Raw genomic sequence first — 57,671 nt, 5'->3', positions numbered from 1 at the left:
AACAACCGGCTGGATGATCCGTCCGACTATGATGGGCGGTACCGGAGAACCGGAAGATATGCCGGCAGATCAGGTGAAGCAGCAGGTTGGACAGCTTGATCCTTTCGGCGGCCTGGTTAATTACAAAGAAAAAGGAAATAAAGTTGACCTGGTTGGAAAAGAAAAAATTGACAAAAAAGACGTTTATCATTTAAAATTGACCACAAAAGAAGGTCAGACAATTGATGAATATCTTGATGCAACTACTTATTTGCTTACCAAAATCAAGGCAAATATGAATGGTCAGGATGGCGAGATCGACTTTTCTGATTACAAGGAAATTGAAGGTGTAAAATTCCCGAACGCGATGGATATTGCAAGTCCTCAGGGAAATATAACTTTCGTGACCAACAAAGTTATTATCAATGGAAAAGTTGATGACTCAATTTTCAAAAGACCAACAAAATAGCCGACCGATAAATCAGGTTTTATGCTATATTTAGGCATGAAACATCTTCTGACGGCATTATTTTCAATATTGACATTCTTTTCCGGCGTGGGTTTTGCGCAAGTGGCAAAAGGAAATCTATTTATCATAGGAGGTGGCGACCGGCCTGCATCATTAATGCAGGAAATGGTCGCCACCTCCCGTTTAAAGCCTGCGGATTATGTAATGCTGTTACCTATGTCAGGACTCAATGCCGATACTGCTTTTTATTACTTCAATCAGGATATGAGACCGGTCTGTAAAAATGTTATCGCAAACCTGAATTTTAAAGCAGCTGACGTGAACAATAAAAAGTGGCTTGATTCATTGGAAAAGGCCAAATTGATCTTCATCAGCGGCGGTGATCAAGAGCGGTTTATGAAAATTGTTTTGAACACGCCCGTTTATGCTGCCATTCATAAAGCTTATCAAAAAGGCGCGACTATCGCCGGAAGCAGCGCTGGTGCGGCTGTGATGAGCAAACTAATGATTACCGGAAATGAGCTCGTTGGAGATACCACATTAAAATCCACATTCAGAAAACTTCAAGATAAAAACCTTGATATAAAACCCGGCCTGGGTCTTCTGACCAACGCGATCATTGATCAGCATTTTGTAGTCAGAAGCCGCTATAACCGTCTGCTTTCGGCTATTGCCAAATATCCGGAGCTTACTTGCATTGGCATTGACGAATCAACTGCGATTAGTGTAACTGGTAATCATGTTAAAGTTGTTGGGCAAAGTCAGGTTATTGTCATGAAACGTCCTTTGGAATTGAAAGTTACAGAACAGGGATTGATCAAAATGAAAGATTTGCAGTTTAGTATTTTTACTGCTGGTGATTCATTTTTACTATCAAATTGATAAAAGTATTTTGTCAAAATCATTACTGATCACGGAATTACCAGACGAATCGATCTTGCAATTCCGCCGCCGGTCAGCTTGACCAGATAAATTGCGGAAACCAGTTTTTGCTTTGCCGTAACTTTTACAAGCGCTGCATTTTCGCTGGCCGTTTCACATAAAATTTCCTGTCCGATCATGTTGTAAACTTTCACTTTTGTGGTGATTGGAGTTTGCAAAAAGAATTGGTTATTGACCGCCGGATTGGGAAAAACATTTACTTTTGGATTCCCACTGAACAACACTTCCGTTCACCCTGTTAATCCCATTTGTACTTCCACAGGTTAATGATCGCTGGGCAAGCGCAAACTGGATCTGCAAATCAGCTCCGCCGTAGGAAATACGATTTTTGCTCCACGTATCATTAAGCAGTTTTAGCGTTGCAAGTATATTTGCATCCGAAGGATTATCAGCAGCTCCAATCACACCTCCATTTGTTACCACATGAAAAACTACCGGAAGTGTGTAGACAGTTGCAGCCGTTCTTAACGAATTTCCTGATTTTAAATAGTTATTCAGCCTTGACTCACTATCAGTTAAACCGGACTTATAATTTTTATTATGTAACAATTTTCTCTGTTGGACTGAGCTAAAACCGCAGGAAGTAATTTCTTGTGAAAAACCAGTCAGAGCCGAAAAAACAGATATTAAAAGTAGAAGATGTTTCCTAACCACATAATTTATAGTTGACCTTATTTAATATGAAATTATGTGTTTATCTCTGGAAATTAACTAGTTAGAAGTAACAAATTTGAAAATTTGAATGCTATTTGTTTACTATAATTTAAAAAATAAACAGATGGCAAATTTCATTTACAAACTTCCTGAGGCCTGTTTGTGAGGGCAGCTGCGTACTTATAGTAATAGTTAGGTATGTATTTGAGTTGGGAATCTCGTTTAAAAAGTGTGCATTTGTCATGTCCGATATTGATATAAACCTTGGCCAGACTGTCCAGTCGTGAATCACCTTTTCCGATAGATGCCGCTTTAATAAAAAGCTCCTCAGCGGTTTCATACCTTTCATTCTCCACAGCCTGTATACCTTTTTCCAATATTTTATTCAATTTAGCCCGGTTAGCAGCGGTCAAGAACCTGCGGTTTCCTTTATCCTCAGTCTCCACGCTGATACTATCCGACTCATTCCCACCTTTAACTTTTTTGACAACAAATGACGCCAGTAAAATCAAGCTAACACCAATGAGCAAAGCCAAACCCGGATACACAAGTAGCTTATAATCAAGCTTAAATTTTTTAATCGAAACGAAAGAACCGTAGATAAGTCCGATTAGTAACCCCAAAACCATCCACATTAAAAAAGGAGGAATACTGTGCGAGATGAACAACAGGTTATCGATTGGAACAAAGAAAAAAGCGCTTAGCTTACCCAGAAAATTGCGCATCACGTAGACTACAAAAACAGTCAGCGCCAATACAACAAATACTGATTTTCCATCTTTCATATCTTCTCGTATTTTTTAACCAGACTGAAAGAAAATATACCTCCCAAAATAAACATAGCAAATACGAAAAAGGACCACAGCGGCGAATTGCCGATCACATCATCCGGTCTTCCAATTTTCGGATTATGCACCAGCCAACCGTTATAATCTATAAAAATCCCAAGCAGAAATCTTAAACCGCCGAAGTAACATGCGGTTATAAAACCGTATAGCACAAGCTTGGTGATATAGGCTTTCTTCGGGAAAATAACTTTTATTTCAACCGGTATGACAATGTCTTCATAAACCGAGGAAACCACCAGTTCCAGATTATAAAGCTGATCTTTTTGAAGTAAAAAAGTATCAATAATGATGTCAATGTTTTCACTCACCTTTCCTTCCAGATTGTTAAATTCCAGAATGTCCTTACTCAGCGAAATTCCGTCTTTTATGAATTTGAAGTACAGTTTTACTTTTACATAGCCCTGATTTATCAACCTGATATTGATACGATGGTTTAAGACAACACCCCCATTTACGGACAAAAGCTGTACTTTTTGCTGATCAATTGCGAGTCTTGGCTTATCGGAAAGCAGGTTGATAATGTGAAATAACGCTTGAACCATCGCAAGCCTTATTTCCGGTTCGGTGTAATATCCGGCATGCGAAAGAAATGCGTAACTATCTGTTATCTGATCATTCCAGTCCTGCTTACCAATACCAATAAACCATTCATGAATATTTTTAGCAGCCATGGATTCTGCAACAGCAAGCCAGATTGAAAAATCTTTTTTTGCATAATCCGCCAATGCGTCAGGCGTTAAGAAACGATGATTTTCAACAAAAAATGGAAGCGTAGAATCTGTTTTATATATAAATCTCAGAAAGCTGTTAAGATCATATTGCGCAGAAAGATTTAAAGCTGCTACGGGATCAGCTTCCTGGATCCAGATCTGAAGTATCCCTTTTCGGTAAGATTCCAGTAAAGCCTGATATCCCCTTGGAGTTTCGCAGGCACTTTGTAGTAAAACTGAAACTTCGGTATATAATTCATCTTCAAACCGAAACGGCAAACGGGGATTCAACTTGTAGAGAATCCGTAAATAACGCTTTTCCGAGTCAAATTCATCTTCAATTATTCTGGCAAATTCATCCGCTTTCGACGCGCTTTTTGTTAAAGCAGTGATCAGACCAGGCAGGTAATTTCCATTTCTTAAAAAATATTTCGCGTCATCTTTATTGTTGAAAGAGATATCACCCAATTTGCTTAGAGAACTGGCTTTCTCGCCAAGCCACTCTACTTCGATCAGACTTTCCTTATAATCCAGCCAGACCAAATCTGTCATCCATTTATTTTGAATCGAGAGCGGGTCGGCATGATTGATTTCACGTGGTTTAAAATCTCTTTTGCTTATTTCAGCAACCACATATTGCTCAACGATATTTCTATTGATAGTGCCGCCTACAAGCGAAACGATTTCTTCAAACTGGTCTGTGGACAGAATGCCTTTTCTAAAAACCAGTTCAAGTTTTGTATTGATGATCTCATAAGGCCGCCAGTCGATATCTGTATAAACCTGTTGAATAAGCTGATTTAACTGTCCGAGATTAAAATCAAGTTCTCTCCCCTCATATACCAAATTGGGGTATTCGGTAATTTTGATATCTCCATGATTTAAAATCAGCAGATCCTTCAACTGCTGTTTCAGACTTTCTATTGACGCCATTATTTGTGAATATTTCCGTTAACTAAAACTGATCTGGACAGGCTTCACTATCAGCCATTTGTTACCTTGAAGTTTTAATTCACCAGGTATATCCGTATTAATCAAACTGTTACCGGATGGAAATGTATCATACTGGCTTGTTTTCCCAAGAAAGTATGGAGAGTTTGAAAGCGCGTAACGCTGCGCATTTTGATTGTTTGATATTTTAAAAGAAGCGGTATTTGGAGATAAAATCGTTAGCTCAAATATGGTTTCACTGTCCTCTTCTTCCAGTAACTCCTGAACAGAAAACCCATCTCCCTGATCTGCATATCTGGCGTATTTAATTGGTGATTCCAGCACAGGTACCGCAATTTCTTCTTCCGGTTTTTCAATTTCCGGCACAACAGAAAGCCTTTCATTTCTTTCCATTTCAGCTCTGATATTATCCTGAAGAATCGCAATTTCAGCCTCTGCCTGTTTCAGTTTTTGTTTAACAGATTTGAGCTCGTTACTCATATTTTTCGATTGCCATTCCGTGCTTCCGTTTCTGTGAAGCTGATCTTTCAGCGCTCTGTCATTCCTTTCCATTTCCTGATTTTTATTACGGAGTACCCATAACAAAAACAAGATTCCAAGCAAAAGAAGCAGGATAATAACATAAGACATATCTTTTGAAATGTCTGGCAAAAACGCAAAAAAGCTGGCTGATTCCGAAGATTTTTCTGACATTATTTTTACTGGTTCCGTTACTTTTGGTACAACAACAGGTTCTGGTGTTTCTTCAATTTTTTGAATATCGGGCACATCTACAATCGGTTCAGAAATGGAAATATTTTCTATGATTGAGCTGAGCCTGTCTTCATAAATAGAATAACCGGAAAGCTTCTTGCGCTTACTTTTTGAGCCGGATGTAATATCGCTGACGACACGATCTTTAAATTTCTCTATACTTTTTTCCCAATTAGAAAAAGACGTATCCACAGAAACTTTTTTCCAGTCGCCAATGAGCGCATCCGCTTTTTTGATCTTATTTTTTTCTACGAATTTTAAAAGATCTTCATAACCTTTACAATTCATACATTGCTTTTCCTTTGCTTCCTTAAACGTTTCTTTATCCGAAGCCAAAAACTCAATGGTTGCCTTTACAATCTGGAATTTCGCATCTTTAATTTGCTTACCGGCTCCATTTTCAGCCTTTACCGATATTTGCAAAACCAAAAGCACAAATAAAATCACCCACTTTTTCATTAAACAACTGGTTTGATTTCTGTTATACTTTTTGAAAGACGATACAAGGCATCTTTTAAAGCGAAGAAAAACAATGATTCTGAAATCTCGTTTTCACCTTCCTGTTTATGCAGATCCTGTAAAACTTTCCGGTAGCTATCGTAGATAAAACCTTCACCGTTAAAGATATTATGGTTCCACTGCAAGAGTCTTAGTGATTCTTTAAGACCGTTTATTTTGAAGTCTTTCAGGAATTTAGAGATTTCCGGGTTACTGAGTGTTTTCTCCAAAAACTCATTGAGATTGTTAAGCACCGCAACATTCAGCGGACTGTCAATTTCAAAAGTATCGGAAATATTAAATTTCCCGGTGCCCGTTGAAAGCTTCAATTCCAGCTCAGCATTCGTTTTCGGATCAAAACCGGGATGTATGAAATCCATGTTTTTTCTATATTTATCCTTTTCATCTTCCGAAGCCAGCGCATACAGAATCGAACCATTGGCCGTAATCTCCTTTGGATTCGTATTAAGATGAATTTTAAATCCGGATTGAAGCGTTTTTGATGTATAGGCATTGATCAGAAGACGGGTAAAATCTTCAAGATCACGTTCATCTCCACCGCAAAGCAGTTTTATATACTGACTTCCTTTCCCTGTAAAAGACAAATATCTCGGCAAAGGATAATCTTTTATCTCGATCAATTGCACCAAATGGAAAATGATCGCGCTGTAATGCAGATAAGGAATGATCAGTAAATCCGGATTCCCGATTGTGATGGAATCGCTGAATTTGAAATCGTCATAACGGAAAAGCAGGCTTACAAGATCGTCCGCGCTAAGATTTGTATCGTCCTTAACTTTGTTAAAATATTTTATTTCATTCGGACTAATGTAATTCTTCTTTTGGTAGCCCAGATAATTCCTAATAAAACCATTATCCTTTAACTTGTTACGATACCCATTTCCCCAAATATCACTACCGGCAAATCGGAAAGATGTCGTTAAATATTTATCAGTCCGGTTACCGGAAGATTCCATGAACATCATCACATCCGTCGTTCCACCGCCGATATCTACATTTACTACGTTGGCAGTATCCTGAATGTCGGTGTCCGACTTTGTAAGGAAGAAATATGGCGCGACAGATTCTGGGATCGGGTCCACCAATCTGGCGCCGGAATTTTTAAATACATCCTTAAAAGCACCGTCCAGAACTTTTCTAAGCTCAGATTTAATCCCGCGCTCCATACTTAACGGAACCGACCAGACCACTTTCAAATCCGCAGGATTCCCATAATTCAGGATTATTTTCGCCCTGATTTGAAGTAGAAGCTGCTTTAAAAATGCACTGACCCGGCTCTTGTTTGAATCATTATTATCGTTTTCCAGCAACCATTTCAAATTGGTCGTGTAATTCACGTTACTGGCCTGAACTTCCTCCTGATCAATATAATAACCAATATTGATGTGACTAAAAAGCGACTTGTTCTGGATGTTATTGAATGAAACAATTTCGCAGGTTGCCGTTTTGAACGGATAGGAAATATTTTGTCCGGCTCCCATAACAGGCGGCAAAAACTCACGGCGTAAGGTCAAATCCATCCAGCCGGAATTCCCGTAGGAGTCAAATTTATTTCCGCCTGATTCATTTCGTCCCGGCGCATTAAGCAGTACCATTTGCTGATCCGGCTCTCCGATATCGAAAGGCCTTGGCAATGCCTCCCCATTTTGCATGTAGGCAATATGTGTATTGGACGTACCAAAATCGATGGCGAAAGTGTACGCTTTGGTAAGATTATCTTTGTTAAAAGTTTTTGTTTCGAAGTTCGGTATAATCAGTCCTCCGGAATCAATTCCGTTTGGATCCGTGTAGGCCAACTGGATGTAATCAAAAGCTTCTTTAATTTTATAAAACCTTGATGTTGAACCCGAATTCCCCGCGTTAATATCAGACCAGGTTGAGCGCTCATCCACAGTCGCATTAAGATTCTTAGTATCGGAAGCAAAGTTTTTGAAAGAATAAAACTCCAATTTTTTAAGGGTCATTCTTTCATTTCTTTCCGCCAAAAGAATGGTATAATCATTCAGATCTTTTAATCTCGGATCGGAATCACTAATCTGGTAAAAAGGAAAAATCCCAAGATCTGAGCGGTACTCCACAATGGATTTACCTTTCTCATATTTTCTTGAAAAAACGATTTCAGAAACGCCTTTGCGGTTTTTTACAGGTATTTTAAGATTTGCTGTAACCTGTCCGTCATTTACTTCAATGGACAGATTATTCTTCAAATCGGCCAGGTTAAAGAAGTTGAAATATTCCTTTCTGACAGGTAACAGATATTTAAAATCTCCACCAAAACCAGTATAGAATTTCCCTCTGTTGATGTTAAAAGGCATTTCTACCAGCGCATCTTCCAGAAAATCGTCAATGGTAAGAAATGGATAAGTAACCGTCGTCAAACCATTTCCCTGCGGCAGTTTCCTTTCAAACAAAGGAACGCCCCGATGATAAAAATCTTTAACTCTTGTCGATGAATTCCATGGAATATTTTTCTCCATGTAATCTCCCGGAATATTCATCCCGTCCACCAAAACCAATGGCGGTTCAACAAGCTGCTGCTCGTTTTTATCGTTGTATTGATCCTTATATTTTGATTCGGTAGCGCGGATAATAAAGTCACTGACCGATTTGATTTTTTCTTTCTCTTTTTCTTCTTTTTGATGGAAAAAGAAAAGTCCGTTGACAGTCAAAAATTTACCATCAACATTCGTTTTTATTTTGCTGTATTCATTATCCATCAAACTTGCTCCTGCCTGCTGATATTCAGGAAACTGATGTCTGAATTCTGAAAAATAACGGTCTACTGTTTTGTTAAGATACTTTCGAAAACCGTCTGCTTTGGCAAAAGCTGGTTTAAATTGAAGTGAAAGTTTGTAGATATATTCAATGAATTCCTGGTCTCTTTTGTAAAGCGGCCGGTAATCATTACTGAAAAATAACTTCCCGTCAGCGCTCTGCGGAACTGTTTTGATATCATTATTCTTAATATACCTTGCCCAGTTTGGCGTTGTAAAAAACAGCGAAAGTGGCGAGGTTCCACCCAATAATTTATTTTCATAAAAAATCAGGAACAGACTGTCCATTTCCGAAAATCTGCCGCTGTCTCTATCATTGAAAATCTGTTCAAGCGATTTGGCCAGCAGATTATGCGGATGATCTTTTCCTCTTTCTTTCAGTCTGCCAATATTTTCCTGCACTTTCCATTCCTTGAACCAGATCTTTTTGCCGGGACCTATCTCCGAATTTTTCGCATTAAACAAAAGCTGAAAAACATCCAGACAATCTGATACCAATTGGTGGTAAATCGTATTCCCATCCAGATTTCCGCGGTCCGAAGCGACGATTTGAAAGGCGGTATCAAAAAGTTCAAGTCTTGCCATGGGCGACGGAATGGATGTTCCCGCCTTGGACGCACCTCTGCCAAAAGCTATATTTTCAGGATCAAAACTGGCAGGATCAATCCCTGTGCTTTGGCTCCAATCTTGTATTTCGTTGGGATTATAACCCGGATATTTTCTAAAAATGTATGAAGACATGGCTTTGAAATTTAGATCATGGATGGAAGTGCTTCCAGTTTTTTGTAACATTCCATAGAAATACGGTTGAGCAGTTTAAAGAAACGTTTGTCCTGATCGGGAATACTTTTCTTTAATTCATCTTCCAGTTTTCCAAGTTCAGTTTTCAGAAACGCTTCTGAAATTCCCGGCTTGGTTACGATCCCAAGCACTTTTTTTACCTCAATCGGTTTTTCCCGCACCAAAGCATTCAAATCCTGCGTCAGGTTGAAAGGTTGAAATGTTCGCTCGTTTCCTGACATTTCCACCAGCCAGTTTTTGTAATGCACCGAAAAGAAAGCGGTGAGATTTTGATAAAATGCATTGTTTGGAATTTTATCACCCAGGTCTAATTCCTTGTAAAAAGCTTCGTTACGCATGTCTGGAATTGTTTCCAGATAAACTTTCATCGCATAAGTCAAAAGCGTCAGCGGTTCCATAACCGTTATGGCAGTGTTTGGATAGAAATGCCTGATGTCTATAACCTGATCCTCCTTTTTTATTCCAAAATCAAAATACTGCGTCTGACCTTTTGAAGCGAAATTTCCATCCGGTTTGTTAACAAAATCGATGATGGCAGTGGCTCCAATTAATTCTATTAAATGCGCGCTGTTTTTCTGCTCGATCCCGCCTTGTTTGTTTTCATATTGTTTTAACGGACGGTCCCATAACTGGTAAAAACAGTTGATTTTACCATTCAGGTATTTGAGATAATAAGAAAGTGCCGCTTCGGTTTTGGAATTAAACATGTCCGAATTGATAGCACTTTTACTATCATCGGTCACGTTGAAATACGGCATTACTGTAAGTGCTCCATATTTATTTCCGCGCAGCTTTTCTTCCTGTTGCAGCAGTTTCACCAGCTGCGGAAACCCGGAAGAACCTGTTCCTCCGAAAATGGAGCTGACAATAAAAATCCGGTCATTTTCGCCGATACTTTTCAGTACAAATTTAAATTCCTTGGTATTGGAAAGGTTATTAAAAACAACGGAACCGATATTGGGATTTCCTTTAAAACCCTGGTTTAATTTCAGGTTCAGTTCCGTATTCGGATCGTCGTGACTGGAATTATCATAAAGTGCTTCCAGCAAATCCATATTGATATCGCCTACGAGCTCACCTCTTGGATCAAGGTATTCGATGAACGACTTTTCCAGATTTTCAAATTGCAGCTGAAAGGAATCATCCAAACCTTCTGAATAATCATTTTCAGGCGTGATAGAACTCAGTGTATTCAGGTTCGCATTGAAGAATCCGTCTCGAATTTCTTCGGTGTTACTGTAACCGTGTGAGCGTATATATTTATAGGTTTTAAGCGCTGCCAACGCACGGCTCGTATCTGCATTATCGGCATCCACATCAATAATGATGGGGATGATTTTATTTGTATCATTAAGTTTTGTACCAGCCGCAAGCAGCATTGTCAGCGAGCGAACGATCCTCGCCCCTGTTCCTCCAATTCCAAAAACAAACGTATTTCTTGTAGGCATAATCTGTGCTAAATCGACGGGTTAAAAGGGAGTGCGCTTGGCGAAAATTGAGAATCTTTTCAACAAGATTGAAAACAGGATGTAGTAAATAAACGCGTAGAGCGTGTTGACCATTGCAAAAGTGTAGAAGAAAGAATTCTCCTCCTCTTCCGTAACTGTCTGCGCGTGATTATAGGCAAAGCCAAAAGCGATGATCAGCAAAATGATCATTGTGATCACCCAGTGCACGGTTTTGTCCCAGATTGGCCTGCTTCTTCCCAAAATTATGTAAAATACAAGCGTGAAAACAAAGGCAAAAACCAATGTAAACAAACCTACAAAAGGATAAATGTCTGTTGCAAAAATGGGATCCGGATTTTGTCCGCAAAGCAGCTCATAAAGAAATTCAAACATGGAAGCTATTTTTTTACAGGTATTGAAATGTGAATAAAGTTGTCATTTGAATTTTCATATGCCTCGCGCACACCATCGATCAGGTGTTCAAAAGCGAAGGTCTTTCCCGGAATCGAATCCAGATTTCTGTCATCCATCGTCGACATGGCTTTGTATCCATTGTCATAAACCAGCGGAAGTTTAAGATCAATACTTCCTTTGTCCTTATAGATATCCGATACTTCTATGACAATCACGTGGGTATTATTTTCAAGATATTCCTTCTCTCTTGGCTTTAATTTAGACTTATCCAGATCCTTTGTCAATAGAATATTTTTGATCTTGAAGTCAAGATTTTCCGATGAAGTTTTTAGATGCTTGTTCAAATAATCCGGTTCACTGATTGAATTTGGAAGTGCCGACAAATCTACCGCAATTGCGAAAGCAGAAGGTTTCTTTTTAGAGGCTTCCAGATCAGATATACTTTTGTTATCCGCTTTCCAATTCCCTTCCCTTTCATAAGTATAGAAAGTCTCAAAATCGTCAATTGTTTTATCAAACAATCCAAAATTAAGATCAAGAACTGGCTTGAAATTATTCAGATCAGCCAGTTTTTTATTGAATTTCCCGACAAGTTCCTTGTTACCGATTACCCATAAATAATAAGGTCTCTCCTGCCCGTTGAGCTTCAATTTAGCATTTTGATAAGTATAATAATTACCAAAGAAAGCAGAGTTAAACCCGTAAAGTGAAGCTGAAATATTGTCTCTTTTCAGTTTCAAAAAAGTAGATTTCACCAATGCCTTCAACTCCCCTGGTGCTTTTTGTTTATTAATTTCGGAATTGGTTTTGATGACATTATCTGGATAAGACAAAATGCAGTCAGAAACAAAAAGAGAAATATCATTCGAATCTGTTTTGCTGGCAATCATTTCCAGAATCTTATGCATTTCCGAGCATTTCTGGTCAGCGACTTTTGTGGTGGAAATTTCACGGATAAAATCCTGGGTCGAACCCGTGTATGGCGTTAAAGAATCAGCAACATAAAAGATTTTCAGAGGACCTTTGCCAAAAGATTCCTTTCCTTCAATATCAACCAGAAGATTTGGAATGTCTTTTACAAATTGAGTCGAGCCGTTAAAATAGCCAGCCATACTTGCCGAAGTTTCCATAAAAAAGTTAACCTTGCCAATTTGTTTGTCAGGCTCCTTTTCTTGTTTTTGCTCCTTTTTAGAGCAGCTAAATGTAATGATTAGTAAAGCAAGCAAATAAAAATATTTCTTCATCTAGTATAATATTGTATTGAGGCTAATTGGTTACCAATATAGAAATTTTGTTGGTTGCGGCCTATTTTTATTACTTAGAATACCTTTCAGGCAAATAAATAGACTTTTCACAACAAATTTTCAGAATTAGTACGAACGGAAACGCCGATTATTTTAAAAATCCTCAATGACATACGTAAGATGGTAATTTTCAAGCAGGTTTTTTAGAATTACCACAAAAAAAATCGTCATAAAAATCCAGTAGATAAACGGACTTTTATGACGATGAAAGCAGTAATATTTGAAAAGCAAAGATACTTTTGCCCAATATTTACAAATCTGTTTAAAACTTAATCTCCTGAACCAGATACGTTTCCGAATTATCTCCATTGATCTTGACCTCAGCTTTCAACGGTTTAGCTTTCCAATCAATTGTGATCAGACCATAATTCAATTTCGCGATCATTTCACCTACACGATATTTGTTTGGTTCTTCATGCGGTTTTGAAACGTGGGTTAATCCGCTGCTTGTAACATCGTAAAGTTCATAGTTCAGGCCAGGCACTTTTACTTTTGCTATTTCAGCAATATGTCTGTCGCCGCTGATCAGCATCGCGCCTTTTGGTTTTGTTTTTCCAATCAAATCCAGAAAACGTTTACGTGCTACCGGAAAATTTGCCCATTTTTCATAAGGATGTTCATCTACGATAAATTGAACACCGCAGCCGATGATATGTACATCTGCATCCGAATTAGTCAGCTGTTTTTCCAGCCAGGCCCACTGTGCCTCGCCCAGCATATCACCTGTTGGATTAGGAATATTATCCTTGTCTTTTTTCATTAAAGGATCACGGAAATAACGGCCGTCAAGCAAAATCACCTTTACACGTTGACCCTTCGGACCATAAGTATTTGAGGAGTAAGCGCCTTCCTGGGTACGCAGCGGACTATTCGCAGGCACATCCATAAAATCAAGCATCAGCTGCTGACTTTCTTTTCGTTTTGGATATTCCTTTCCGCCGTCATTTACGCCATAATCGTGATCGTCCCAGACGCCAATAATTTTGGTCTGGCTGCGGAGCTGCTGATAAACCGGATTTGATTTTTGCTTGTCATATTTCGCTTTGAGCGTATCCATACTTTCTGAATCGCCATAAATATTATCGCCGAGCCAAATCCAGACATCCGGTTTTTGCGCCACGATATCATCCCAAAGTGGCTGCGGACGTTTTTGATCACTGCATGAACCGAAAGCAATGGTCGTAACAGCATTTGACTCACCAGAAACGGTTTTGGCAACTTTTGAAGTCTGGCAGCCGCTAAATGCCAGGGAAGCAAAAAGACAGGAAGTAATAAGTTTTTTCATGAAGGTGATTTGTTAGTGCGTAAAATTAGAAAATCTTGCGGCTCTTAAAATGACTTTACAATTTGTTCATATAGCGCATCCATTACTGCACCTGCGCTTATGCATTCGGTCGCAGGATTTCTGATAGGGATAAAATTTTCCCTTTTCAACTTCCCGGAACTAAACCTTAACTTTGCAGGCATCATTAACAATTTCACCTCCGATGAGCCTGATTAAAGATATTTATTCTCCCGCTTTTTATGACCGTTTCGCTGAGGTCATGCTATTGACCGTTCCCGATTTCAACAAAAAAGAATTCATCAAACAGATTTTTACAGATGCATTCAAAACGATGGAATGGAAAGAGCGGATGAAACATACCACACGGGTTTTTCATGAATTTTTGCCTGGCGATTTTCCCGAAGCTGTAATATTGATTGAAAAAATCATCACACAGCTTCGAAAACAAAATACCGGCGAAGATAGTCTGGCTTATATATTTCTGGCCGATTATGTGGAAGCTTATGGACTGGGTGATTTTAAAACTTCTGTAAAAGCACTGGAATTCATCACCCAGTTTATCAGCTGTGAATTTGCAGTTCGGCCGTTTATTTTAAAATATGGAAACCAGATGATTGATCAAATGGTACTTTGGTCGAAACATGAAAATTATAAGGTAAGAAGATTTTCGAGTGAAGGAAGCCGGCCAAGATTACCCTGGGCGATGGCGATTCCGGCTTTGAAAAAAGATCCATCCCCACTCCTGCCGCTTCTGGAAAATCTCAAAAACGATCCTTCCGAATTTGTGAGAAGAAGTGTAGCAAATAACCTGAACGACATCGCCAAAGATCATCCGGACATTGTGCTTTCGATCGCTAAAAAATGGAGAGGCGGCAGCAAAGAAACCGACGCGATCATCAAACAAGGCAGCCGGACATTGCTAAAACAAGGTCACGCTCAAATACTGGAAGTTTACGGTCTGGATGGGAAAAATATTAATGTGACAAATCTGGAAATCGCAACGCCAAAAGTAAAAATCGGTGATAGTGTAGAGTTTTCTTTTAACATCACCAACGAGAATGACAGCAAAAGAACGGTGCGACTGGAATATGGAATCTACTACCAAAAATCCAAAGGACACCTGGCCCGAAAAGTATTTAAGATCAGTGAAAAAGAATATGAAGCCGGTGCCAAAATCAAAGTTTCCAGAAAACAATCTTTCAGACTGATCACAACGCGGACATTTTATCCCGGGCTTCATCAGCTTTCGATTATTGTGAATGGGGAAGAAAAGGTAAATCTTGATTTTGAGATTACAAATGATTAGCAAAATTACAAAAACAGCCGGTTGATCAGCTTGATCTTTTTCCAGGATTGATCCGCTTGTTTTTGGAAGATAATGGTAACCATCCCAAAAAGCGATTCACTCAGTGGTAGCACATCCCCAGGTGACATGAGGGGCAAATTGCTTTTGTTATGCACTTGTATATAAATAAAAGCATGATTTCCGTCTGATGTAAAAACTGGTTCAGTCGTCATAACATAAAATTGCCCTGCTCCTCTTGCTGAATGAATTGTTGAGTAATTTTTGTCTTTCAAACTTATTTTCTTTGGCTTTATCCCACCGGCTCTTTTCCGCAAAGAGACCCGTTCTTTTGCCGAAAACAATCTGAAAATCACCGGATCTCTGTAAAGATAATCGGGATCGTAACTTTCATGTACTTCCCCCGGCTGGCTCATGATTTCCAAAAGCGTTTCATCGCCCGTCCATCCTGGCCAGAATATTTCTGCCGGCCAGTACAATGTCGTATCCATTACAAAAATATGCTCCGGCTGTTTGTTGTCCATGAAGGACATGATGGTGAAGTTGGTGGGATCAGAGAAGGTTTGGTGGTAGATTTTTTGGGTGGGGGTTTGGGGTTGGAGGGTGAGAGTTGATAGGAAAAAGAAAAATGATATAGATGAATTTTTCATGTTTGTCTTCATTTAATTTCAAATCGATTAACAATCACCTTTTGATAAAATTACAAACCTTGGTATGTTAAGAGTATTCAGCAATAATAGATTGTCTGTTAAGAACAAAGCTGTATATAATTAAGAATGGAATTGCACACCACGCCATAAAAACTATTTCCAATCCAATTTGTCCATCATGCCCATAACAAAGTATTTTTGGGTTAGATGAGACAATGCATAGACTGCCCGTAATTAGCACATACTCCATAAAATTAAATAGTGCCAACTTAAATTGAAGAGATTGTCTTTTATATACTTCAAACTTTTTTAGATATATAAAAAACAAAACAGGAAGCATTATACTACCCAGGAAACTGGTCTACCATGTATAAATCATTGCACTTACACAATCATTTTTTGTAACCCAGTTTTCAAAAAATTGGCTTACACCTAATAATATGATCGCAGGTAAGCCACTAAGGAAAAATCCAATTACTGAAAATTTGATTGTTGGAATCAAAAAATTATATTTCTCTTTTTTATAGTTTGGCATACCTGAATTATCTTCTAAATAATTTTTATGTTAAAGCAACACTTTTAACCCGCAACCGCCCGGCCATTCACCTCTTTCACCATCTCAATAACCTTCTCGGCATCATTCAAAGAAAATACCCCCGCTACTCCTTGTTCATGAAACTTTGTAAAAGGTGCATCGAAAAGCATTTCCGGATCTATTTTTCCGTTTTGAGTTAACTGGTTGATCAGATCCTTGACAAACTCAATTTGAACTGAGCTTAATGGTCCGTTTGACAAAAACGATGAGAAAGCTTCACGTGCAGCATTAATATCCAGCCCTAAAATAGATCTGACAAAAATACCCAGGGGTTTTTCTCCCAGAATCTTCTTAAATTCTTCATGCGTATGTACCCTGGCACCGCAGCGACGGAGCCGATTAAAAAAGCACCTTCTCCAACATCCCCGCAATCACCTCATACCCCTTATCCGAAGGATGCAGTCCGTCGTAGGTCATATTAATCGCCTCAACGGGATATGGATATTCATCTTTTTCAGGATCAAAAGGAACGGCGGTGTAGGCTGGATATCCGTAATTTTCATAATTTCCGGTTTGCGGATCTTTTAGTCTTTTAAAATTCACCATGTTATCCAGTGTTATGCCACTGTCGTGATACAAATCGACAACCGGCAATTTTTCACGTTTCCCGATTTCTACAATCGCGTTAACGAATTCTTCCAGGTCCTGTTTATTTTTCTTCCGGTATGAGCCGTATGCGTTATTTTTTGCGCTATTGATATAAACAAAATCTCCCCGCTGCATGGGCGTGATCAGGATTATCTTCGCCTTTTTATTCAGACTTTTAAGTTTTGAAGTGATCACTCGAAAAGCACCGTAAACAGTACCAGTTCCGGAATTGTTTTCGTAATCATCTATTGAACCCAAGGTTTTCCCCTGCCACCAGTCATTTGTGCCCAGAAATATCGTGTAGACATCCGCTTTGACTAATCCGAGCGATTCGATTTTGTCGGCTATGTTTATGGAAGTCCAGCCGTTATGCCCCTGATTGATATATTCGATCTGAGGGTGTTTTTCCGTAATTAATGTCATGTAGCCCTTTGTGACCCGGTTTCCGGTTTCATCTTTATGGTCATTCAGATAGGTAATTGAATCTCCTATGGCTACCCAGTTTATTTTCCGGGGCGCAGATGCAACCGATAAAAAAATTAAAACGGCAAGCAGAAAAAATTTCTTCATTGAATATAGATGGCTATGTTTTTATCTTCGAATATTAAATTAAGAACATTTACATAAACCTTCAACCATCGAAAAATACTTATGAAATCAGAAAATTTGATCAACATTTCGTCAAGAAATCAGATTGATAAACGGGAAGATTCTGTAATTACCTGAAACTTTATCGAAACAAAACTAAATTGCGATACTTCGCAGCCAGGCATTCATTAATCTTAAACACTTTACTTAATTCGAAATAAATGAAAATCACTTTACTCGCCTCTGTGCTGGCTTTTGGCCTGATCAGTTGTAACGAAAAAACGGAAACAAAATCAGAAAACAAGACGTCGATTGCAGGAACCTGGTCACTCGTTTCAAGCAAGGTCATCACCAAAGGCGATACCGTTTCTACCTTTCCGGTTAAAGGGCAGGAAATGATAAAACTTTTCAACGACGATACCTTTGCGTTTTTCAAACATGATCTTAATGGAGGTAAAGGTGAAGCTGCGATATTTGATTCCGGTGCAGGAACTTATGAGCTGAAAGATGGCGACTATTCTGAACATCTGGCTTACTGCAACTACCGCGACTGGGAAAACAGAGATTTTAAATTCAAACTCCGCGTCCAAAATGATTCCCTGATTCAAACCGGAATTGAGAAAATTGATAGCCTGAATATTAATCAGGAGATTGTTGAAATTTATGTCAGGAAAAAATAAGGATAAATTATACTTCAATTTTACGTTTTTCTAATCAATTATGGACAGCCCTTTTTAGAAACTGCTTATTTTCCTCCCCTTCAACAATTATTTTAAATTACCATTTCATTTCAAGTTGCCAAATCAATATAACCTTAGCCCATAAACGCAATTTTGATTATCTCTTTAAGTTGGCTTCCGATATTTTCCCTAACCGGGGATTTAGACTACAACCTTTACGATTCTGGCTACACTTCCCACCTGTTTTCTCTGGAATTTTGCTTCATCATTTATGACAAATTGTATGGAAAGCGAAATTAAAGATAAGGTGGTAGTAATTACCGGAGCAAGCAGCGGAATCGGGGAAGCGATTGCGTTGATGCTTACCAAACAGGGAGCAAAAGTTGTACTTGGAGCGCGCAGGTCAGATCTTCTGGAAGCGCTTGCAGCTAAAATTGAAAAAGATGGCGGTAATGCAGTTTATGCAGAAACCGATGTCAAATCCAGGGAGGATTTAAATAAACTCGTGCAATTGGGCTGCGGCCATTTCGGCCGGGTTGATGTGATGATCAACAATGCCGGCGTGAGCCAGTTATCGCATATCGATGCACTTGATGTGGAAGGTTGGGAAGAAATGATCGATATCAATCTTAAAGGTGTGTTGTACGGAATAGCTGCGGCGTTACCCGTATTCAAGCAACAAGGTTCAGGACATATCATTAATATTATTTCAACTTCAGGAATAAAAATTGTTCCGATGCAGGGCGTTTATGCCGGGACAAAAAATGCGGTTCGGACAATCAGTGAAGCCTTGCGCCAGGAATCCAACGGACGCTGGCGGGTAACAGGAATTTCACCAGGATTTGTAAAAACAGCCTTTGCAAATAGTATCAAAAATGAAGAAATGAAAACAGCAGTTCTTGATAGAATGGAAGCTATCGCAATAGCTCCAGAAGCTGTGGCCAGCGCGGTTTCCTTCGCGATCGGACTTCCTTCCAATGTTGATGTCGGCGATATTGTCATCCGCCCTACGGCTCAGGATTAGTTTGTAACTTTACACAGGCACGGATTAATTTTTGCATTCGTGCCTGAATTTTATTTGCCATTGAAAATTACCAGATATGAAAAAAGCTGTTACGACACTGCATACTTACAACAGTATTTCCGAATTGATGAAGCAATTGGAACAGCCCAAACCTTTTCATCCGCTGGTTGCACTGATCAATTATAACGAGATAAAAATTTCACTCGCGGATGCCGGCAACAAGCTGGCTCTTGATTTTTACAAAATATCGTTCAAAACCAGTTTCAATGGTCAGGTAAAATATGGACAAGGTTACTATGATTTTTCGGAAGGCGGACTGGCTTTTCTTGCTCCAAACCAGATTGTCACCATGTCTGATGATGAGAAAGGATATGAAGGATACGCCTTGTTTTTCCATCCGGATCTGATCAGAAATTATCCTCTAGGCACCGCGATTCAGAAATACGGATTTTTTTCTTATTCTGTTTCCGAGGCGTTGTTTTTATCGGAAAAAGAAAAACTGGTCATTGCTGCCTTGTTTGAATCCATTGCCGCGGAGCTTGATAATAACATTGATCATTTCAGTCAGGATGTGCTGGTTTCCCAGATCGAACTGCTTTTAAATTACAGTAACCGCTATTACAACAGACAATTTATAACCAGAAAATCTGTTCATCATGATCTGATCGACAGGCTGAATGCATATCTATCTGACCGGTTTGATACGCAGAAATCATATCTGTCCGGCCTGCCTACTGTTCAGGAAGTTTCTGATCATCTGAACGTTTCACCCCGTTATCTTACGGATATGTTAAAATCGCTGACCGGACAGAGTACGCAGCAGCATATCCACAATCAACTGATTGAAAAATCCAAGAAAATCCTTAGTAATACCAGTCTGACTATCGCTGAAATCGCCTATGAACTGGGCTTTGAGCATCCACAGTCTTTTAACAAATTGTTCAAACAAAAAACAAATCTGTCTCCACTGGAATTCCGCCAAACCTTTGACTTGTAGAATATTTTAACTACCCGGTTAGATTTTTTTAAATACCCGCTTAGATTTTTTAATTTTCAGCAGCGATTTAAGCAATTCGTATAAAGAAAAATTTATTCACCATTGCAACCAACCAGGCATTTTCCGACTCATTAATATGAATTCGAATCATAATTCTGCTTACAACGAAGCATGATTCAAAACTACCGCTTAACAATTTTAAAAGTGATGACATTGATTTCTGATAGGACCTTGCGGTTATCTTCGGACCGTTTTGCCGGAAAAAGTATAAAAAGATATATAGTCATTTTGATTTCCAATAAAAATGACTGAATATGTCCCTACTTTTAAGCCCGTTAAAAAAGCATCTAAAACGGATGTTAACTGGCCATCAATACTCCCTTTTATTTCCATCCTCATTATTCTCGCAAGGTGGTATTACGTAGAAAAATTTGCTGTTGCATTACCTTTTCTGGATCAATGGGATGCCGAATGGATTGGATTGTTAAAACCCTGGACCGAAGGGAAACTGGTTTTTTCTGACCTTTGGAATAGTCACAATGAGCACAGAATATTTCTGACCCGGCTAATGACCTTGCTTGGTTTTGAACTAACCGGTGCATGGAGTAACCTGACCGAAACAAGGTTGAACATCATTCTGGGCGCCTTAACGCCCATTTTACTGCTATGGCTACTCTACAAACTAAAAGCGTTACACGGGCCGAGGTGGCTTATCGCAGCAGTAATTGTTGCGGGGGCAACATTTCCTTTTTCATGGGAAAATATGCTGATAGGTTTTCAAAACCAGTTTTATTTTCTTAATCTTTTAAGCTTGTCTGCGCTTGCACTTTCTGTACATCGTCCACAAAGTATCCGGGCAATGATCATTGTAGCAATGTTTTGCGGTCTGAGCGTTTTGACGATGGCTTCCGGACTTATTACACCTATTGTGGTGGCCATTGTTTATAGTGTTGATGGTTATATCAAAAAAAGTTGGTCAGTAAAATCGCTGGTTATCATTTTTATTCTGATAATGATTCCTGCGACCGGATATCTAACGATGCCTTATGTAGCCGGGCACCACTTCCTTCATGCGCAAAATATCACAGAAATGGTTAAAACGACCATTCGAATCATGGGATGGCCCCTAACTGACCATAAATTATACATCGGTTTGCTTTGGTTACCTGTGCTGATAATAATTCCTGTACTTTTGATGTCCAGACGTTTTACCCGCTGTGACTTATTAATGTTTGGTTGTTTTATATGGACCGGCGCACAGGTTTTGGCACTTGCCTACGGAAGAGGTCATGAGCTATTTGAAGTTTCCTCGCGCTACACAGACCTTTTGCAACTTGGCTTGGCTGGCAATGCATGGTTCGTCATTCGGGCGGCCGAAATTTTTGGACAAAATCGAAAGTCATTGATGGCATTCAGGATTTTGGCAATCATCTTTTTTGGTGCACTTTTTTTCAGCCATGCACAAAGGCTTCCCCGCGATATCGAAACGATGAAAAATGACCGGGCCATCAGATTGATACAGACTAAAAATATACAATTGTACTTGAAAACACGCGACGAAAAGATACTTAAAAAACCGCGAATGCAAATTTCCTACCCAAATCCTGAAAAATTTAAAACAATACTGGATGATCCTGGTTTGCTGAAAGTTTTACCAGAATCCCTAACGGCGGAAATCAGATGAGATTAATGTTTGCAAATCCCACCTCAAACTGAATTGCGGGGGGATTTGCAAATATTAAAAACCCTGCCTAGTTATAGCCAGGGTTCTGTTTCAGCTTTGCTACGCCACCCACAACACTCATATCGATCTGATATTGTGGAATCGGGTAATAAACATTTTTGCTGTTGGTGAATTTGGCTCCGTTTAAATCGGTGGTAATTTTTGATTCATACGAGAAGAATGCATTCAATTTCTGATCGGCAATTCCCCAGCGTACCAGATCAAAAAAGCGGTGTCCTTCCATGGCCAGTTCAATACCTCTTTCAAAATAAATTGCTTTTAAAGCATAGTCCTTACCCCCACTAGCAAATTTACCCGCCGGATATGGTTTAATAGCATAGTTTGCTGCCGGTTTGTCTGAAAAGCCTGCCATAGGATTGGATTCATCCAGATACTGATAAAGCCATCCGGATGGTTTTGCTGCCCTGGCTCTTACCAGATTAACGTAATCCTCTGCCTTTTGAAGACTTCCAGCATTTGCCTCTGCTTCGGCTGCCATCAACAGAACATCAGCAAAACGTATTACCAGCACATTAATCGCATTTCCCGGTGCCCAGGAACTAAGATCTGCATAAATATCCTGGTTTTTCTGTCTGTGAATATTTTTTTTCGGCGCATATGGCCCCGCATATGCCTGGTCTCTTACCCAGTCCATTCCCGGAAAAAGTCCCCAGTCATGATAAGGAATGCCCCTTCTCCCAACAGTCCAGTCCAGACGCGGATCAAGCGTTCCTGCATCCGGAGTAAAAGGCGTTGATGAGGTAAGTCCCATGTCATTTTTTACCGGACTGCTGTTAGGACCATCCAAAAGCGGAAGACCGTTTGCATCCGTCCGGTATGAATTCACAAGTGCCTGAGAAGGCTGATAAAACCCGCAGCAGCTGAAAGGAGCTCCTGTACCATATGGAAAATTAAGCATCCCTCCCATGTTCGCACTGTAAATATCCAGTGTTCCGTCGTTGGCCACCATTTGAATTGCAAAAACAGATTCTGCATTATTCTTGGTCGAAGCATCAAAGTTATCCTTGAATTCTACAAGTCCGTATTTTAACCCGTTGGAAGTTACCCCACTGGCAATCACATCAGTAAAAACCGGAAGTGCCAAGTCAAATTTCTTTTGATAAAGATAAGTTTTACCCAGATAAGCGCCGGCAGCCCATTTGTTTACACGCCCCACCTGCGACTGTGTCGCTGGTAAATTTTCATAAGCAAATTTCAGATCAGCCTCAATCATCGGCCAGATATCTACATCATTTGGCTGGTTGAAATCCGTGGTGGTTTCATCAATCCAGGGAACCATGTTCCACATTTTTTTCAGCTCAAAATAATAATGGCCGCGAAGAAAACGGGCTTGTGCTTCAATAGGTGCTTTTTCTGTTTCCGGCAGGTCTTTAACCAGTGCCAAAACTCTTAGAACCGTATTTGAGCGGGTAACACCTTCATACAACGCTTTCCATTTTGTATTAAAAAAACCATTGTCGGCTCCGGAAGTAAAAGTCGCGATTGCTGCAATTGGCGTCTGGTCCCCTCCGTCACTTCCTTTGTGCGCGTCACCTGCGGCAACGGCTCCGTAAATCCAGTTATCCGGTGCAGACTCCCAGCCGCTTCCGCCTGTAAAATCTCCCTGCCCGTCCAGCGCGCCATAGGCACCGGTAAGAAGCGCATCAAGACCTTTTGCGTTTGCTAAAACATCATCACCTAACGCTCCCTGAACTGGTTTGTCAAGAAAATCATCCTGACAAGCCTGCAAGAAAAGCAAGGAGATGACCAAACAAATAGCTCCTATATAGTTGAATATTTTTTTCATATCTGTCGCTCTGATCAAATTAAAAAGTAAGGTTAATGCCCACAGTGTACTGGCGTGAAGAAGGATAAGAACCTTCGTCCAGACCGATGACAGTTGGGCTATTATCTCTGTTTCTGCTGATTTCAGGGTCAAGTCCCGAGTAACCTGTGATTGTAAATAAATTGGTCGCCTGAAGGTAAAGCCGCAGCTGCTGCACCTTAATTTTTTTCAACAATCCCTGAGGAAAAGTATAGCCAATCTGGATGTTTTTAGCGCGCAGATAAGACCCGTCCTCAACAAAATATGAGTTTGGAACGTTGATCGTGCTAAAAGAACTGGCATTTTCCTGGATCGGTGCTTTTGCATTGTGATTTTCTGGTGTCCATGAATTGTACAAAGCTGTTTTACTTTTCGCGCCTGAACGGGATGAGTTAAAATCTGTCCACCAAAGTGTCTGGTTCCATACTTCATTTCCCTGGACCCCGTAAAGGAACATGCTGAAATCGAAGTTTTTATAGTTAAACGCAAGGTTCAAACCGTAACTAAAATCCGGATTTGGATTACCCAGCATCGTGCGGTCGGCAGAAGAAATAACCCCGTCTCCATTGGTGTTTGCGTAACGGAAACGGCCAAGGGCCGCACCTTCCTGATAGACTGCATCCGGGTTGCCGGTTTGCTTAACTGCCAGAGCATTTGCCTGGTCAATTTCTTCCTGCGTGTTCCAGAATCCATCAACTTTATATCCAAAAAACTGGCCGATAGAATTACCGACCTGATTTCTGACAATCGACGCTCCGTCAAATCCACGACCTTCCAGATCGAAATAATTCGCGCTGTTGGTAACCTTCAAAATTTTATTGTTGTAGGTTGTAAACGTTAAAGTGGCATTTAATTTCAAGTCGCGGGCCAGATCAAATTTTGAATTAACCTGAAGATCAATTCCTTTGTTTTTCATTTGTCCGATATTCACAAAAGGCACATTTCCACCTCCGGCAGTTCCTATCAGAGAGGGATTGAAAAGCAGGTCTTTTACCTCCTTGATATAATAATCAGCGATAATGTCCAGATGACCTTTCAGGAAAGTTGCATCAACACCAATATTGGTACTTATATTTTTTTCCCAAACAGCATCAGGATTTCCGATCTGCGATTTTTCAAAACCTTCCAAAGCGCCTGCGTTGCCGGTACCGTTCAAATCATAATAAGAACTGCGGCGATTGGATCCATATGTTGTGAATGCATTACCTGATCCTACGTTGATCTGATTACCCATGACACCGTAGTTGACGCGCAGTTTCAAATCATCCAGCCAGGAAATTCCTTTCATGAAATTCTCCTGGGAAATCCGCCAGCCCGCGCTGACAGCCGGAAATGTTCCATATCTTTTATTGATGAATTTCGATGATCCGTCACGGCGAATTACGGCACCGAAAAGGTATTTATCCGCATAAATATAATCGACCCGCCCCAGCAGTGAATATAGCGCATCGCCTGAACGACTGCTATAATTACTTCTTGTGCCCGAACCCGTTGAAAGATTCATATAATTGGGATCAAAAGAAAAATAGCCCTGGGTACTTCCACCCACATCATAACCTTTGCTGTTGTAACTTTCACTGCCTGCAACAACAGTCAGCTCATGTTTTCCCATGCTTTTGTGGAAAGTCACAAGGTTTGACCAGGTCCAGTTATAACCCGAATACGAATCTTCCGAGTAAGTATTGGTATTGCTGTTTTCTTTGTTTTCGTAAGTTGGGAAGTCGAAGCTGTTGGATCTTCCTGAGTAATTTTCACCACCAAAACTGGAACGGAAGGTAAAATATTTGAACAAGTCAAACTCAGCGAAAACATTTCCAAACAGACGGTTGCTCAAACCCTTATTGTAGCGTGTACGTTCACGCATAGCAACCGGATTAAAAGCATCACCCATGCCAGAAGCGCGGCTTCCCGCATAGTTGCCCATAATGTCATGGACCGGAACAATCGGCTGCATGCGAAAAGAAAATGCAATTGCAGAACCGCCATCAGATAAATAGCTTCGTGGATTGTCGCTGATGGAATATGCCAGGTTTTCACCAATTCTGATGTGTTTGCCAATATTGTACTGGCTGTTGGAACGCAGCGTATATCTTTTCAGATAAGTGTTTGTAAGGGCCCCTTGCTGGTTGAAATAATTCAAAGAGAAAAGATAATTTCCCTGGTCATTCCCGCCGCTTAGTGAAATGTTATGACTCGTTGACGGCGCTTTTTTAAAGATTTCATGAAACCAATCTGTTCCCGCTTTATTTGCTTTTACGATTTGGTTGAAGGTATTGAAATCGTCAACGGAAGTGTAATTTGGATTGACATAGTAAAGCGATGGATCCGTTCCCGGGTCTCCTTCTTTGGCGCCTGTTGGAAGGATATAATCTGGCAAAACCGGCGCTGCCCCATAACCATATTGATCATCACCAACGGTTAAGCCAGAATTTTGCTGAACTTTGAATTTAAGTTGTGCCTGTTCCAGCGGTGATAAAGTGTTCCATACATTGCCGCCAGGAGGCGTTTGAATTCCATAGTAAGCGGTGTAATTTACTTTTACCTTATCTTTTCCTTTTTTGGTTGTAATAATAATAACGCCATTCGCAGCACGGGAACCGTAAATAGAAGCCGATCCCGCATCTTTCAAAACCTGCATGGAACCGATATCATTAGGGTTCAAATCAGAAATGGAAGTTGTTGGAACGCCGTCCACTACATATAAGGGAGCATTATTTCCAAAAGTGTTAATTCCGCGGATCTGGATTTGGGGCGATTCTCCCGGCTGACCGGAGCCCGAAATTGTTACCCCGGAAGCGCGGCCCTGCAACTGACTTGTTACGGTTCCACTGGGCGTCTGATTCAACTGTTCAACATCAACCACTGAAACTGCACCGATCAAATCCTTTTTACGCTGCGAGCTATAACCCGTTACCACCAGTTCAGACAGTGTAGAAACATCAGGTTTCAACACTATATCGACAACACCGCGCGATCCCACCATTACTTCCTGTCCCATAAAACCGATAAAACTGAAAATAAGTATCGATTCGTCGCCGGGAATATTGATCTGGTAATTTCCTTCCACATCGGTCATTGTACCTTCATTAGAGCCCTTTAGGCGGATGGCGACGGAAGGAAGAGATTCGCCTTTTTCGTCGGTTACCTTGCCTTTTATCAAACGGATGTTTACCTGTGAGGAAAGATTTTTTGCCTCCTGGATCTTTTCAGCTTTTGTCTTCTCTGTGATACCAATCATACTGCCCACTTGCTTGAATTCCAGAGAAGTTTGCTTCTCGATGAGCTTCAGTATGTCATTCAGCGGCAGCCCCATCGCATAAAGCGTGACCTGGGGCGTATTTCGAATCAGTTTTTCGTCGAAAGCAAATGTAACATGAGCCTGTTGCTCAATTTGCCGGAGCACATTTTTGACCCGCGTCTGGCGGACGTCCATATGCACATGCTGGGCTTCACTGGGACTGGCCGCCAGTAATGCCGCAGTCAATAGGTTAATGCCTAAAATTAGCGTAGAAATGCGCATACATTTTTTCAATAAGGGGAGTCCCTTACGGTAATAATTCACCATATTTGTCTGATGTTTAATGATTAACCTGTTAAACGTTACCCTTCTGACTGTTGATGGTTCGAAGCATTGCACAGCAGGAGAGGATCTCATTCCGGGGACATTTGCAGTGTTCCCGGTTTTTGTTGGTAGTACTTTCCTAGAAAGCCGACCTGATTGTAGTTTTATCTGATTACGATGGTGCTGTCGTTAAGTTGTGAATAGTTAAATTTTTTGGAAAAACTAAGAACTTTCAGCACATCCGTTAATGGCTGGTTATCAAGTGTTATTGATATTTTTTCTTCTTCAAGTGCTTTCTTTTCTACAACAATATGCTGATTGTACTTTCTTTCCAGGGCATGAAAAACCTCTGAAAGCGGCTCATCTTCCAGTACATTCCGGTTGTCTTTCCAAGGTGCGATGGCAGGTGGGCTGATTTCGCTGATTTTAATTTCTGACTTTTTATTTTGAACAATAATCTGCTTTTCGGGTAATAGCATAACGGCCGGTTTTCCAGGTTGATTGTGAAGGCTTACACCCACTTTTCCGGATTTTACAGTAACCTTCGACTGGCCGTCGTTGTCATATGCTTTTACATCAAATGAAGTTCCAAGAACGGTCACGTCCAGCGTTTTTGTCCTTACCACAAAAGGACGTTTTGACTCGTGAACGACATCAAAGAAGGCTTGTCCGTTTACCAGTGTAATTTCACGCAGTTTTTGAGTAAAGATTTTCGGAAACCTGACCGTTGATCCGGAATTAAGCCAAAGTTTGGAGCCGTCGGAAAGCTGAATAGAGATAGTCTGACCGAATGGTGCATGGACCAGTTGCATCACGCTTTCAGAAGCCGGCCTTGTTTTATGCCAAGCAAATATGGCAAGCGTTATTACGGCCGCCGCAGAAGCCGCCCAGATACCAAGCCTGCGAAATAAACCAGAGGACACCGGTTCTTGTTCTGCCTCATTTTGCGCAATGCTATCTTTTAGCCTTCCTAAAATGCTTTGTTTTAACTGCTCTTCTGTTTCATAGTTTTCAGAAACAACGATTTCCGATTCACCGGATAGTGTTGTTTTATCATACCAGCTATGAAGCAGCTGCTTTTCTTCTTCGCTGGCAGTACCATCAAGAAATTTTTGAGCTAATATTTTTAGATATTCTTGGTTCATGCTTATCCGGGATTATTCCTCTGTAAGCACAGAGTATGGAAGTAAGCAAAACCCCTTAGTAGTAATTGAAAATTTTTAGATTATTTTTTATTGGCGCTTATAATTGCGTCAAAATAATTATTTGCAGAATAAAATTTATCGAACCACTTAGCCCCGCACGCACTACTTTCAATGCTTTTGTCAGGTGAGCTTCGGCAGTTTTAGGAGATATCTGCAACTGTTCGCATATGTCGGTAAGGGATCTGTCCTCTAACTTGTTATACTGAAATACAAGTCTGCATTTTTCAGAGAGCCGGTTGGTCAGTGTTGTTATAATTTCCAGTAATAATCTGTTTTCAATGTCCTTTTCAATGGAAACAAAAGGCGAGCTAGTGTTTCTGATCTCGTTCTCATAAACTTGTTGTTTTTTTATTTTGGAAAGGGACCGGTAAACCTCATAACGCAGCATCGCAGCAAGATACTGCCGAAGACTTGCAATGCTGAGTGTTTCCCGCTTGGTCCACAACAGTAAAAATACATCCTGAGTGATCTCCTCAGCTATTTCCGAAGATTTTACGATACGATGCGCCATCAGGAACATTTTATTCCAATAGCGGTTATAGATTTCTTCAAAAGCTGCATTCTCTCCTGTTTTTAACAAAGTAGTTAATTCGTCGTCGGAAAGTTCGTCGTAATCTACCATGCCTGTAATGTATTTAGCAATTGCCTGAGTTTAGGTTTTAAAAGAAAGTAAACAATTCCAAGGATTTATTAGACTTATATTTTAATTTGGATTTAAGAATTTATTTCAAAATAAAGTTAAGTTAAAAATGTTAAATCTAATATTTAATTTGGCAAATGATCAATTTTAATAATTTCAGTTCACTTGTATGTTTTAATTTTTTCTTCAACGATTATCACAAAAGCTGACAGGCTGCTGCATAGATGAATAAGTACCTATCTAAATTCTGTACCGGTAAGCAAAGTTAAGGGCCGGTTTTATAATTGGGTACCTGCTGAATATTTCTAATTCCTATATTAAAAAGTTTATTAAAAATTCGATTGGTTTTGCATGGCCGCCTTCGCTTTTCAAACGTGATATCGTTGGCATTGCTCTTCCGTTCTGATTTATCATAAGTAGGCAATAAAAAAATCGCCTCATCCGTAAAACGTGAATTCCCACATATGCATTTTCGGGATAATTGGCATTTAAAAAGGGAAAAGAATTACCATTTCGTGTCGGGTATAATCATTGATAAGGGCACTCGACTCAATTATCAATTTAACATAAAACCAATATGAAAAACTATTTTATTTACGCGCTAATTTTAGCAGGATCACAATTCCTTTCACAACATTCATACGCACAATCCGTTCAGAATCAGGATGCCGATTTTGTACAGAAGGCTGCGGAAGGTGGAATGCTTGAAGTAAATCTTGGCCAGCTTGCCCTGAAAAAAGCAGAAGCCAAACAAGTAAAGGATTTTGCAAAAATGATGGTTGATGACCACACCAAGGAAAATGAAGAACTGATGACTTTGTCAAAAAAGAAAAAATTTGATATGCCTGCAACATTTGGCAGTGCCAAACAAATGATGTGTGATAGCCTTTCCTCTAAAAGTGGTAACACTTTTGATATGATTTACATGAATATGATGATTGCTTCACACGAGGAGACAATTGGGCTATTTCAGCGGGAAGCAACCGGAGGAAAAGATGCCGATTTAAAGAAATGGGCAACTGCCAAACTGCCGGCTCTAAAACATCATTTGGAAATGGCTAAAATGCTTTTCAAAACCAACTAGATTGATACCCCATCGCATGGAGGGTGCCTGTAAACACCCTTCTTGCTATGGGTTTGACACTGATTTTACAACCGGGCCAATTTGATCTATACGAAAGACCAAAGATACTTTTTTGAATAAAATGGGGAAATAATTATTATAAAGGATGATGAAGATGATCAGTACCTTTTGAAAAAGTGTTTAATACACTGCATTGCCCAATAAAAGGATTTATTTCCAAGACGGCATGACCGCATTGAAATACCTGCATAATAATGACATTGCTCCTTTTCTTCTTCTTTCAGATATCAATATCTAAAACGGATATCTGTTCAGAGCCTTTTCCTGCTTCAATTTTTTTAATTCCTTCTTACCCCTGCCTTCTTCTTCATTGCAATCTAGACTTTTACAAAATTTAGCCAAACCCAACAACTTGGTTTACAGTAATATTCAGAAAAAGAAGATTTAAAAGTGCTCCTTTTCTTTCATTATTGGGAAATCGACAACAAAGACGAAAAACTTCTACAAAAATTGCGTAAATCAACTACAAACCGTTTCGTTTCTATCAGTTACATTTGAATTACTAAAAGCCGCCCCCTGTTGAATCTGCCAAAGGTTGTAACAGAAACAGTGCTTATGATTCAAACAGAATTTACCTTCCATACTTATGAGCAAGTCAAACATTTTTGTATATACGGAGCTGTCCAAGCTTACTGCCAGTCTGACAAACCTTAGTGGAGGAATTAAACAACAACTAAAATCTCAGGCAGGTTATTTCAATATAATTACCCCAAAATACTTCTCAGAAAACCTGATGGGTGAATGGGAAAATATTACCGGAAAGATCAGAAAAGACGGTCCTAGTATAGGTCCCGATGGCCAGATCCGTGCTAACGCAATTATTAATACGATTGATCGCATGAGCCAGCAGGAATGCATTGCCCTGACAAACCAGGTAATAAGCCTTTACGAAAAAGTCAAACAAGAATTTGAAAAATAATCAGAAAGGTTTATTGATTTGTGGTCTACTTTCTGAACGTTGCTGGCAATTGCCAGCAACGTTTCTTTTTTTATGCCTTAATTGCCATTGGCTGTGTTTCTTTACTAACATGCTACTGATAAAGCAAACTATATAACTGGCAACATCGTTACGCCTGACACTGAAGCCAATCTTTGTCAACTGCTTAGACCTAATTAAAAGAGTTCCGAAACTGCAATGGTGACTGACTGGTATTACTTTTAAACAATTTATTGAATGATTGTGGATGCTCAAAACCCAAGGCATACGCAACCTGATTCACCGATAATTCAGTAGTCGGTAATTTCCCTCAGCCTGATGCACAACTTTGTCGATGATAACTGCCTGATGCTTTTATGGAATTAGCAAAATCTTCCCTTCATCAGTATATCTACAATTCTTGATACGCCACAATCTTACGCAACATTACGCCCCAGCCAGAACTAGCCAGCCGCCGCCAAGTCAGTTAGACAATTAAGAAAATATTAAAACTTTGATATGGGCCGAATCGGTTTGATTTGGCATTCCGGATGTGATTATCTTTGGCCGGCAAAACTTAGATACCCCCTACATGAATTCAGTGTTAAGATTTTTTAAAACAGAACGCGTAATTTTTTATTTCTATCTGATAATGAGCGTTGTTATTGGCCTGGTCTTTTACTTCCAGGGCCCCCGCAGATTCAACAACTTGATCATCTACCGCCAATCTTTTTTTCATCTCATCGATCACAAAAACCTCTTTGTTGAATATCCCACAGAGTATTTCGATATCTTTTTATACCATCCAACATTTTGCATTCTCTTTATTCCGTTTAGCTTGATGCCAGTATTTGCATCGCTGATATTGTGGACGTTACTGGGTGGTTTGATTATTTTTTATGCCATTAAATTTCTTCCGATTAAACCGGGCGAAAAAGTATTTTTCTGGTGGTTTGTTCTGATTGAACTTGCCACGACATTGCATAGCCAGCAAACCAACTCAATTATCGCTGCGCTGGGACTATTTACCTTTGCTTTCCTGGAAAGAGGCAAGCCTAAATGGGCTGCTCTTTTTCCTGTTATCGCTTTCTGTATCAAGGGTTATGGACTGATTTTCGCGGCGCTGTTTTTGTTTTATCCAAAACCCGGAAAGTACATTTCCTATTCCATTCTGTGGCTCATCATCTTTGCATTTCTGCCGCTCCCATTCACCGGGCCGGCCTATTTTATTCAGGTGTACAAAGACTGGCTGACCTGTCTTACAAGCGACCATGCTGTCAATTTTGGCTATTCGCTGATGGGACTTTTCCAGCTATGTAAAACGTCATTCACCGAGTCGGATTTAACTACGACGCAGTTTATTGGATTGTTTTTATTTGCAGTCACTTTGCTTATAAATTTGCTGAACAAGGCTTATGTTCAAAAAAGTCAGCGCATGCTACTTTTAGCCTACTGCGCCTTGTGGGTCATTGTTTTCAATCATTCTTCTGAGCCGCCAACATTTATTATATCGGCTGTGGGAATAGCCGTTTTCTGCCTGGTAAACCGTAAGCGGTTTACGTACTGGCCTGATATCATTGCCGTTATTGTTCTGTTTTTTAGTGTCGTCGCACACAAGGATATTTATTCGGCCTCCTGGCCTTTTGGATTTGTGCCGTCTTTGGTTGCCAAGACTTTGCCATGCGTTTTGGTATGGCTTATTTTACAAGTCCAGCTGTTTTTTAAAACTGAAACACTTGACACAAAATATGCTGATGGTTAATAATTGCCAATCCTAATCAAATTCTGCTGCACTTTTATCCACCGACTGAAAGGCCTTATCCGTTTTGATCAGATAAGCGCAATAATCCTGACTGGTAATAAATTCTGCGCCAGTTTCCTTCAATGCGCTGATCAGGTAATCCAGTTTTTGAATCAGTCTTTCACCGTTAGGTTTTTTAACATAACCCGGCAATTTGTAATGATCAATTCCGGCAAATTCCCAGGGGTGAAAGTATAACATGAGATTTCTCCTTTTGCGCAGTGTTCTCTTGGCAATAGCAGTATAAAGCGCGCTGGGAAGATTCTTAAATGATAGCCAAAAAAGGGGAAAACGCAGCGTCGGACTTGTCGAACACGGAAGAATAATGAGGCCCTTTTCCACGGTTGGCTCCGCACTTTTATGAAGCAGATTATATCGCCCGGGAAGAAAAGTTGGATTAATAGACGAATCATACTGAAATCCCCAGTCAGAGAGTCTGGATATATTAAGCGGCTTCAAACGGGGCATTCTGAAACCCGTCACCTTTATTCCGGTCACCTCTTCCAGAATTTGCTTTGATTCAAGTATGTCTTCCTGCCTGAACTCATGAAAAGGAGAATGAAACAGCGCATGGGAGGCTATTTCATGTCTTTGCGAAAGTTTTTTAATTAGTTCCGGATTCTTCAATGCAAAATTACCCGTCGTGAAAAATGTCACCGGAATACGATGTACAGCCAGTAGCTTTTTCAATCTGTCCATGCCTTCAAGCGTTATATCAAACTGCTCTTTGGTAGATACTTTCTGACCATACTCTTCGGGAATATCAAATTCTTCCAGATCAAAAGTAAGCATTACAAATTGTCGTTTCATATACTGCCTAAGGGTTATTCTTGCCATATTTACCGCTTCGCGATAAACTGTTTTAATTTAAAAATAAGTCAATACAATCAAAAGATCGGCTTTAATTCAATCCTGAGTGTATTATTTTTCATTCATTTCAAATACAAACGTATTGCTTTTTGTTTGATAACGAAGGATTTTAAGAAGTATAAAATTCCTGCGTTTTTTTGTCATACTTAACGGTGTGATCTTTCAAAACACCGGATGACGCTTAAATTCAAGTTAATCGAGCCGTGATCAAGCTGCCGGTCGTGTTCAAGGACGTTGATATCCAACCTATGGCTGCTGCTTTCAAAGGAATTCGTATGGCTGGTAACAATCGCATGTCTGATTGCCTCGCCGCTGGCCTGGTGGTCTATGCGCAGCTGGCTTGAAAAATATGATTACCGTATTGAAATTAGCTGGCCGGTTTTTGCAGTTGCGGGCTCGACAGCTGTAATCATCGCACTGCTTACAGTAAGCACCCAGGCAATCAAAGCCGCTATTGCCAATCCTGTTGACAGGTTAAAAATTGAGTAATATCTGGCATTTGCTGTCTGACTCGTGGGCCTGACTGTTACAACTAAATCGGAAATCCGGAAAATTAATCCGGATAAAAGTAAGACTTGATTGTTCAACCAAAAGGAAAATATCCGCGTATTTTCCTTTTGGTAATTCATTTCAACCACGAGGCTCAAACCGCACGGATGGTTGAACTTTCAGAAACAGGACGTGCTTGTGTTTTTTTGGCTCAATATTTTCCCGAGTTTAAACTTGTCAGGCAAAATCAAATCAGCTGATACTGCTCAATGGATTGTAGTGCTTTTTCCAGTGCAGTCTCACTTAGAGCAGGAATTCCCATTCCCTCTACCCTAAAAAAGTTCAGATCAGTGATGCCAATAAAACCAAAAACGGTTTTCAGATAGGGCTCAACAAAATCATTTTCTTTAAAGGGTCCTTCGGAAAATACAGCACCGCTGGATATGGCAACATAAGCCTTTTTGCCTGTAACAAAACCTTTGGGACCGTTTTCGTCAAATTTAAAAGTAATTCCGGCACGCACGACCTGATCCAGCCAGGCTTTGACAGAAGACGGAATTGAAAAATTATAGGTAGGTACATTCAGCACAAGAATATCAGCGTCAAAAACTTCCTGAATCAATTCATCTGAAAGCCGGACAGATGCTTTCTGCAAATCTGTCTGCTGGTCAGACGGCGTGAAAAAGGCTTCTAGCTGACCTGCATGTACATGCGGAAAGATACCATGGGTCAAATCCCGGACCATAACTTCTGCTCCGGGATATTCTGCACTTATTTTACCGATCAGCGCATTACCAAGCTTATTGCTGAAAGACATTTCGCCACGGGGACTGGAAATAATATTTAAGATCTTTTTCATTGTCATTATACTTTTAAATTTTTACAAAGCTAAGTTGCCCAGACACGCGTTTGCCTGGAGTTTCCCGGAGTATACCGGTATACTTTGGGAAAGCGGTATATAAAAGAAAGCTTGTTTTTCTTAGTTTTGTAGCTATGGAAATAGCAATAGAAGATAAAAGAAAATGTCCGGCGCACGCTTCAACAGCTGACTGCTCAAAAATGCTCCTACCGATTAGGGATGCCCTGGATATATTAAGCGGCAGATGGAAACTGCAAATTATCCTTTCCTTAAAATTTGGAAAAAAACGCTTTAAGCAGATACAAAGAGAAATTCCCGGACTTACGCCAAAAATGTTGTCTAAGGAATTAAAAGAGCTGGAACTAAATGAGCTGGCAGAAAGGCATGTGCATGATACTGTTCCTGTTTTGATCGAGTATGACCTTACACCCTACGGACGGACGCTCAGCCCGCTGATTGGTGAACTGCACTCCTGGGGAAGCGCCCACAGGAAAAGAATATTAAAAGGGGAATCGGAGCTGTCGTGATAGCAGTACTTGCCATTTCACTGTTGGTGCGCCAGACTATAAGAGGGCAGAAATGCTGTTTTTAGATAACAACTATTTGGAATGGGCTAAAAGCCACCGGGTAAAATAAGAGTATTCTTCCCTGATTAAAACTCATAAAAGGTTTTTGGTCTGGCCAAACACTACTTAATCCTTCTTTGCTGGTTTTGTCATATCAATCCATTTCGTAGAAATATAAAATGGTGATACTAGTATAGACAAAGTCCATTTAAGTATTGTTCTCATAACAGTATTATTTGATATGCTGAAAGTTAAGGAAATTACGGCTCCTTCCTTGACGTTTTTGATAAGCGGTAAAAGTTAGGAATCTTATCAGTGGAGCTTTTCCCCGGAAAGATCAGTCATGTCATAGGTAAAAAATTCTTTCAAAGCCTCCTTCGTCTACTTTATAAATTAATGAATTTATAAAGTAGAATCCGCTTGTAGACATCATCCAGCTTCATATAGTGTGGAATATTAATTTAACGCGAATTTAAACTACCACCAAAATTCCTTTTAATTCATAAAAGCTGGCTTTAGTGTTGTCCCTCCCCTTAATCTGCAATCCGTACATTCTGCACTTGCCACCGTGACCGAGTCAGACCTTTTTCCGTGATAGGTCAGAAGCAACTGCTCAGTTCGCAGCGCACATAGTTCATCCAGCGAACGGCATTCAATTGGTATCGTGTCCGTTTTCGCGCATCGTGGAAAACTTCCAAGACCCGGAGTGATCAAGATCCGTTTTTTTTCTTCTGTGCCTGCGCTGAAATAACCGAAGACAAGTTCAGAAGGATTAATCGTACTTTTGATATTACCGGTTAGCAAAAAAGGTGTCGGGTCAAAAAGTCCTCCGGTTAGTTCAGTCGTTTTTGCAAGGGTTGTCCAGTATTCAAACGCCTCACTGGATAAAGCGTATTGTTTTAATAAAATGCTGTACTTGATATATAGTTTGTTTGTGCTGATAGGCACTATATTGATTGGCACCTCACTGATGATATCACTGCTTTGCTTAATAGTTGAGCCCAGAAGGATATTTCTGGATTTAAAGGTTTGCCAGCATTTATTGATATCTTTTTCCCTGAGAACAACTTTGCCTGCAATGACTTCAAGCGCAGACGCGTAGGTGGCATGATATTCCCAGGTTTCTTCAAAACTCCACCGGTAGAAATGAGTCTGGTTCTTAGGATCATGGGTATTAGCATAGAAAACTACTGCATTTCTGACTGGTTCAATCTTATAGCTAACGCTGTCAATTGCCGGCGTTTTTATGACAGCCACATATTCAGAAAGATACTCCTTTCCTGCTGCGGTTTTAATCCTCAATCTGTATTTTTTCCCCTGATCAAACCCATAAGGAGGTAAAATGTATTTCCCGGCACCCGTTTCTTTAAACGAAAATGTCGTTCCTGATTCATCTTCAACAGATAACGCCGCACCTGTTTCCTTGACAGGCTCTTCTGTCTGGCTTAAGTTCTGGGTTCTGCTCAACTGAATGATACTTGTGTCCGCGCCGGTGTTCAAAAATCCATCTACAACAAGATTTTGTTCCAAAGTATCAATTCCAGGTGGCGAAAACTGCTTGATACATCCATGAATAAAGAAGACAACCAACAGAATAAAAAAGAGTTTTTGGTATCTATTCATGACGCAATAACTGTTTGTAACCGACGAAAAGAAAACATCTTATCATGGGGGGAAAGTGAAAGTTGAGTAATGAGAACTTTTTTTAAAAGAACTAAAAACTGCTTTTTACTTAAAATCAAACTTTTTTAACGCCAAAGGCTGGTCAGCTATGAGTGAATGTTCTTTCTAAATCATCTCTCCCAACATCACTTACTGCTTAAAATTTTTCCGGCAATATCACATTGAAAGTCGCGCTTCGCGCCTGTTAGATTTACTTTTTGTTGCTCTGATGCACAAAAGATGTTCGCCTGTATCTTCAGGTATGAAAGAGCATATATAGAATTTATTTGACCTTGTTTTGGTTCAGGGCGACGGGAGTTCAGAGCCTTAATTATGCCCGTTTTGTTAAAATATATTTCGGCAATGAGAAAATTTCCTGCACCCTATCGTGACCAATTGCGAATTTGTATCTTTGCAGCAGGCAATATTGAATATATTACTAAAGATCTTATCTTTAATATTTAGCGATACCGAACCTCCTCATATTAAACCTTTTGATGCCATAAAATGACAACGTTGTCTAAGCTGATCACAATATCCATAGTAATACTATTGGTTCAACTTACATCGGCTACGGCTTATAGCCAGGACGGATCAGATCTGATAAAGACTTTTAAGAGATTTAAAGGGGAACCACGGGATTCGGTACAGATCTCTATTTGCAATAAACTGGCTGAAAAGTACCTGTTTAATAACACGGATAGCTCTCTTTTATTTGGAACGATCGCCTTACAATATGCAAAAGAAGTTTGTCTTCTTAAAGAAACAGTAAGAGCCTACAACAACATTGCAAAAATCTATTATGTAAATGGTTCATTTTTTGAGTCTCTTTCCTATGCGGATTCTGCTTCGGTTATCTCCAAGCAGCAAGGCTGGAAGTCGGAGCTTGCCATTGCCATCAACACAAGGGGCGTCATCTATCTTGGTCAGAAAAGATTTAAGGAGGCGATACCTGAATTTAAAAAAGCGCTGGCAATTAATGAACAGATTAAAGACAGCGCAAAGATTTCAGCAAATTATTTCAATATCGGCTTATGCCATGATGAACTTCACCAGTTTAAGGATGCCTTTGCAAATCTGAAAAAGGCACTTTTGATTGCAGAACAATGCAAAGACGGACACCTGAATCAAATGTCCCTGAACAGAATCGGAGAGACCTATTTTCATTCACGAAATTACAAACAGGCACTATTTTATTATCAGTCGGCCCTTCATTTTACTGCCTATCAGGACAGGTGGGAGAAAGGTTTCGCTTATTCTGGTTTGGCCCAAACGCTTTACGAAATGAAGCGCTACAACGAAGCACTGGCCTATGCTGACAGGAGTTTTGCACTGATGCAACAGATGAAAGCCGACTGGGATACAGAGCGGGCAGCTAATATTTTATCAAAATGTTACGCAGCATTAAAAGATTATCAAAAGGCTTATGAATACCAGGCCATTGCGCGGGCCTATGGCGACAGTATTCTTAATCAAAATAAGGAACAGGAGATCAACTACCTGCATTTGCAGGATCAGAAAGCCGAGAATTTAGACCTGACCAGAGAAAACGAGAACAGCAGGCAGGTAATCAAGAACAACCGGATCATTATCTCGCTGACCGCACTATTCTCTATTCTGCTTTTAGGGGCACTTTTTTTACTAAGGCTTAATATCTCCCGTAAGAATGTCTTGAACCGAAAACTTCAGGAGAGCAATGATGCGATTGGTCAGCAGAAGCAAGAGATTCAGGCCCAGCGTGAAGCATTGATCTCACTTAATCAAACCAAGGACCGGGTATTATCTGTCATTGGCCACGATCTGCGTAGCCCCTTTGCATCAATTGTTCAGGCGCTGGATATGATCACCCAAGGCTATTTGGACGAACAGGAACGGAAATATATTCTCCAAGACTTCCACCGGCAAATATTGCACGTCTCAGAGCTGATCGATAATCTGCTCAACTGGGCAAGCAGCCAGCGGAGCGGTGCTCAGGTAAAATATGAAAAAATAAACTTGACGGAGGTAACCGGGAGCGTCTTGTCATTATACAAGCCGGTTTCTCAACAAAAAAAGCAGCATTTAATACACCAGGATCAAAAGCCGGTATATATTGAAGCCGATGAAAATCATGTCAAAATCATCCTTCAAAATATCATTAGCAATGCCATCAAATTTACCCCGCCAACAGGAACAATTAACTTGTTTTATAGCTGTCAGGATGATTTTTCCGCCATTCATATCAAGGATAGCGGAAAAGGTATGTCAGAGGAAAAATTAGCCCGGTTATTTAAATCTTCGGGCGTGGCAATATCGGAAAACGGCACAAACAGTGAACCCGGAACCGGACTGGGCCTGGTGATGATTAAACAATTTATTGAGGAAAATGATGGCCGTATTCAGGTACGGAGCGAAAAGGATCAGGGATCTGAATTTATCGTTTATTTTAAATCCTGTCAAAAATCAGATCTTTCACTTTGAAAATGCGCAGCTAATGCCTCTGGCGCTGATGTGGAAAAACTCTTAAGCAGTGCAAGACCTCAAAAAGCAATACGATCTTTATTTCATCACTTCATTTCAATACCAATAACCTGCTGCCGCTCGGCATCTGCTTCATTTCCAGGGAATAAATTCCCTGGCTACAATGTCGGCCGTGCCTACGGCACTAGAAAAATGCCATAGGCATGAATGACATTGTAGCCAGGGATTTCAATCCCTGTATTACCGATATTTTAGTCGTTTGTAAATGCCGTAGGCATGGTCAATTTAATCCAACTAACCATCTTCTTCTATAAACTAACATTAGTATCTTTCAACCGCTTAATTGCTCATTTATTCCCCATACCACTTATCACTGAAAAGCATCCATTCGTGTACTTTGTTATACATAGTACCTGCCATCACCCTATCTTTGATTCATCAATAAGGGAAACAATTACAACAGAACATTCAAATATAATTAGCCATGAAAAACTCATTCAAAAATATCGCTCTTGCTTTCGCATTTGTTACCTCTTTCGCTTTCGCTGCTAACGCTGAAAATAAAGAAACTAAAAAAGCTTTAAGCTTTGGAACCGGGGTTTATATCAACAAAGGTGGAAAAATCAACGTGTTGGTCGACAAAGCGGATGATAACGCTTCAACAACCATTCTTGTGAAAAATGAAAACGGAGACGTCGTTTACCGCGAAATTGTAGCCAAAGGAAATCAGAAATTCGGTCGCCAGTTGAACGTTACGGATCTTGAAGCAGGTAAATACCAAATCGATGTAACAAGTAAAAACGAAACACAAACCAAAACATTCCAATTGTCAGATCAAAAAACAGAACGTGCATTGACAATCAAATAAGCATCAGTAACGAATACTCTATTAGCCATTCATAAGAAAAATATTAGCCATAAAAAAAATTAAAATCGCCATGAAAACTTACATCAAAAATATCGCTGTTGCCTTTGCATTTGTTGCTTCTTTCGCTTTCTCTGCCCATGCAGATGATAAAGCAACTAAAAAATCTACCGGTTTCGGCACCGGAATTTATCCAACCAAAGGCGGAAAAATAAATGTGCTGGTTGACAAAGTAAATCAGGAAACACCAACTGTTCTGGTATTGAAAAACAGCGCCGGAGATATTGTTTACCGCGAAGTGATAGGCAAAGGAAACCAAAAATTCGGACGCGCTTTAAATCTGAATGATCTGGAAGCAGGAAAATACGAAATCCAGGTGACCAGCAATGGAGAAACTCAGTCAAAATCACTTCAATTGACAGAACAAAAAACAGAACGTGTTTTGACAATTAATTAATAAAAAAGAAATAATATAAATCAAAAAGTGACTTCCTTAGAACGGGAGTCACTTTTTGATTTATAGGTGAGTATACTCAAAGGAAATTATATACACTTCACATGTGAAAACTAGGTACACAGCAAATTATAAGCCCGAAGTAAGACAGGTTTTTTATAAGTTTAAGAAAAATTAGCATGATGAAAAAACCATTAAAAAATCCTTTCATTCTGGCGCTTAGAGCCTACAACCTTACCGTTGAAATTCATCACCATTCCGCCTATCAAATCGTTTTATCAAACGACACTACTTTTACTTCCACCATTAATGGGCAATTGTTTGAAGGGATTTACGGCTTTCTGATCAAACCCCAGGTTCCGCATTTCTGTGTCGCAGAAAAAGGAACGTTAAATATTTTAAACATAGAGCCATATTCCAATGTTGGTCTGGAGCTTTTGGGCAGGTTTGATACCGGTCAAAACTACATCGTTTTTCATTCGCCAATTGAAACAAATACCTTTTTCCAGACAGCAAAAGACTCCTTTGACATTTACAACATCATTGATGCTTTGCTTTCAAAATTGCCGACGCTTCATTATGATCAGCGGGTAACAAAAATCGTTGAATACATCAATGCCAATTACTCTCAGCAGGTTATAACGCCCGGCACATTCGCTGACATTGTTTTTCTCTCCCCTTCCCGCCTTGCTGCGCTTTTTAAAGAACAAACCGGCAGCAGCTTATCTAAATATTTGCTTTGGACAAGGCTTCGTCAGGTCATTTATCTTACCCTTTCCGAAAAAGACAGAAGTCTGACCGAAATTGCATATGATACAGGCTTTTATGACCTTCCTCAGCTCAATAAATACATGTATGAGATGTTTGGCATGCCGCCAAAAGCTTTAAAACACAACAGTGATTTGATACAAGTTTATTAGTGCTGCTGTTTCCAACTTTGTGCTATCAAAATAAACAATTTAAAAAGAAGCACAATGAAAGCGATAGCCTATCAACAATTCGGAAACACAGATGTTTTACAAACAGTAGAAGAACCAAAACCTGTTATTAAATCCAATCAGGTATTGGTTAAAATAAAAGCCGTTTCTATCAATCCTATGGATTGGAAAATCAGAAAAGGTGAAATGAAACTGATGTCCGGGTCAAAATTTCCAAAGCACACCGGAGTTGATTTTGCCGGGATCATTGAAGAAACCGGAACCGCTGTTACGAATTTTAAAAAAGGAGACGAGGTTTTTGGCGTTGGAAAAAATTCAATGAAAGAAGGTGCGCTGGCAGAGTATGTGGCGGTCTCATCAGCATCCGTCTGGAAAAAGCCTGCATCCGTTAGTTTCCCCCAGGCTGCCAGCATTCCTATTACCGGCGCCGCTGCTGTGAGCGTACTGGAAAATTTAGGTGAGGTCAATGCCGATACGCAAATTCTGGTAAACGGGGCAACCGGCGGCTTTGGGATGTTTCTGCTCCAATTATTAAAACAAAAACAAGCCAACGTAACCGCTGTGGCGAGCACAAATGCACTGGACTTTGCAAAAAAATGGGGAGCTGATAAAGTAATTGATTATACAAAAGAAAATGTACTGACCCAACAGAAAACTTATGATATTGTCATTGACCTGTCAGGCAAAATGGGTTACGCAAATGCCAGACAGATTATGAAACCCAAATCTTTGTTTTTGAACCCTACGCCCAAGCCCATCGAAATTCCCCTATCGCTGATTAAAAATCTGTTTACAGGTAGAAAGCATATTGTTGTTCTTTCGGATCCATCTTCCAAAAAAATGGAAACGTTGCTTGATGCGGTCAGCCGTGGATTACAGATTGAAATAAATAAAGTTTTTTCTTTTACGGAGTCTGTCGACGCATACCGATATGCTGAAAAAGGTGGCGTAACCGGCAAGGTGGTTATTGAAATAAACTGAGGGAAATAAGAGCACTTATAGTTTGATTGGGCCTTGAAGCCCAATCAAACTAATCCTTAATATGTAACTATACGCACATTAGAATTACAGCGAAAGGCGTAAGACTTTTAACGCCAGCCAAGTCCTGGCGCTACATGCTCTAAAATTGAAGACAAAACATGTACATTGTAATCAACTCCCAATGTGTTTGGAATTGTTAAAAGCAATGTGTCCGCTTCCTGAATAGCTTCGTCCTGCGCCAGTTCTTTTATAAGCTGATCTGGTTCTGCTGCATAGCTTCTTCCAAAAATGGCGCGTTTGTCCTGTTCAATCATTCCAATCTTGTCTGATCGACTGGCTTCCTGACCAAAGTAATAACGGTCCTGATCATTTACCAATGCAAAAATAGACCGGCTCACCGAAACTCTTGGCTCGCGCTTGTGTCCCGCTTTTTTCCACGCTTCTTTGTACAACCGGATCTGTTCGGCTTGCTGCACATGAAAGGGTTTACCATTTTCATCGTATTTCAAAGTGGAACTTTGAAGATACATACCATTTTCTGCAGCCCAAACAGCAGTTGCGTTAGACGCTGCTCCCCACCAAATACGTTCTCTCAAACCTTTTGAGTGCGGTTCCAAGCGCAGCAGGCCCGGCGGATTTGGAAACATGGGGTTTGGATTAGGCCTGGCAAATCCAATACCATTTAGCTTGTCCAAAAACTCCAGCGCTTTTCGCCGTCCCATATCCGCGTCTGTTTCTCCTTCGGCGGGTTCATATCCAAAATAACGCCATCCGTCGATTACCTGCTCCGGCGATCCTCTGCTAATTCCTAACTGCAGTCGTCCTTCCGAAATTAAGTCCGCCGCCCCGGCATCTTCCACCATATACAGCGGATTTTCGTAACGCATATCAATTACACCAGTCCCAATCTCAATTTTACTTGTTTTGGCACCAATGGCCGAAAGCAAAGGAAATGGAGAGGCTAACTGAGAAGCAAAATGATGCACACGAAAATAAGCTCCGTCTAACCCAATTTCTTCAGCTGCAACCGCCAGGTCAATAGACTGAAGTAATGTGTCACTTGCTGTACGGGTGCTGTATGCAGGATGGCCCGACCAATGGCCAAACGATAAAAATCCAATTTTCTTCATACTTTGTCTCCCAAGCTTCTATTTTAACCTAGTTAAAAATTAAACAAATTGTCTGCTTAAAAGTGCCATGATGAGTCGTTAATTATGCTTTCAGAGAATTTTGGCATGATAAAAACCGGCAAAGAAAACCGGAGCCGAACAAATTTTTTGATTGTAAAACCTTATACACATTTTTACAATCAATTGTTAATGAGCCAGATAATATCATACGATTTAATCTTCAAAGCCCGACTCTCAAACGATAGGCTAGTTGTTCTGAATTAAGTATTGATTGTCATCTATGCTATTTTACTTTTTTTCGTAGCCAAGCCCTCACCGGTTCATCGTACAGCTTTAAACTTGCGTATGCCAACAGGATAGCCCCGGAAAAAGTGAGCAGCGCATAGGAACAAGCCTGATATAAAGTAATGCCTTTGTAATTGCTTACCCATGCCACGTAAAAGTAGACAAGCACATAGTGCGTCATGTATAAGGGATAAGAAAGATTGCCAAGATACTGACAAAGTTTATTTTCCGTTTGATGATGCACTACACCGCTGGCGCCGATATATACAATGAGCGGAAAAACAATAATAATGCAAAAAGCTTCGTACAAACCATTCATCCAAAGGTGCTGTGCACCGCCAATTCTGGGCATAAGCAAAACACCTGCAACCAGAAGACTACTCCACAAAAAAGCATTTTTGATATAGACCGGCTTAGATACGCGCGATAAAAGCAGACCTGCAAAAAAAGGAAACAAGGTGCGCGTTATCCCAACACGCATGTGCTCAGCATTCAGTGTCCAGCCACCTGTAACGTCTCCGTTGGTATTAGTAACCGCAAAATGCAAAAGTAGTGCACCTGCCAACACTACAAAAAACGCTAAGGCTTTATTAGATAATTTCCGTATACCCAGCGCATAAAGAATATTGGCTATGTATTCAAAAAATAATGACCAGCCAACACTATTGAGCGGATGCATTTCCTGCCAGCCGCGTATGTCCATAGAAAGCGGGATGGGCAAAATTGTATAACCTATCAGCATAACCACGATCAATTTCCACAAAGGAACGGTATGAATAAGCGGCCAGATGGTAGAGTCGGTGAAGTAAAAACCTATGGCGCCCAGCGTCATACCCAACACAACGAGCGGCTGCAGCCGTTCGAACCGGCGCCGAAAAAAACCTCCGATGGTTAATTTGTCCCATCTGTCGTCATAGGCATATCCAATGACAAAGCCGGAAAGCAAAAAGAAAAAATCAACGGCCAGATAACCGTGGTTAATAACATTATCAAGATGGCTGCTGGCTAGTGGCTCTGTAAGGTGAAAGAATACCACGATAATTGCCGCTACACCGCGAAGTCCATCCAATATTTGATAATGCGGCTTTGTGCCAAGTTTGTTATTGTCCATTAACGGCAGGAAATTTCTTAATACAGATTGGCTCAAACCGCGAATATATTGAAAGTAATTTTATTTCTTCTTCGCAAATGTCTGCTCTAAGAGAAACTACGTTTTCCCAAGTGACGCCTGATTACTATATATATTAATATTTCCCGAAATAACCGGTAATCATCATTCGTGTATCATCAAGGGCTAAATCGGAGTTATAACAATCATCAGAAATAATAGATTTATGATTGAATTTTTCCGCCCTCTGATTTTTTATCAATTCATTCTGCAAGCACATGCATAGTGCTCATTAATGTAATTGATTGACTCTGTGCACATTTGTTGCAATGCAGACTCATTGATGTCAGAGAGTTTTTTCACGTAGATGCAGGCTTTGCCCATTTTGAATTTGCCCAGGTCGGTTAGCAAATTTTTGCTTTTTTCTGTTGCAGAAAAAACGTAAAGTGAAAACGCTGCTTTTCTTGGTGAAAATCCAAGAATCGGTGCGTCACCTTCATGTCCGGTTGCATATTTATAATGATAGCTGCCGAACCCGATAATTGTAGGTCCCCACATTTTGGGTTCAAAGCCAGACCATTGCTGCATTAATTCTATCAAGCGAAAACTGTCGGCTTTCTTTTGTTCGCTGTCAGCATATTCATTTATAAAATCTTTTACATCTACTGATGTGCTGGCGGTCTTGATCTTTCCCATCACTCCGGCTTTTAATTATTGTCTTAAAATCTTTTCCATCTTTTTGCCTTTCGCCAATTCGTCAATCAGCTTATCCAGATACCTTGTTTGTCTGGTCAGTGAATTTTCAATTTCTTCTATCCGGTAGCCGCAAATGACTCCTTTGATTAGCTGCGCATTAGGGTTCAGTTCGGCCCTCTCGAAAAATGTTTCAAAAGTAACTTTTTCATCAATGAGTTCTTGCAGTTTCTGGTCATCAAATCCTGTCAGCCATTCTATGACCTGATGCAGCTCCTCAATGGTTCTGCCTTTACTTTTTACTTTGGTAATGTAGTGCGGATACACCGATGCAAAAGTTAATTTTGCAATGCGTGCGTCGTGTTCAGGCGTTGTATTCATATCCAGATAATTTTTTACTTACATCAAATCACCTAGTCATTAATTACAGGTTCCACAAGTTTTATCAGCTTTTCCAGAGATTCCTGCCAACCTAAGTAACAAAATTCTGCGGGAATCTGCTCTGGAATTCCTTCCTGTGTTATATTGATTTCCGTACCGCACATTACTTCTTTGAGTTGAACAGTGGTGGTCATTTCCCCCGGAAGGTTGGGGTCTTCGAATTTGTCGGAATATTTCAGTAATTCGCCTGGAATTATTTCCAAATAACGACCACCGAAAGAATGGCTTTTTTCTGTTGTAAAATTGTGAAAAGACATTCTGTAACTTCCTCCAACGCTGAAATCCATTTCGTGTACCGTGCACAAAAAACCGTACGGTGGCAGCCAAAACGTCATCGCATCGGCACTGGAAAATGCCCTGAAAACTTTGCTAACAGGTGCTTTTATTACTCTGTGGAATTTTACTGTACTTGTTGCCATTGTTCAGTTTATTTAATGATGTTTAATTTCATCAATTCAAAAAAATAATACAATAATCCGGCAGGCAGACTACGGATTGCCGCGGACGCAAGGAAGATAGAATCTTACTAATCCCAAAAAGCCGACATAATTAGATACATACTTGTTTTGCCCGGGGCATAAAGGAATAAAACCTTATGGTTCCCAATTAATGCAAACCTTTCCGTTTTTATGTTTTAAAGAATTTACTTCAAGAATGCCCGACAATGAAATTTACTTCCATTCTGTCGAAATTTCACAATTTTAAATAAATGCATCACTTATATATAGGAATTTTACATATAAAACACTTAATTGGTATACGCAGTGCAAAAAAGTTGAACTGGTAATAAGAGATTAAAAATCTATCATACTAAACATACATTGAGATGTTAGGAAATTATCTGAAAATATCCCGGAGAAATCTTTGGAAAAGCAAAGGATCTTCAGCCATCAACATCTTTGGACTGGCAATGGGAATCGCAGCCTGTTTTTTCATTTTTCAGTATGTATATTTTGAATCAACTTATGATCAGTTTCATAAGAATGCAGCAAATATTTACCGGGTGCCCATTTCGTACCCAGGCAGCGAGTCTGTTACACCAGCCACAGCCACGAATCATCCGGCGGTAGGCCCAGCCATGAAAGCAGATTTTCCGGAGGTCGCCGATTTTACCCGATTGGCTTCCGTGTCTTTATTTATGCCCGCTTACACTCTTTCTTATAAGGATGCCAAGGGCGGTGAAAAGATATATAATGAAGATAATATGTATCTGGCTGATGCTTCTTTCTTTAATGTTTTCTCTTATCCGTTAATCTCCGGTGACAGGAAAACCTGCTTAACAGAGCCCAACAGTATTGTAATTTCTGCCAGCACAGCAAAAAAATATTTCGGGGATACAGATCCGCTGGGCAAAATGCTGGACATGAATGGAAGCATGTTAGAAAAGGTAACGGGTGTTTTTAAAGATATTCCTGATAATTCTCATATCAAATTTGACATGCTGGTTTCATTTTCATCCATCAAGCCAAATTACGGATATGATGACTGGTCCAGGGCAGAATTTTATAATTACGTGGTACTTGCCCCCGGGACAGACGTGAAGAAACTCGAAGCGAAATTTCCCGCGTTTATTGAAAAATACCTTGGTACCAGAATGAAAGAACTGAATTTGCGCTTATCCTTTCATCTGCAACCCATTACAGATATTCACCTTTATTCCAATTACTTAAAAGAAGCCGAAGCAAATGGCAGCGAAAAGGAAGTTTCACTATTGAGTATTATCGGCATATTTATTCTATTCATTGCCTGGATCAATTATATCAATTTATCAACCGCCAAGTCGGTGGAGAGGGCCAAGGAAGTCGGTTTGAGAAAAGTGGTAGGGGCAGAAAAATCGCAACTCATCACGCAGTTTCTCACTGAATCTTTTATCATCAATCTGTTTGCGCTCATCGTTGCGTTTGCTGTTATTTTTTGCTGCACGCCTTTCTTCAATGACTTTATCGGAAAAGATATTACGACGGATTTCTTTTCAGATGGCTTGGGCGGCAAACCCATTTTCTGGTTTTCGGTTTTATTATTTTTCCTGGTTGGTGCCTTACTGGTTGGCGCGTATCCGGCCTTCGTATTGTCTTCATTCTTGCCGGTTCGCGTGCTGAAAGGACTAAAAACACATCCCGGTGGAGGAATATCCATGAGGCGTGTTTTGGTTTCCTTCCAGTTCATACTCTCTATAACTCTGATCGCATCAACGGTTGTTATTTTCCAGCAGTTTAATTTTATGAGAAATGGAAAGCTTGGCTATCAGAAAGATCAGGTTGTCATTGTAAAAACACCTGTGGTCAAAGGTGAAGCAATGTTCAATGCCCTTCATTTTTTCAAAAACGAGATTTTGAACATCAATTCGGTGAAAGATGCAACGGCAACAACCGATATACCCGGTCACATGATTCGTTTCCGGAAAAGTGTCAGGAGGGTAAATCAGGATAAGCGGCATAACTTTGAAACCTATCTGATGGAAATAGATCAAAACTTTGTTCCAACATATCAAATTGAATTGATCGCCGGAAAAAACCTTATTGGCAGCGACAGTTCAAAACTGGACAGCACGGGGAGCACAAAAGTTTTAATCAACGAGGAGCTTGCAAAAATGCTTGGTTATAAATCGCCCGAAGAAGCTATCAACCAGGAAATCGTATTCACATGGGGTGACGATGTTAACTGCAAAATTGGCGGCGTTATGAAAAACTTTCACCAGCGCTCATTGAAAGAAAAATTTGATCCTATCTTATGCTATTCTCCCAGCATTAATGACTGGAGGTACCTGTCAATAAAACTAAATGCAAAAAACGCTGCACAAAGCCTTTCCCAGGTAGAAAAACTTTACCATAAAACATTTCCCGGAAGCCCGTTTGAATACTTTTTTCTGGATGAATACTTTAACCGGCAGTATGAAGCTGACAGTCAGCTAAGCAATATTTTCATTCTTTTCTCAATGCTGGCAATTATTATAGCCTGCTTAGGGCTGCTGGGACTTTCCAGTTTTGTCATTAAACTCAGAACAAAAGAAATCGGCATTCGCAAAGTACTCAGAGCTTCGGTGGTCGGTCTGCTTATACTGGTTTCAAAAGATTTTATAAAAATGGTATGTGTTGCATCTGCTATCTCCACTCCTGTAATTTATTATTTGTCTAATGCCTGGCTGAAAAATTATGCTTTTCACATTACTCCCGGCATTTCTGTTTTCATTATTCCACCGGTTCTACTGCTGACTTTAACGCTTATAATTATTTGCACTCAAAGTCTCAAAACAACACTGACAAACCCTGTAAAGAGTTTAAGTAATGAATAAAAAATATTGTCATGATTATTGATATCTTTTTTGACATCATTTTCTGATCTATGATCTTTTAAAAAAAAACCAATAATATCTACAACCCTTAATTTCTACACCAGGTTTACCAACTCGATCACTTCACATTTGGCAACATAGCCGCTGCCATCCATCATGTAACCAGTAGCTCCAAGCCTGAGATATTTTCGGTGATACATGATAAATTTTTGATCGGAAATCCACAATTTGGCAGTCCCGTAAGGTTCGATTGGCGTCCACTTGTCTAATATCAAAAAACCACCTTTATCTTCAAATTCCGGCCATATCAAAAGGCAGCCATTGATCACTGTTGGGCCAGTCACTGCCGTATAGCAGCCTGTCTTCTCCAAAAGTATTGTAAAGTCCGTCCAGCCGCGCGCGGTAGAAACTCAGCTCCGTTGGGATCTGGCCATTGACGCGGCGTAGAACCTCAGAGATTTTCACATAGACTTTTGGTCTTTGTCCCAGCTCGTGCAGATCTGCTTCGTACAACTTTTCTACCGCTTTGTCTGTCGGTAGACTCATCTGAGGTAAATGATCAATCACAACTTTTAAATCAGGCACCAGATCTGTGAGCTTTACTACCGCAGCCAGCAGCGCTGGGTTCGGGTTTGCGGTATCCAGTACCAATTCTTCCCGCGCAAGCGATCTAAGGTCTGAAATAAAACCGGGATTTTTTAGTTGGCTTGCAATATCGTGGCCCCAAAGATTTCCATACCGGATGCCAAGGAAAAGTGGACTTTGCTGAAAACGCCCGAGCTGTTTGGCAAAATCCGGATTACCTGGTTCAAGATTACCTATCACGCCGACAATAATTTTATCATTTTCGGCAGTATCGATCAGCCAACGGTTGTCCTCCAGCCATGGACTGGCTTCCACGGCAATGGCGCCGGTAATTCCAAGCTTTTCTGCAATGCTTCGGTAACGGCCCGGGAGCGCGGGTTGATAAAGAATTTTATCATTTTTCTCCGGCCAAGGCACGCCCTGAGAACGGGTTGTATCAAACAAATGTATGTGTGTATCAATGATGGGTATTGGTGTATGCTGGTTTGCACTTAACTGCACAGATCCAGGTGCCAGGCAAACGCCGGCAGATAAAGCAAGAAATTCTCTCCGGTCCATTTGTGATACATTTGTTGGAAAAGATGATAATCAGCCGGCTTGCAGCAAGCCTTATTGCTATTATTAACTCAAACCGATTTTTGAGCGAACTTTACTTATGAGGCAGAATAAAGTACAAATTTTAATAATAAAATTATATTCTATTCGTAGTATAACCAGGCTAAAAAAAATTCTTATGAGTAAATCAAGAAAAGAGCTTGAATATGATATTGAGTTGGAAGAGGCTGAAATCAACATGCTCAAACAGACCTTAGATGCCCAGAAGGCGATGGCGATGTTAAGTAAGATTCAGAATCCCTTAGGTCAGTCCGTGGCTTTTAAAAATACTACTGATCCAAATGAGGCAAAAGAAAAGATTTCCAGGCATCAAAACAATATCGCAGAATTGAAAAAGCAATTGCTAAATCTGGAAGAATAACCCCAAATGCTTCATCCGTTGAAATAATCGATTTTCAATACTGGTCTTGCTGTGCAAATTAATTAATAAAATAAAGCCTGAAAAATCGTAGGGCTTTCGGTAAAGTCGGTGGCTATATCATCAATAACCATTTGATGAATGTCCGGGGTTAACATTTGATATTCCAGAAAATTAATTTCTATCAGGTTTCCAGTCTTTAAAATGCAATCTTTTTCCTCTTTGTAAACCAGATTATATCTGATCTCAGGCTGTTTATCCAAAAAAATATCAGCGATATGGTAAGACCAATATTTCGCTATTACACTAACAAATATAGAGATTACCACCCATTTATTAGGATAACCTTCCGGTCTGATACTAAATGCAAATTCGTATGATGGAACACTGCCTAAAAAAGAATAGTTGGCCGTTTGCCCATCAAACAAATTGATTTTTAATTCAGGAAATTGACCTTTAAAATCCTCCCAGCGCTTATTGTCCGACCTGGCCTGGGAACAATATTGCTTTCTTAAAAGATACTCCTTCGATTCGTAGTATCCTTCGTCATATGAAGTAAGATTTCTTGGATAGAAATCATAAACCAGCGATTTGATCTCGGTTTCATTCATACAGTATTGTAAACGAAAACTAATTACTGTAAGGTTTTATTAGTTCACCTGCTTTTTTTTGCTTTCCAGTTTTTGAACAAGGTCATAACTGCATTTCACTGACCAACCACATAAAAACAAAACCTTATATACCTGACAATCAATTAACTTTCAATTATCAGGCTATAATCATTGTCTATTTGGCAAGTTGAAGATCCGCTATACTTTTTATCCGGTTACGTTCCAGAAAAGCATCAATCGTTTCAAAATGCTCGATTACACGTTTGTCTTTAAACTCAAAAACTTTTTGGGATAAGCCCTGTAAAAAGTCGCGATCATGAGATACCAGTACCAACGTGCCATCAAAGTTTCGAAGCGCTTCTTTCAAAACATCTTTTGACTTTAAATCCAGGTGGTTGGTTGGTTCATCAAGAATCAAAAGGTTTACAGGTTCCAACAAAAGCTTCACCATGGCAAGACGCGTTTTTTCTCCACCCGACAGTACACTTACTTTCTTGTCGATATCCTCACCCTGAAACATGAAGGCTCCCAAGATATTTTTGATCTGGGTTCTTACATCTCCTTCTGCTACCTCGTCCACAGTTTGAAAAATGGTAAGGTTAGGATCCAGTAACGATGCCTGGTTTTGCGCAAAATAGCCAACCTTGACATTGTGGCCAAGCTGACAGGTCCCGTCAACATCGATCTGGCCCATGATAGCCTTGATCATCGTCGATTTACCTTCTCCATTTCGACCTACAAACGACACCTTTTCTCCTCTTGAAATAGTCATGCTCGCATTTTTAAATACGACATGGTCTCCGTAGGATTTAGAGACATCTTTCACGGTAACAGGATAATCCCCTGAGCGCGGCGAAGGCGGAAAACGAAGTTTCAGGGCTGAATTATCAATTTCATCAATTTCAATAATTTCCAGTTTCTCTAACATGCGTTCGCGCGAGGAAACCTGGTTGGTTTTGGAATACGTTCCGCGGAAACGTTCAATGAATTGCATATTATCAGCAATCATTTTCTGCTGTTCCTGATAGGCCTTAATCTGATGTGACCTGCGCTCCTCACGCAACACCAAGTAATGGGAATAGTTGGCTTTATAGTCAAAAATCCGTCCCATGGTCACTTCAATCGTACGGTTGGTGATATTGTCGATGAAGGCACGGTCGTGAGAAATAACCATTACTGCATTGGCCTTATTCACTAAAAAATCTTCCAGCCACATCACCGACTCAATGTCAATATGGTTGGTAGGCTCATCGAGTAAAATAAGGTCTGGCTTTTGCAATAATATTTTGGCAAGCTCAATACGCATGCGCCATCCTCCACTGAATTCCTTGGTTTGTCTTTGAAAATCCTCAGGCCTGAATCCTAATCCTTTCAGGGCTTTTTCAACCTCGGCGTCATAATTAACTTCTTCCAGCTGGTAATATTTTTCACCTATTTCGGTAACCTGCTCGATGATCGCCATGTACTCATCACTATCGTAATCTGTGCGGGTTTCAAGCGCAAGATTCAGTTTTTCCATCTCGGCACGCATTTCAAAAACCTGCTTGAATGCTTTGGCTGCTTCTTCGAAAACGGTACAGTTATCTTCGGTAAGTAAATGCTGCGGCAAATAAGCAATAACGGCGTCCTTAGGTGCACGTACATGGCCTCGATTCGCTTTTTGTTCACCAGCAATAATTTTCATCATTGTGGATTTACCCGCTCCATTTTTACCCATAAGGGCAATTTTATCAGTAGGATTAATAACGAAGGAAACTTCGCTAAAAAGGACAGAACCGCTAAATTCAACGGCTAAATTTTCAACTGTAATCATCTTCTCATTTTTTGAAGCCGCAAAGCTACAATTAAACTATTGAAAGAAACGAAAAAAGTCAACTTTTGACTTTTCTGCATATTTTGAAGGTTTATAAAGTTGTAAATGGTATGTTGCTTTGTCAGCGGATAGTTCGCACAAGAATACACAAAATGATTATGTACAAACCAACTTTGTGTAATCAGCTCGGACTATAACTCTAATTTCCCGAATACTTACTGATGCCAGATCTTTCAGAAATTTTTGAACTTGTAGTTGATAAAAAATAAGCGCTATGAGGATGTATATCGTTTTGGCTTGCAAGTAACGCTTTAAGACATAATGTGGTGGAAGAATTTTCATAGCCTAATTACTACTTAGAGCCACTTGATAAATTAAATATAAAAATTTGTTCGGCAGCCCATAAAAAATAAACTCCTCAAAGCAGCAAATCTTTTGTCTAAACAATGTTAGTGATTAGGGCTTCAATGCCATCAAAGTCATTTTCATACGCCAACTTTTTTATTTTGCTTAGAAATTCAACCTCATCTATTTGTCGATTTTCAGGCTTTAGATACTCACTTTTGCTGATTTGCATGACAGGTCTGCTTAATTTTTTGTCAATGTAAAAATCCAATAAAGTTTTATTCTTTGTCCTAATCGCTGCATAAATTAGAAGTTCATATTTATTGTCAAGCCCTGAATTTTTTGGTTCAATATCCTTTCTGTTAGAAATTATTTTGTCGAACGAATCATACTTGCTAAAATAATTTTCAATTTCAATTTTAATTCTGTCTGCAATAAATGTTGCCAGATCCTGCCATTCCTGTGTCAAAGGATAAGATGTTCTGCGATGGTTGGTCATAATGTCACCAAGCGACACGATATTTATCATCGTGAACTTGTGGTGTAAGTATAAATCGGCAGGTTTTATGCAAGTCAGTACTTTTAAATTATAAGAACCAGTTAATTTTTCGATAAACACAGCTTGTTCAAGTTGGTTCACATTTCTATATAGTTTAATCATTGAACTTGTTTGGTCTATTTTATAGTCTTCAAGCTCCGACAGGATTTTCAAACCAAATTTTTTGAAGGAGGCATTAATTTCTTTCTTGTCTAATTGTTGATATACTTTTAATTCTTCCCACATCATATTCGCTTTTTGAGACCACTTTGTCTTTTTAATTGTACCATTTTCCAATCGCCTTATTTCGATTCATTTAAGTGAAGTACTCTCCATCCCAAGGATCTATAAAACTGATAGTTGAACTTGGCATTAATTCACTGGATTGGTTTTGAAAATCCGGAATCAACCCAAAAACGATTCCGTTAAATAATTCTACCTCAATGTTTGTAAAAACATACTTTCCTTTTTTGCCGTAACCATCCTTCTATTTTTTCAGGAATTAACGCCGAATTCAATTCGCTCGTAAATCCATCGTACCAAAACTCAGTTGATAAATGTTATCCTCAACATCGAAAAGATTCAGCACTATATACTCCTTTCTTAAATTTTCCCAATTTTGGGGAATACCTATTGCTCCTGATTCAAATGCAAATGTATTGTATCCCCAAAATTGATAACGATCAGATATTCTGCCAGTATGAAAAGCGTGTTCATCTTCCTCACGAACAATCAATAATTTATCAGGAATAATTTTCATTCAACTATTTAGTGATCTTAGAATTAAAATATTGAATTGGTTAACGATATTGTTTTATCGCTCCAAATTTGTCTATAAGCTATCTATAATAACAGGTATTTTGGTTAATAAATTATTACTTATATCAATTTTATAGATTGTGTTCTCAGAGACCAAAGAGAAAAATATATTGAAGAAGAAAGCATCGACGTAATTGTCGAACTTCATCTGCTTGGAAACTAGCCGGTGCTTATGACAAAGGACAATTATCTATGAACCATAGTATTAAAATGCAAAACCTAACCCAAGATTTCCTCTGAATCCACTGGAATTTTCAGATTGACGAAACTCATGTTTAAAATTGTATGAGGTATTAAAATCAACGTATCCATGACGAAATAGTCGTTGTTGAAAACCGAAAAGTGCACCGGTATAAAGGGTATTACGTCTAAACTTCAAATCGTTAAAAATATTATGTTTTCCGAAGTAAACACCTAGCTCCGCATTTATTCCTGTATAAATCCCCGATAATCCATTCCCTCCCCTGCCGGCCATTTGATTTCGTTTTTGCAAAAAATAATATCTGGGCTGAAATGTGAAAAATTGTGATAACTCCTTTGTATTATCCGATCCATAGGTATCATAAGCCATGTAGTTGGCAGGTTGTTTGACATACGAATAACCCTTGGTGATATTAAAATCATACTGAAAATTCAATGAGAAGGGAGATGATTTGATCTTATGCTCATAGGCTGCTCCAAGTCTTACCCGGTACAAATGATAGCCCAAAGTGATTTCCGGAATTTTGTATTTCCACTGGTGCTGAATATTTTCATCGCAAAGCAGCACATCACACAAAGGGTGTTTTCTGGCTCTTTTCCAATCTCCAAAAGCGAATCCATAACTTATCTGAGTGGAAAATTGCCAGAAATAAAATAAGCCATACCGAAAACTCAGACTTCTCTGCTGAAGCGCGAATGCATAATCAACAAATCCAGAATTAAGGAGACGGCGCTGAAAACCTGCTTTCAGACCAATGGTTGGTTCGTTTTCCCAAATAACATGGGTACCAGGAAGCGTATAATTTATTGCCAGGTAGTTTCCACTGAAATTATTTGCACTTTGCCCTTTACGAATCCTTTTTTTCATATCAAAAAACCACCGGAGCTGGGCATCGTAAACTATACTTTTTGATACATACTTCCCTGGAATTTCGGCAGAATAAAACGGCAGGTGGGCAGATACTGCGGCAGAAACAGAGGGTAAAAACTTGAACTCATAGCCGAGCGTTAAAGAGGAATTATTAAATATCTTATCATCAAGCAGAGAAAACTGAATGGGTTGATAATACTGTGATATCCCTATTTTAAACATATGCCGGGTAGGAATTTTCGTCATAAACACGTTTTCATATCTATCTATGAACCGTTGCTCAGTTAACGTATCCAGATCTAAACTATACCTGATTGTAGTACTGTCCTGGGCAAATCCAGATGAAAATATACAGGAAATAAAGGCTGTAAAGATGGCTGTTAACCATCCTGGCAGTTTTGACTTTATAAAAAAAGACACACTACGACGAAACGCAAATGAATAATAAGTGTTCATAAAAATTATTTAATCATTCCTTTTGCAAAGAGGTAGTTTCGGGTGGATTTGGTTGTATGGAGCAAAAATTATTTAATCACCAGATTATAAGTAATGGAAGGAACGAACGTGAAAGGGGTTAAACCACTAATATTGTAGTATTGAAATGTATAATCAAGCGTTTTATCAACTGCCGTGAATACATTTTTTCTTCCATAGCCATAATGAACACTGAAAACCCAGGATCCTTCAAAATGTCTCTTTGGCTTCAAAGCGTCCATCCTGCCAGGTTTGT

At 39.7% G+C, this 57,671-nt stretch carries 52 protein-coding genes and 1 pseudogene (1 of these 53 only partly in view); 19 read left to right on the top strand and 34 right to left on the bottom strand.

Going from position 1 to position 57,671, the window contains the following annotated elements:
* Positions 1 to 448 carry the 3' portion of a LolA-like protein gene (locus tag IEE83_RS10065; RefSeq protein WP_194120461.1) on the top strand. Its footprint begins 266 nt before the window's first position, so the window shows 448 of its 714 coding nt (coding positions 267-714); the start codon falls outside the window, past its left edge; it ends in the stop codon at positions 446 to 448.
* A gap of 36 nt (positions 449 to 484) precedes the next feature.
* Positions 485 to 1,330: a cyanophycinase gene (locus tag IEE83_RS10060; protein ID WP_194120460.1), complete on the top strand. Its 846-nt coding sequence runs from the start codon at positions 485 to 487 to the stop codon at positions 1,328 to 1,330.
* A 29-nt stretch (positions 1,331 to 1,359) separates the two neighbouring features.
* Here IEE83_RS10060 and IEE83_RS10055 read toward each other — a convergent pair whose 3' ends face one another.
* The 10 genes from IEE83_RS10055 to IEE83_RS10010 all read right to left on the bottom strand — a co-directional run bounded on the left by IEE83_RS10055 (position 1,360) and on the right by IEE83_RS10010 (position 13,851).
* Entirely contained in the window at positions 1,360 to 1,548 is a 189-nt protein-coding gene (locus tag IEE83_RS10055; protein ID WP_194120459.1) for a T9SS type A sorting domain-containing protein, read from the bottom strand.
* A gap of 10 nt (positions 1,549 to 1,558) precedes the next feature.
* A complete protein-coding gene (locus IEE83_RS10050) occupies positions 1,559 to 1,939 on the bottom strand; it encodes a hypothetical protein (protein WP_194120458.1) in 381 nt (126 codons plus the stop codon).
* 239 nt (positions 1,940 to 2,178) lie between these two features.
* On the bottom strand, positions 2,179 to 2,829 hold the full coding sequence (locus IEE83_RS10045) for a hypothetical protein (RefSeq protein ID WP_194120457.1): 651 nt from the start codon (positions 2,827 to 2,829) through the stop codon (positions 2,179 to 2,181).
* Positions 2,826 to 4,535 carry a hypothetical protein gene (locus tag IEE83_RS10040; RefSeq protein ID WP_194120456.1) on the bottom strand — a complete coding sequence of 570 codons (1,710 nt, stop codon included), beginning with the start codon at positions 4,533 to 4,535 and terminating at the stop codon, positions 2,826 to 2,828. Before IEE83_RS10040 ends, IEE83_RS10045 begins: the two co-directional genes overlap by 4 nt.
* An 18-nt stretch (positions 4,536 to 4,553) precedes the next feature.
* On the bottom strand, positions 4,554 to 5,765 hold the full coding sequence (locus IEE83_RS10035; RefSeq protein WP_194120455.1) for a hypothetical protein: 1,212 nt from the start codon (positions 5,763 to 5,765) through the stop codon (positions 4,554 to 4,556).
* Positions 5,765 to 9,340, bottom strand: coding sequence for an acetate and sugar kinases/Hsc70/actin family protein (locus IEE83_RS10030; RefSeq protein ID WP_194120454.1), 3,576 nt, complete (start codon positions 9,338 to 9,340; stop codon positions 5,765 to 5,767). The genes IEE83_RS10035 and IEE83_RS10030 overlap by 1 nt, the downstream gene beginning before the upstream one ends.
* An 11-nt stretch (positions 9,341 to 9,351) precedes the next feature.
* On the bottom strand, positions 9,352 to 10,848 hold the full coding sequence (locus tag IEE83_RS10025) for an FtsZ/tubulin family protein (protein WP_194120453.1): 1,497 nt from the start codon (positions 10,846 to 10,848) through the stop codon (positions 9,352 to 9,354).
* Positions 10,849 to 10,869: 21 nt separating this feature from the next.
* Positions 10,870 to 11,241, bottom strand: a complete 372-nt coding sequence (locus IEE83_RS10020) for a hypothetical protein (RefSeq protein WP_194120452.1) — start codon at positions 11,239 to 11,241, stop codon at positions 10,870 to 10,872.
* A gap of 5 nt (positions 11,242 to 11,246) precedes the next feature.
* A complete protein-coding gene (locus IEE83_RS10015) occupies positions 11,247 to 12,506 on the bottom strand; it encodes a hypothetical protein (RefSeq protein WP_194120450.1) in 1,260 nt (419 codons plus the stop codon).
* A 322-nt stretch (positions 12,507 to 12,828) separates the two neighbouring features.
* Positions 12,829 to 13,851 carry an alkaline phosphatase D family protein gene (locus IEE83_RS10010; RefSeq protein WP_194120449.1) on the bottom strand — a complete coding sequence of 341 codons (1,023 nt, stop codon included), beginning with the start codon at positions 13,849 to 13,851 and terminating at the stop codon, positions 12,829 to 12,831.
* A gap of 202 nt (positions 13,852 to 14,053) precedes the next feature.
* Between IEE83_RS10010 and IEE83_RS10005 the strand changes: the two genes are divergently transcribed.
* The gene (locus tag IEE83_RS10005) at positions 14,054 to 15,157 is read left to right on the top strand and encodes a DNA alkylation repair protein (protein WP_194120448.1); all 1,104 of its coding nucleotides are present in this window, start codon (positions 14,054 to 14,056) and stop codon (positions 15,155 to 15,157) included.
* Positions 15,158 to 15,162: 5 nt separating this feature from the next.
* Here the strand turns inward: IEE83_RS10005 and IEE83_RS10000 are convergent, their stop codons facing one another.
* From IEE83_RS10000 to IEE83_RS09990, 3 genes are all read right to left on the bottom strand, one after another.
* On the bottom strand, positions 15,163 to 15,678 hold the full coding sequence (locus tag IEE83_RS10000) for a hypothetical protein (RefSeq protein WP_194120446.1): 516 nt from the start codon (positions 15,676 to 15,678) through the stop codon (positions 15,163 to 15,165).
* A gap of 705 nt (positions 15,679 to 16,383) precedes the next feature.
* Complete coding sequence (locus IEE83_RS09995) at positions 16,384 to 16,770, bottom strand: type I restriction-modification enzyme R subunit C-terminal domain-containing protein (protein WP_194120444.1); 387 nt, start codon at positions 16,768 to 16,770, stop codon at positions 16,384 to 16,386.
* Positions 16,739 to 17,557 (bottom strand): SGNH/GDSL hydrolase family protein, encoded by an 819-nt coding sequence (locus IEE83_RS09990; RefSeq protein WP_194120443.1) that lies wholly within the window; start codon positions 17,555 to 17,557, stop codon positions 16,739 to 16,741. Before IEE83_RS09990 ends, IEE83_RS09995 begins: the two co-directional genes overlap by 32 nt.
* A 239-nt stretch (positions 17,558 to 17,796) precedes the next feature.
* Here IEE83_RS09990 and IEE83_RS09985 point away from each other — a divergent pair, with 239 nt between their 5' ends.
* The 4 genes from IEE83_RS09985 (at position 17,797) to IEE83_RS09970 (ending at position 21,960) form a co-directional block, all read left to right on the top strand.
* Positions 17,797 to 18,255 carry a hypothetical protein gene (locus tag IEE83_RS09985; protein WP_194120442.1) on the top strand — a complete coding sequence of 153 codons (459 nt, stop codon included), beginning with the start codon at positions 17,797 to 17,799 and terminating at the stop codon, positions 18,253 to 18,255.
* 283 nt (positions 18,256 to 18,538) lie between these two features.
* Positions 18,539 to 19,279, top strand: a complete 741-nt coding sequence (locus IEE83_RS09980) for an SDR family oxidoreductase (protein ID WP_194120441.1) — start codon at positions 18,539 to 18,541, stop codon at positions 19,277 to 19,279.
* Between the two features lie 76 nt (positions 19,280 to 19,355).
* Positions 19,356 to 20,276, top strand: a complete 921-nt coding sequence (locus IEE83_RS09975) for a helix-turn-helix domain-containing protein (protein WP_194120440.1) — start codon at positions 19,356 to 19,358, stop codon at positions 20,274 to 20,276.
* Positions 20,277 to 20,580: 304 nt separating this feature from the next.
* Positions 20,581 to 21,960, top strand: a complete 1,380-nt coding sequence (locus IEE83_RS09970) for a hypothetical protein (protein WP_194120439.1) — start codon at positions 20,581 to 20,583, stop codon at positions 21,958 to 21,960.
* 67 nt (positions 21,961 to 22,027) lie between these two features.
* Here the strand turns inward: IEE83_RS09970 and IEE83_RS09965 are convergent, their stop codons facing one another.
* From IEE83_RS09965 to IEE83_RS09950, 4 genes are all read right to left on the bottom strand, one after another.
* Positions 22,028 to 23,806 carry a RagB/SusD family nutrient uptake outer membrane protein gene (locus IEE83_RS09965; RefSeq protein WP_194120438.1) on the bottom strand — a complete coding sequence of 593 codons (1,779 nt, stop codon included), beginning with the start codon at positions 23,804 to 23,806 and terminating at the stop codon, positions 22,028 to 22,030.
* Positions 23,807 to 23,825: 19 nt separating this feature from the next.
* Entirely contained in the window at positions 23,826 to 27,344 is a 3,519-nt protein-coding gene (locus IEE83_RS09960) for a SusC/RagA family TonB-linked outer membrane protein (RefSeq protein ID WP_194123360.1), read from the bottom strand.
* Positions 27,345 to 27,550: 206 nt separating this feature from the next.
* Complete coding sequence (locus IEE83_RS09955) at positions 27,551 to 28,531, bottom strand: FecR family protein (RefSeq protein ID WP_194120437.1); 981 nt, start codon at positions 28,529 to 28,531, stop codon at positions 27,551 to 27,553.
* 97 nt (positions 28,532 to 28,628) lie between these two features.
* Entirely contained in the window at positions 28,629 to 29,213 is a 585-nt protein-coding gene (locus IEE83_RS09950) for an RNA polymerase sigma factor (protein WP_194120436.1), read from the bottom strand.
* A 595-nt stretch (positions 29,214 to 29,808) separates the two neighbouring features.
* Here IEE83_RS09950 and IEE83_RS09945 point away from each other — a divergent pair.
* Entirely contained in the window at positions 29,809 to 30,315 is a 507-nt protein-coding gene (locus IEE83_RS09945) for a DUF4142 domain-containing protein (RefSeq protein ID WP_194120435.1), read from the top strand.
* A 646-nt stretch (positions 30,316 to 30,961) separates the two neighbouring features.
* Positions 30,962 to 31,294 (top strand): hypothetical protein, encoded by a 333-nt coding sequence (locus IEE83_RS09940; protein WP_194120434.1) that lies wholly within the window; start codon positions 30,962 to 30,964, stop codon positions 31,292 to 31,294.
* 190 nt (positions 31,295 to 31,484) lie between these two features.
* On the opposite strand, the pseudogene IEE83_RS09935 reads toward IEE83_RS09940, so the two are convergent.
* Positions 31,485 to 31,619 (bottom strand): annotated as a pseudogene (locus IEE83_RS09935) (helix-turn-helix domain-containing protein); the annotation flags it as partial.
* Between the two features lie 264 nt (positions 31,620 to 31,883).
* On the opposite strand from IEE83_RS09935, the gene IEE83_RS09930 reads away from it, so the two are divergent.
* Positions 31,884 to 33,053, top strand: coding sequence for a glycosyltransferase family 87 protein (locus tag IEE83_RS09930; protein WP_194120432.1), 1,170 nt, complete (start codon positions 31,884 to 31,886; stop codon positions 33,051 to 33,053).
* 12 nt (positions 33,054 to 33,065) lie between these two features.
* On the opposite strand, the gene IEE83_RS09925 is transcribed toward IEE83_RS09930, so the two are convergent.
* The gene (locus IEE83_RS09925) at positions 33,066 to 33,902 is read right to left on the bottom strand and encodes a polysaccharide deacetylase family protein (RefSeq protein ID WP_194120431.1); all 837 of its coding nucleotides are present in this window, start codon (positions 33,900 to 33,902) and stop codon (positions 33,066 to 33,068) included.
* Positions 33,903 to 34,196: 294 nt separating this feature from the next.
* Here IEE83_RS09925 and IEE83_RS09920 point away from each other — a divergent pair, with 294 nt between their 5' ends.
* Positions 34,197 to 34,451 (top strand): ABC transporter permease, encoded by a 255-nt coding sequence (locus IEE83_RS09920; RefSeq protein WP_194120430.1) that lies wholly within the window; start codon positions 34,197 to 34,199, stop codon positions 34,449 to 34,451.
* A 247-nt stretch (positions 34,452 to 34,698) separates the two neighbouring features.
* Here IEE83_RS09920 and IEE83_RS09915 read toward each other — a convergent pair whose 3' ends face one another.
* The gene (locus IEE83_RS09915) at positions 34,699 to 35,310 is read right to left on the bottom strand and encodes an FMN-dependent NADH-azoreductase (RefSeq protein WP_194120429.1); all 612 of its coding nucleotides are present in this window, start codon (positions 35,308 to 35,310) and stop codon (positions 34,699 to 34,701) included.
* Positions 35,311 to 35,444: 134 nt separating this feature from the next.
* Here IEE83_RS09915 and IEE83_RS09910 point away from each other — a divergent pair, with 134 nt between their 5' ends.
* Complete coding sequence (locus IEE83_RS09910) at positions 35,445 to 35,837, top strand: winged helix-turn-helix transcriptional regulator (protein WP_194120428.1); 393 nt, start codon at positions 35,445 to 35,447, stop codon at positions 35,835 to 35,837.
* Between the two features lie 534 nt (positions 35,838 to 36,371).
* Here the strand turns inward: IEE83_RS09910 and IEE83_RS09905 are convergent.
* The gene (locus tag IEE83_RS09905) at positions 36,372 to 37,499 is read right to left on the bottom strand and encodes a DUF4249 domain-containing protein (RefSeq protein WP_194120427.1); all 1,128 of its coding nucleotides are present in this window, start codon (positions 37,497 to 37,499) and stop codon (positions 36,372 to 36,374) included.
* Between the two features lie 546 nt (positions 37,500 to 38,045).
* On the opposite strand from IEE83_RS09905, the gene IEE83_RS09900 reads away from it, so the two are divergent.
* The 5 genes from IEE83_RS09900 to IEE83_RS09880 all read left to right on the top strand — a co-directional run bounded on the left by IEE83_RS09900 (position 38,046) and on the right by IEE83_RS09880 (position 43,236).
* Positions 38,046 to 39,998: a tetratricopeptide repeat-containing sensor histidine kinase gene (locus IEE83_RS09900; RefSeq protein ID WP_194120426.1), complete on the top strand. Its 1,953-nt coding sequence runs from the start codon at positions 38,046 to 38,048 to the stop codon at positions 39,996 to 39,998.
* A 484-nt stretch (positions 39,999 to 40,482) separates the two neighbouring features.
* Positions 40,483 to 40,866: a DUF3244 domain-containing protein gene (locus IEE83_RS09895; RefSeq protein WP_194120425.1), complete on the top strand. Its 384-nt coding sequence runs from the start codon at positions 40,483 to 40,485 to the stop codon at positions 40,864 to 40,866.
* A 70-nt stretch (positions 40,867 to 40,936) separates the two neighbouring features.
* On the top strand, positions 40,937 to 41,320 hold the full coding sequence (locus tag IEE83_RS09890; RefSeq protein WP_194120424.1) for a T9SS type A sorting domain-containing protein: 384 nt from the start codon (positions 40,937 to 40,939) through the stop codon (positions 41,318 to 41,320).
* Positions 41,321 to 41,496: 176 nt separating this feature from the next.
* Positions 41,497 to 42,237: an AraC family transcriptional regulator gene (locus IEE83_RS09885; protein ID WP_228101755.1), complete on the top strand. Its 741-nt coding sequence runs from the start codon at positions 41,497 to 41,499 to the stop codon at positions 42,235 to 42,237.
* 54 nt (positions 42,238 to 42,291) lie between these two features.
* Complete coding sequence (locus IEE83_RS09880; protein ID WP_194120423.1) at positions 42,292 to 43,236, top strand: NAD(P)-dependent alcohol dehydrogenase; 945 nt, start codon at positions 42,292 to 42,294, stop codon at positions 43,234 to 43,236.
* A 107-nt stretch (positions 43,237 to 43,343) separates the two neighbouring features.
* On the opposite strand, the gene IEE83_RS09875 is transcribed toward IEE83_RS09880, so the two are convergent.
* The 5 genes from IEE83_RS09875 to IEE83_RS09855 form a co-directional block, all read right to left on the bottom strand.
* A complete protein-coding gene (locus tag IEE83_RS09875) occupies positions 43,344 to 44,366 on the bottom strand; it encodes an LLM class flavin-dependent oxidoreductase (RefSeq protein WP_194120422.1) in 1,023 nt (340 codons plus the stop codon).
* Between the two features lie 283 nt (positions 44,367 to 44,649).
* On the bottom strand, positions 44,650 to 45,762 hold the full coding sequence (locus IEE83_RS09870; RefSeq protein WP_194120421.1) for an acyltransferase family protein: 1,113 nt from the start codon (positions 45,760 to 45,762) through the stop codon (positions 44,650 to 44,652).
* A gap of 255 nt (positions 45,763 to 46,017) precedes the next feature.
* Positions 46,018 to 46,455: a DUF1801 domain-containing protein gene (locus IEE83_RS09865; protein ID WP_194120420.1), complete on the bottom strand. Its 438-nt coding sequence runs from the start codon at positions 46,453 to 46,455 to the stop codon at positions 46,018 to 46,020.
* A 15-nt stretch (positions 46,456 to 46,470) separates the two neighbouring features.
* Positions 46,471 to 46,833: a DUF2200 domain-containing protein gene (locus IEE83_RS09860; protein ID WP_194120419.1), complete on the bottom strand. Its 363-nt coding sequence runs from the start codon at positions 46,831 to 46,833 to the stop codon at positions 46,471 to 46,473.
* Between the two features lie 32 nt (positions 46,834 to 46,865).
* On the bottom strand, positions 46,866 to 47,312 hold the full coding sequence (locus IEE83_RS09855) for an SRPBCC family protein (RefSeq protein WP_194120418.1): 447 nt from the start codon (positions 47,310 to 47,312) through the stop codon (positions 46,866 to 46,868).
* 407 nt (positions 47,313 to 47,719) lie between these two features.
* Between IEE83_RS09855 and IEE83_RS09850 the strand changes: the two genes are divergently transcribed.
* The gene (locus tag IEE83_RS09850) at positions 47,720 to 50,185 is read left to right on the top strand and encodes an ABC transporter permease (RefSeq protein WP_194120417.1); all 2,466 of its coding nucleotides are present in this window, start codon (positions 47,720 to 47,722) and stop codon (positions 50,183 to 50,185) included.
* A gap of 95 nt (positions 50,186 to 50,280) precedes the next feature.
* On the opposite strand, the gene IEE83_RS32900 is transcribed toward IEE83_RS09850, so the two are convergent.
* Positions 50,281 to 50,460, bottom strand: coding sequence for a hypothetical protein (locus tag IEE83_RS32900; RefSeq protein ID WP_228101754.1), 180 nt, complete (start codon positions 50,458 to 50,460; stop codon positions 50,281 to 50,283).
* 16 nt (positions 50,461 to 50,476) lie between these two features.
* Positions 50,477 to 51,328 (bottom strand): amidohydrolase family protein, encoded by an 852-nt coding sequence (locus tag IEE83_RS09845; protein WP_194120416.1) that lies wholly within the window; start codon positions 51,326 to 51,328, stop codon positions 50,477 to 50,479.
* A 175-nt stretch (positions 51,329 to 51,503) separates the two neighbouring features.
* Between IEE83_RS09845 and IEE83_RS09840 the strand changes: the two genes are divergently transcribed.
* Positions 51,504 to 51,746, top strand: coding sequence for a hypothetical protein (locus IEE83_RS09840; protein WP_194120415.1), 243 nt, complete (start codon positions 51,504 to 51,506; stop codon positions 51,744 to 51,746).
* A 62-nt stretch (positions 51,747 to 51,808) separates the two neighbouring features.
* Here the strand turns inward: IEE83_RS09840 and IEE83_RS09835 are convergent, their stop codons facing one another.
* From IEE83_RS09835 to IEE83_RS09810, 6 genes are all read right to left on the bottom strand, one after another.
* The gene (locus tag IEE83_RS09835) at positions 51,809 to 52,354 is read right to left on the bottom strand and encodes a hypothetical protein (RefSeq protein ID WP_194120414.1); all 546 of its coding nucleotides are present in this window, start codon (positions 52,352 to 52,354) and stop codon (positions 51,809 to 51,811) included.
* Between the two features lie 175 nt (positions 52,355 to 52,529).
* Positions 52,530 to 54,167 (bottom strand): ABC-F family ATP-binding cassette domain-containing protein, encoded by a 1,638-nt coding sequence (locus tag IEE83_RS09830; protein ID WP_194120413.1) that lies wholly within the window; start codon positions 54,165 to 54,167, stop codon positions 52,530 to 52,532.
* A 439-nt stretch (positions 54,168 to 54,606) separates the two neighbouring features.
* On the bottom strand, positions 54,607 to 55,347 hold the full coding sequence (locus IEE83_RS09825; protein WP_194120412.1) for a hypothetical protein: 741 nt from the start codon (positions 55,345 to 55,347) through the stop codon (positions 54,607 to 54,609).
* Positions 55,348 to 55,564: 217 nt separating this feature from the next.
* Positions 55,565 to 55,810: a hypothetical protein gene (locus IEE83_RS09820; protein WP_194120411.1), complete on the bottom strand. Its 246-nt coding sequence runs from the start codon at positions 55,808 to 55,810 to the stop codon at positions 55,565 to 55,567.
* 264 nt (positions 55,811 to 56,074) lie between these two features.
* Entirely contained in the window at positions 56,075 to 57,187 is a 1,113-nt protein-coding gene (locus tag IEE83_RS09815) for a hypothetical protein (protein ID WP_194120410.1), read from the bottom strand.
* Between the two features lie 278 nt (positions 57,188 to 57,465).
* Complete coding sequence (locus IEE83_RS09810) at positions 57,466 to 57,657, bottom strand: hypothetical protein (protein ID WP_194120409.1); 192 nt, start codon at positions 57,655 to 57,657, stop codon at positions 57,466 to 57,468.
* Positions 57,658 to 57,671 lie beyond the last annotated feature (14 nt).

Origin of the sequence: Dyadobacter subterraneus, assembly GCF_015221875.1 — a bacterium.
In the GTDB taxonomy this organism is placed as follows: domain Bacteria; phylum Bacteroidota; class Bacteroidia; order Cytophagales; family Spirosomataceae; genus Dyadobacter; species Dyadobacter subterraneus.
The sequence above is the reverse complement of the archived record's forward strand: the minus strand, read 5'-3'. Positions and strand labels throughout refer to the sequence as shown.

What these genes read in the sequence shown, in the direction of transcription:
- IEE83_RS10060 (WP_194120460.1), top strand. Translation starts at nt 485, where the DNA reads ATGAAACATCTTCTGACGGCATTATTTTCAATATTGACATTCTTTTCC.
- IEE83_RS10045 (WP_194120457.1), bottom strand. Translation starts at nt 2,829, where the DNA reads ATGAAAGATGGAAAATCAGTATTTGTTGTATTGGCGCTGACTGTTTTT.
- IEE83_RS10040 (WP_194120456.1), bottom strand. Translation starts at nt 4,535, where the DNA reads ATGGCGTCAATAGAAAGTCTGAAACAGCAGTTGAAGGATCTGCTGATT.
- IEE83_RS10035 (WP_194120455.1), bottom strand. Translation starts at nt 5,765, where the DNA reads ATGAAAAAGTGGGTGATTTTATTTGTGCTTTTGGTTTTGCAAATATCG.
- IEE83_RS10030 (WP_194120454.1), bottom strand. Translation starts at nt 9,340, where the DNA reads ATGTCTTCATACATTTTTAGAAAATATCCGGGTTATAATCCCAACGAA.
- IEE83_RS10025 (WP_194120453.1), bottom strand. Translation starts at nt 10,848, where the DNA reads ATGCCTACAAGAAATACGTTTGTTTTTGGAATTGGAGGAACAGGGGCG.
- IEE83_RS10020 (WP_194120452.1), bottom strand. Translation starts at nt 11,241, where the DNA reads ATGTTTGAATTTCTTTATGAGCTGCTTTGCGGACAAAATCCGGATCCC.
- IEE83_RS10015 (WP_194120450.1), bottom strand. Translation starts at nt 12,506, where the DNA reads ATGAAGAAATATTTTTATTTGCTTGCTTTACTAATCATTACATTTAGC.
- IEE83_RS10010 (WP_194120449.1), bottom strand. Translation starts at nt 13,851, where the DNA reads ATGAAAAAACTTATTACTTCCTGTCTTTTTGCTTCCCTGGCATTTAGC.
- IEE83_RS10005 (WP_194120448.1), top strand. Translation starts at nt 14,054, where the DNA reads ATGAGCCTGATTAAAGATATTTATTCTCCCGCTTTTTATGACCGTTTC.
- IEE83_RS10000 (WP_194120446.1), bottom strand. Translation starts at nt 15,678, where the DNA reads ATGGACAACAAACAGCCGGAGCATATTTTTGTAATGGATACGACATTG.
- IEE83_RS09990 (WP_194120443.1), bottom strand. Translation starts at nt 17,557, where the DNA reads ATGAAGAAATTTTTTCTGCTTGCCGTTTTAATTTTTTTATCGGTTGCA.
- IEE83_RS09985 (WP_194120442.1), top strand. Translation starts at nt 17,797, where the DNA reads ATGAAAATCACTTTACTCGCCTCTGTGCTGGCTTTTGGCCTGATCAGT.
- IEE83_RS09980 (WP_194120441.1), top strand. Translation starts at nt 18,539, where the DNA reads ATGGAAAGCGAAATTAAAGATAAGGTGGTAGTAATTACCGGAGCAAGC.
- IEE83_RS09975 (WP_194120440.1), top strand. Translation starts at nt 19,356, where the DNA reads ATGAAAAAAGCTGTTACGACACTGCATACTTACAACAGTATTTCCGAA.
- IEE83_RS09970 (WP_194120439.1), top strand. Translation starts at nt 20,581, where the DNA reads ATGACTGAATATGTCCCTACTTTTAAGCCCGTTAAAAAAGCATCTAAA.
- IEE83_RS09965 (WP_194120438.1), bottom strand. Translation starts at nt 23,806, where the DNA reads ATGAAAAAAATATTCAACTATATAGGAGCTATTTGTTTGGTCATCTCC.
- IEE83_RS09960 (WP_194123360.1), bottom strand. Translation starts at nt 27,344, where the DNA reads ATGCGCATTTCTACGCTAATTTTAGGCATTAACCTATTGACTGCGGCA.
- IEE83_RS09955 (WP_194120437.1), bottom strand. Translation starts at nt 28,531, where the DNA reads ATGAACCAAGAATATCTAAAAATATTAGCTCAAAAATTTCTTGATGGT.
- IEE83_RS09950 (WP_194120436.1), bottom strand. Translation starts at nt 29,213, where the DNA reads ATGGTAGATTACGACGAACTTTCCGACGACGAATTAACTACTTTGTTA.
- IEE83_RS09945 (WP_194120435.1), top strand. Translation starts at nt 29,809, where the DNA reads ATGAAAAACTATTTTATTTACGCGCTAATTTTAGCAGGATCACAATTC.
- IEE83_RS09940 (WP_194120434.1), top strand. Translation starts at nt 30,962, where the DNA reads ATGAGCAAGTCAAACATTTTTGTATATACGGAGCTGTCCAAGCTTACT.
- IEE83_RS09930 (WP_194120432.1), top strand. Translation starts at nt 31,884, where the DNA reads ATGAATTCAGTGTTAAGATTTTTTAAAACAGAACGCGTAATTTTTTAT.
- IEE83_RS09925 (WP_194120431.1), bottom strand. Translation starts at nt 33,902, where the DNA reads ATGAAACGACAATTTGTAATGCTTACTTTTGATCTGGAAGAATTTGAT.
- IEE83_RS09915 (WP_194120429.1), bottom strand. Translation starts at nt 35,310, where the DNA reads ATGAAAAAGATCTTAAATATTATTTCCAGTCCCCGTGGCGAAATGTCT.
- IEE83_RS09910 (WP_194120428.1), top strand. Translation starts at nt 35,445, where the DNA reads ATGGAAATAGCAATAGAAGATAAAAGAAAATGTCCGGCGCACGCTTCA.
- IEE83_RS09905 (WP_194120427.1), bottom strand. Translation starts at nt 37,499, where the DNA reads ATGAATAGATACCAAAAACTCTTTTTTATTCTGTTGGTTGTCTTCTTT.
- IEE83_RS09900 (WP_194120426.1), top strand. Translation starts at nt 38,046, where the DNA reads ATGACAACGTTGTCTAAGCTGATCACAATATCCATAGTAATACTATTG.
- IEE83_RS09895 (WP_194120425.1), top strand. Translation starts at nt 40,483, where the DNA reads ATGAAAAACTCATTCAAAAATATCGCTCTTGCTTTCGCATTTGTTACC.
- IEE83_RS09890 (WP_194120424.1), top strand. Translation starts at nt 40,937, where the DNA reads ATGAAAACTTACATCAAAAATATCGCTGTTGCCTTTGCATTTGTTGCT.
- IEE83_RS09885 (WP_228101755.1), top strand. Translation starts at nt 41,497, where the DNA reads ATGATGAAAAAACCATTAAAAAATCCTTTCATTCTGGCGCTTAGAGCC.
- IEE83_RS09880 (WP_194120423.1), top strand. Translation starts at nt 42,292, where the DNA reads ATGAAAGCGATAGCCTATCAACAATTCGGAAACACAGATGTTTTACAA.
- IEE83_RS09875 (WP_194120422.1), bottom strand. Translation starts at nt 44,366, where the DNA reads ATGAAGAAAATTGGATTTTTATCGTTTGGCCATTGGTCGGGCCATCCT.
- IEE83_RS09870 (WP_194120421.1), bottom strand. Translation starts at nt 45,762, where the DNA reads ATGGACAATAACAAACTTGGCACAAAGCCGCATTATCAAATATTGGAT.
- IEE83_RS09865 (WP_194120420.1), bottom strand. Translation starts at nt 46,455, where the DNA reads ATGGGAAAGATCAAGACCGCCAGCACATCAGTAGATGTAAAAGATTTT.
- IEE83_RS09860 (WP_194120419.1), bottom strand. Translation starts at nt 46,833, where the DNA reads ATGAATACAACGCCTGAACACGACGCACGCATTGCAAAATTAACTTTT.
- IEE83_RS09855 (WP_194120418.1), bottom strand. Translation starts at nt 47,312, where the DNA reads ATGGCAACAAGTACAGTAAAATTCCACAGAGTAATAAAAGCACCTGTT.
- IEE83_RS09850 (WP_194120417.1), top strand. Translation starts at nt 47,720, where the DNA reads ATGTTAGGAAATTATCTGAAAATATCCCGGAGAAATCTTTGGAAAAGC.
- IEE83_RS09845 (WP_194120416.1), bottom strand. Translation starts at nt 51,328, where the DNA reads ATGGACCGGAGAGAATTTCTTGCTTTATCTGCCGGCGTTTGCCTGGCA.
- IEE83_RS09840 (WP_194120415.1), top strand. Translation starts at nt 51,504, where the DNA reads ATGAGTAAATCAAGAAAAGAGCTTGAATATGATATTGAGTTGGAAGAG.
- IEE83_RS09835 (WP_194120414.1), bottom strand. Translation starts at nt 52,354, where the DNA reads ATGAATGAAACCGAGATCAAATCGCTGGTTTATGATTTCTATCCAAGA.
- IEE83_RS09830 (WP_194120413.1), bottom strand. Translation starts at nt 54,167, where the DNA reads ATGATTACAGTTGAAAATTTAGCCGTTGAATTTAGCGGTTCTGTCCTT.
- IEE83_RS09820 (WP_194120411.1), bottom strand. Translation starts at nt 55,810, where the DNA reads ATGAAAATTATTCCTGATAAATTATTGATTGTTCGTGAGGAAGATGAA.
- IEE83_RS09815 (WP_194120410.1), bottom strand. Translation starts at nt 57,187, where the DNA reads ATGACGAAAATTCCTACCCGGCATATGTTTAAAATAGGGATATCACAG.
- IEE83_RS09810 (WP_194120409.1), bottom strand. Translation starts at nt 57,657, where the DNA reads ATGGACGCTTTGAAGCCAAAGAGACATTTTGAAGGATCCTGGGTTTTC.